The sequence below is a fragment of the Halomonas caseinilytica genome (genome assembly GCF_001662285.1).
In the GTDB taxonomy this organism is placed as follows: Bacteria; Pseudomonadota; Gammaproteobacteria; order Pseudomonadales; family Halomonadaceae; genus Halomonas; species Halomonas caseinilytica.
In genome coordinates, this window is record NZ_BDEO01000016.1 from 1 (window position 1) to 49,351 (window position 49,351).

General features: G+C 62.6%; 56 protein-coding genes. 15 read left to right on the forward strand and 41 right to left on the reverse strand.

The window, feature by feature from the left end; genetic code table 11:
- Nucleotides 1-342: 342 nt before the first annotated feature.
- From prpD to HSDC_RS15145, 4 genes are all read right to left on the reverse strand, one after another.
- On the reverse strand, nt 343-1,827 hold the full coding sequence (prpD, locus tag HSDC_RS15130) for a 2-methylcitrate dehydratase (RefSeq protein ID WP_064700788.1): 1,485 nt from the start codon (nt 1,825-1,827) through the stop codon (nt 343-345).
- 99 nt (nt 1,828-1,926) lie between these two features.
- Nucleotides 1,927-3,054: a bifunctional 2-methylcitrate synthase/citrate synthase gene (prpC, locus tag HSDC_RS15135; RefSeq protein WP_064700789.1), complete on the reverse strand. Its 1,128-nt coding sequence runs from the start codon at nt 3,052-3,054 to the stop codon at nt 1,927-1,929.
- 38 nt (nt 3,055-3,092) lie between these two features.
- Nucleotides 3,093-3,983 (reverse strand): methylisocitrate lyase, encoded by an 891-nt coding sequence (gene prpB, locus HSDC_RS15140; protein WP_064700790.1) that lies wholly within the window; start codon nt 3,981-3,983, stop codon nt 3,093-3,095.
- A 1-nt stretch (nt 3,984) separates the two neighbouring features.
- Nucleotides 3,985-4,725 (reverse strand): GntR family transcriptional regulator, encoded by a 741-nt coding sequence (locus tag HSDC_RS15145; protein ID WP_064700791.1) that lies wholly within the window; start codon nt 4,723-4,725, stop codon nt 3,985-3,987.
- Nucleotides 4,726-4,952: 227 nt separating this feature from the next.
- On the opposite strand from HSDC_RS15145, the gene pabB reads away from it, so the two are divergent.
- Both pabB and HSDC_RS15155 read left to right on the forward strand, forming a co-directional pair.
- Nucleotides 4,953-6,311 (forward strand): aminodeoxychorismate synthase component I, encoded by a 1,359-nt coding sequence (gene pabB, locus HSDC_RS15150; RefSeq protein WP_064700792.1) that lies wholly within the window; start codon nt 4,953-4,955, stop codon nt 6,309-6,311.
- 119 nt (nt 6,312-6,430) lie between these two features.
- Entirely contained in the window at nt 6,431-7,051 is a 621-nt protein-coding gene (locus tag HSDC_RS15155; protein WP_064700793.1) for a phosphoadenosine phosphosulfate reductase domain-containing protein, read from the forward strand.
- 87 nt (nt 7,052-7,138) lie between these two features.
- On the opposite strand, the gene cysB is transcribed toward HSDC_RS15155, so the two are convergent.
- Entirely contained in the window at nt 7,139-8,110 is a 972-nt protein-coding gene (gene cysB, locus HSDC_RS15160) for an HTH-type transcriptional regulator CysB (protein ID WP_064700794.1), read from the reverse strand.
- Between the two features lie 233 nt (nt 8,111-8,343).
- Between cysB and trxA the strand changes: the two genes are divergently transcribed.
- On the forward strand, nt 8,344-8,667 hold the full coding sequence (gene trxA / locus HSDC_RS15165) for a thioredoxin (RefSeq protein WP_064700795.1): 324 nt from the start codon (nt 8,344-8,346) through the stop codon (nt 8,665-8,667).
- Between the two features lie 72 nt (nt 8,668-8,739).
- Here trxA and HSDC_RS15170 read toward each other — a convergent pair whose 3' ends face one another.
- Nucleotides 8,740-9,867, reverse strand: coding sequence for an AI-2E family transporter (locus tag HSDC_RS15170; protein ID WP_064700796.1), 1,128 nt, complete (start codon nt 9,865-9,867; stop codon nt 8,740-8,742).
- Nucleotides 9,868-10,063: 196 nt separating this feature from the next.
- Here HSDC_RS15170 and HSDC_RS15175 point away from each other — a divergent pair, with 196 nt between their 5' ends.
- Nucleotides 10,064-10,855, forward strand: coding sequence for an SIMPL domain-containing protein (locus tag HSDC_RS15175; protein WP_064700797.1), 792 nt, complete (start codon nt 10,064-10,066; stop codon nt 10,853-10,855).
- Nucleotides 10,856-10,906: 51 nt separating this feature from the next.
- Here the strand turns inward: HSDC_RS15175 and orn are convergent, their stop codons facing one another.
- Nucleotides 10,907-11,500 carry an oligoribonuclease gene (gene orn / locus HSDC_RS15180; RefSeq protein WP_064700798.1) on the reverse strand — a complete coding sequence of 198 codons (594 nt, stop codon included), beginning with the start codon at nt 11,498-11,500 and terminating at the stop codon, nt 10,907-10,909.
- An 86-nt stretch (nt 11,501-11,586) separates the two neighbouring features.
- On the opposite strand from orn, the gene rsgA reads away from it, so the two are divergent.
- The 3 genes from rsgA to asd all read left to right on the forward strand — a co-directional run bounded on the left by rsgA (nt 11,587) and on the right by asd (nt 14,509).
- On the forward strand, nt 11,587-12,639 hold the full coding sequence (gene rsgA / locus HSDC_RS15185; protein ID WP_064700799.1) for a small ribosomal subunit biogenesis GTPase RsgA: 1,053 nt from the start codon (nt 11,587-11,589) through the stop codon (nt 12,637-12,639).
- 14 nt (nt 12,640-12,653) lie between these two features.
- On the forward strand, nt 12,654-13,481 hold the full coding sequence (locus HSDC_RS15190; RefSeq protein ID WP_170825700.1) for a sulfurtransferase: 828 nt from the start codon (nt 12,654-12,656) through the stop codon (nt 13,479-13,481).
- Between the two features lie 137 nt (nt 13,482-13,618).
- Nucleotides 13,619-14,509 (forward strand): archaetidylserine decarboxylase, encoded by an 891-nt coding sequence (asd, locus tag HSDC_RS15195; protein WP_064700801.1) that lies wholly within the window; start codon nt 13,619-13,621, stop codon nt 14,507-14,509.
- 95 nt (nt 14,510-14,604) lie between these two features.
- Here asd and epmA read toward each other — a convergent pair whose 3' ends face one another.
- Together epmA and efp are read right to left on the reverse strand one after the other, a co-directional pair.
- Nucleotides 14,605-15,579, reverse strand: a complete 975-nt coding sequence (epmA, locus tag HSDC_RS15200; RefSeq protein ID WP_064700802.1) for an EF-P lysine aminoacylase EpmA — start codon at nt 15,577-15,579, stop codon at nt 14,605-14,607.
- Between the two features lie 144 nt (nt 15,580-15,723).
- The gene (gene efp, locus HSDC_RS15205) at nt 15,724-16,290 is read right to left on the reverse strand and encodes an elongation factor P (RefSeq protein ID WP_064700803.1); all 567 of its coding nucleotides are present in this window, start codon (nt 16,288-16,290) and stop codon (nt 15,724-15,726) included.
- A gap of 108 nt (nt 16,291-16,398) precedes the next feature.
- On the opposite strand from efp, the gene epmB reads away from it, so the two are divergent.
- Nucleotides 16,399-17,424: an EF-P beta-lysylation protein EpmB gene (gene epmB, locus HSDC_RS15210; protein WP_064700804.1), complete on the forward strand. Its 1,026-nt coding sequence runs from the start codon at nt 16,399-16,401 to the stop codon at nt 17,422-17,424.
- A 66-nt stretch (nt 17,425-17,490) separates the two neighbouring features.
- Here epmB and leuA read toward each other — a convergent pair whose 3' ends face one another.
- From leuA to HSDC_RS15230, 5 genes are all read right to left on the reverse strand, one after another.
- Nucleotides 17,491-19,197, reverse strand: coding sequence for a 2-isopropylmalate synthase (leuA, locus tag HSDC_RS15215; RefSeq protein WP_064700805.1), 1,707 nt, complete (start codon nt 19,195-19,197; stop codon nt 17,491-17,493).
- Nucleotides 19,184-19,354: a hypothetical protein gene (locus HSDC_RS16890; RefSeq protein WP_170825699.1), complete on the reverse strand. Its 171-nt coding sequence runs from the start codon at nt 19,352-19,354 to the stop codon at nt 19,184-19,186. Before HSDC_RS16890 ends, leuA begins: the two co-directional genes overlap by 14 nt.
- Before the next feature lie 147 nt (nt 19,355-19,501).
- On the reverse strand, nt 19,502-19,858 hold the full coding sequence (locus HSDC_RS15220; protein WP_069383402.1) for a protealysin inhibitor emfourin: 357 nt from the start codon (nt 19,856-19,858) through the stop codon (nt 19,502-19,504).
- Complete coding sequence (locus tag HSDC_RS15225) at nt 19,855-20,880, reverse strand: M4 family metallopeptidase (protein ID WP_064700807.1); 1,026 nt, start codon at nt 20,878-20,880, stop codon at nt 19,855-19,857. The genes HSDC_RS15220 and HSDC_RS15225 overlap by 4 nt, the downstream gene beginning before the upstream one ends.
- Nucleotides 20,881-20,970: 90 nt before the next feature.
- Nucleotides 20,971-21,831 carry an ion transporter gene (locus tag HSDC_RS15230; protein WP_064700808.1) on the reverse strand — a complete coding sequence of 287 codons (861 nt, stop codon included), beginning with the start codon at nt 21,829-21,831 and terminating at the stop codon, nt 20,971-20,973.
- Between the two features lie 391 nt (nt 21,832-22,222).
- On the opposite strand from HSDC_RS15230, the gene HSDC_RS15235 reads away from it, so the two are divergent.
- The 6 genes from HSDC_RS15235 to HSDC_RS15255 all read left to right on the forward strand — a co-directional run bounded on the left by HSDC_RS15235 (nt 22,223) and on the right by HSDC_RS15255 (nt 25,564).
- Nucleotides 22,223-22,681, forward strand: a complete 459-nt coding sequence (locus HSDC_RS15235) for an AcrIF11 family anti-CRISPR ADP-ribosyltransferase (RefSeq protein WP_064700809.1) — start codon at nt 22,223-22,225, stop codon at nt 22,679-22,681.
- A complete protein-coding gene (locus tag HSDC_RS15240) occupies nt 22,678-22,884 on the forward strand; it encodes a hypothetical protein (protein ID WP_064700810.1) in 207 nt (68 codons plus the stop codon). Before HSDC_RS15235 ends, HSDC_RS15240 begins: the two co-directional genes overlap by 4 nt.
- Nucleotides 22,885-23,086: 202 nt before the next feature.
- The gene (locus HSDC_RS16920; protein ID WP_219810288.1) at nt 23,087-23,515 is read left to right on the forward strand and encodes a hypothetical protein; all 429 of its coding nucleotides are present in this window, start codon (nt 23,087-23,089) and stop codon (nt 23,513-23,515) included.
- 77 nt (nt 23,516-23,592) lie between these two features.
- A complete protein-coding gene (locus tag HSDC_RS15245) occupies nt 23,593-23,847 on the forward strand; it encodes a DUF1654 domain-containing protein (protein ID WP_064700811.1) in 255 nt (84 codons plus the stop codon).
- Nucleotides 23,844-24,293 (forward strand): LexA family protein, encoded by a 450-nt coding sequence (locus tag HSDC_RS15250; protein WP_064700812.1) that lies wholly within the window; start codon nt 23,844-23,846, stop codon nt 24,291-24,293. The genes HSDC_RS15245 and HSDC_RS15250 overlap by 4 nt, the downstream gene beginning before the upstream one ends.
- Entirely contained in the window at nt 24,290-25,564 is a 1,275-nt protein-coding gene (locus HSDC_RS15255) for a Y-family DNA polymerase (RefSeq protein WP_064700813.1), read from the forward strand. The genes HSDC_RS15250 and HSDC_RS15255 overlap by 4 nt, the downstream gene beginning before the upstream one ends.
- Here HSDC_RS15255 and HSDC_RS15260 read toward each other — a convergent pair.
- Complete coding sequence (locus HSDC_RS15260) at nt 25,554-26,213, reverse strand: SOS response-associated peptidase (RefSeq protein WP_064700814.1); 660 nt, start codon at nt 26,211-26,213, stop codon at nt 25,554-25,556. The two genes, HSDC_RS15255 and HSDC_RS15260, sit on opposite strands and share 11 nt — an antisense overlap.
- Nucleotides 26,214-26,256: 43 nt before the next feature.
- Here HSDC_RS15260 and HSDC_RS16780 point away from each other — a divergent pair, with 43 nt between their 5' ends.
- Nucleotides 26,257-26,757, forward strand: coding sequence for a hypothetical protein (locus HSDC_RS16780; protein WP_137055350.1), 501 nt, complete (start codon nt 26,257-26,259; stop codon nt 26,755-26,757).
- Nucleotides 26,758-26,924: 167 nt separating this feature from the next.
- Here HSDC_RS16780 and HSDC_RS15265 read toward each other — a convergent pair whose 3' ends face one another.
- The 26 genes from HSDC_RS15265 to HSDC_RS15375 form a co-directional block, all read right to left on the reverse strand.
- Complete coding sequence (locus tag HSDC_RS15265) at nt 26,925-27,716, reverse strand: DNA adenine methylase (protein WP_064700815.1); 792 nt, start codon at nt 27,714-27,716, stop codon at nt 26,925-26,927.
- On the reverse strand, nt 27,667-27,867 hold the full coding sequence (locus HSDC_RS17110; protein WP_073292260.1) for a Com family DNA-binding transcriptional regulator: 201 nt from the start codon (nt 27,865-27,867) through the stop codon (nt 27,667-27,669). Before HSDC_RS17110 ends, HSDC_RS15265 begins: the two co-directional genes overlap by 50 nt.
- A gap of 154 nt (nt 27,868-28,021) precedes the next feature.
- On the reverse strand, nt 28,022-30,712 hold the full coding sequence (locus HSDC_RS15270) for a host specificity factor TipJ family phage tail protein (protein ID WP_064700816.1): 2,691 nt from the start codon (nt 30,710-30,712) through the stop codon (nt 28,022-28,024).
- 10 nt (nt 30,713-30,722) lie between these two features.
- Nucleotides 30,723-31,109, reverse strand: coding sequence for a hypothetical protein (locus HSDC_RS15275; protein ID WP_064700817.1), 387 nt, complete (start codon nt 31,107-31,109; stop codon nt 30,723-30,725).
- 3 nt (nt 31,110-31,112) lie between these two features.
- On the reverse strand, nt 31,113-31,601 hold the full coding sequence (locus HSDC_RS15280; protein WP_064700818.1) for a DUF1833 family protein: 489 nt from the start codon (nt 31,599-31,601) through the stop codon (nt 31,113-31,115).
- Nucleotides 31,602-31,604: 3 nt separating this feature from the next.
- Nucleotides 31,605-32,342, reverse strand: coding sequence for a LamG-like jellyroll fold domain-containing protein (locus tag HSDC_RS15285; protein ID WP_064700819.1), 738 nt, complete (start codon nt 32,340-32,342; stop codon nt 31,605-31,607).
- An 11-nt stretch (nt 32,343-32,353) separates the two neighbouring features.
- On the reverse strand, nt 32,354-34,258 hold the full coding sequence (locus HSDC_RS15290) for a hypothetical protein (RefSeq protein WP_064700820.1): 1,905 nt from the start codon (nt 34,256-34,258) through the stop codon (nt 32,354-32,356).
- Nucleotides 34,259-34,331: 73 nt separating this feature from the next.
- Nucleotides 34,332-34,793 (reverse strand): hypothetical protein, encoded by a 462-nt coding sequence (locus HSDC_RS15295; RefSeq protein WP_064700821.1) that lies wholly within the window; start codon nt 34,791-34,793, stop codon nt 34,332-34,334.
- The gene (locus HSDC_RS15300; RefSeq protein WP_137055352.1) at nt 34,790-37,585 is read right to left on the reverse strand and encodes a hypothetical protein; all 2,796 of its coding nucleotides are present in this window, start codon (nt 37,583-37,585) and stop codon (nt 34,790-34,792) included. The genes HSDC_RS15295 and HSDC_RS15300 overlap by 4 nt, the downstream gene beginning before the upstream one ends.
- Nucleotides 37,586-37,597: 12 nt before the next feature.
- Nucleotides 37,598-38,023, reverse strand: a complete 426-nt coding sequence (locus HSDC_RS16785; RefSeq protein ID WP_219810289.1) for a hypothetical protein — start codon at nt 38,021-38,023, stop codon at nt 37,598-37,600.
- A 38-nt stretch (nt 38,024-38,061) separates the two neighbouring features.
- On the reverse strand, nt 38,062-38,421 hold the full coding sequence (locus HSDC_RS15305) for a DUF1799 domain-containing protein (RefSeq protein ID WP_064700823.1): 360 nt from the start codon (nt 38,419-38,421) through the stop codon (nt 38,062-38,064).
- On the reverse strand, nt 38,394-38,735 hold the full coding sequence (locus tag HSDC_RS15310; RefSeq protein ID WP_064700824.1) for a hypothetical protein: 342 nt from the start codon (nt 38,733-38,735) through the stop codon (nt 38,394-38,396). Before HSDC_RS15310 ends, HSDC_RS15305 begins: the two co-directional genes overlap by 28 nt.
- A gap of 9 nt (nt 38,736-38,744) precedes the next feature.
- Nucleotides 38,745-39,686, reverse strand: a complete 942-nt coding sequence (locus HSDC_RS15315; RefSeq protein ID WP_082920076.1) for a phage tail tube protein — start codon at nt 39,684-39,686, stop codon at nt 38,745-38,747.
- A complete protein-coding gene (locus HSDC_RS16790) occupies nt 39,673-39,861 on the reverse strand; it encodes a hypothetical protein (RefSeq protein ID WP_137055357.1) in 189 nt (62 codons plus the stop codon). Before HSDC_RS16790 ends, HSDC_RS15315 begins: the two co-directional genes overlap by 14 nt.
- Nucleotides 39,862-39,873: 12 nt before the next feature.
- On the reverse strand, nt 39,874-40,278 hold the full coding sequence (locus HSDC_RS15320; protein WP_064700826.1) for a phage tail terminator protein: 405 nt from the start codon (nt 40,276-40,278) through the stop codon (nt 39,874-39,876).
- Entirely contained in the window at nt 40,275-40,886 is a 612-nt protein-coding gene (locus tag HSDC_RS15325; protein ID WP_064700827.1) for a hypothetical protein, read from the reverse strand. The genes HSDC_RS15320 and HSDC_RS15325 overlap by 4 nt, the downstream gene beginning before the upstream one ends.
- A gap of 11 nt (nt 40,887-40,897) precedes the next feature.
- Entirely contained in the window at nt 40,898-41,197 is a 300-nt protein-coding gene (locus HSDC_RS15330; RefSeq protein WP_064700828.1) for a head-tail joining protein, read from the reverse strand.
- A gap of 2 nt (nt 41,198-41,199) precedes the next feature.
- Nucleotides 41,200-41,484 (reverse strand): hypothetical protein, encoded by a 285-nt coding sequence (locus HSDC_RS15335; RefSeq protein WP_064700829.1) that lies wholly within the window; start codon nt 41,482-41,484, stop codon nt 41,200-41,202.
- A gap of 56 nt (nt 41,485-41,540) precedes the next feature.
- The gene (locus HSDC_RS15340) at nt 41,541-42,572 is read right to left on the reverse strand and encodes a major capsid protein (RefSeq protein WP_064700830.1); all 1,032 of its coding nucleotides are present in this window, start codon (nt 42,570-42,572) and stop codon (nt 41,541-41,543) included.
- Nucleotides 42,573-42,635: 63 nt separating this feature from the next.
- Complete coding sequence (locus HSDC_RS15345; protein WP_082920077.1) at nt 42,636-42,989, reverse strand: head decoration protein; 354 nt, start codon at nt 42,987-42,989, stop codon at nt 42,636-42,638.
- Between the two features lie 37 nt (nt 42,990-43,026).
- Nucleotides 43,027-44,250: a S49 family peptidase gene (locus HSDC_RS15350; RefSeq protein WP_064700831.1), complete on the reverse strand. Its 1,224-nt coding sequence runs from the start codon at nt 44,248-44,250 to the stop codon at nt 43,027-43,029.
- Between the two features lie 37 nt (nt 44,251-44,287).
- Nucleotides 44,288-45,943, reverse strand: coding sequence for a phage portal protein (locus HSDC_RS15355; protein WP_064700832.1), 1,656 nt, complete (start codon nt 45,941-45,943; stop codon nt 44,288-44,290).
- 2 nt (nt 45,944-45,945) lie between these two features.
- Entirely contained in the window at nt 45,946-46,176 is a 231-nt protein-coding gene (locus tag HSDC_RS15360) for a DUF6148 family protein (protein WP_064700833.1), read from the reverse strand.
- Complete coding sequence (locus tag HSDC_RS15365) at nt 46,173-48,038, reverse strand: phage terminase large subunit family protein (protein ID WP_244883835.1); 1,866 nt, start codon at nt 48,036-48,038, stop codon at nt 46,173-46,175. Before HSDC_RS15365 ends, HSDC_RS15360 begins: the two co-directional genes overlap by 4 nt.
- A gap of 67 nt (nt 48,039-48,105) precedes the next feature.
- Nucleotides 48,106-48,699 carry a terminase small subunit gene (locus HSDC_RS15370; protein ID WP_082920078.1) on the reverse strand — a complete coding sequence of 198 codons (594 nt, stop codon included), beginning with the start codon at nt 48,697-48,699 and terminating at the stop codon, nt 48,106-48,108.
- A 261-nt stretch (nt 48,700-48,960) separates the two neighbouring features.
- Entirely contained in the window at nt 48,961-49,239 is a 279-nt protein-coding gene (locus HSDC_RS15375; RefSeq protein WP_064700835.1) for a hypothetical protein, read from the reverse strand.
- Nucleotides 49,240-49,351: the final 112 nt, after the last annotated feature.

Below are 49,351 nucleotides of genomic sequence, written 5' to 3' on the forward strand. Positions count from 1 at the left end.
CGCACCTCATGGAGGCGACTTCGAATCGAGCCCTCGGCGGGCCCTGTAGCGAGTGGCGAGCATTTTACCGAAATCGGCCTTCCTGTCAACCGGCGAATTCCGAAGCGATTCGAAAAACCCTAAGAAAAACAGGTGCTTCCACCACCCTTCACCGCTTGCGACGTTGCCCGTCGCCGGCAGCGGATGCGTACTTTACGGATACAACGCCGAGGACGCAAGCCCTGCAGACAAAAAATATAGCCCAGTCGCAAGCATCCCGCCATGGGCACGTCGTGCCTGGCAGGATGCATCACGGCCAAATGGGCGCCCGGCACCGCCATGCCGGCCAGGTGTGGCGGGCCTTCAGATCACGAACAGGTCGACGAACCTGTTGACCGGCGTATCTTCGAGCCTCGGCTGATCCTTGCACAATGCCATGATCGCCTCGCACCGCCCTCCCGGAAAACGGGTCGCCAGGTTGCGCTTGAACTTTTCTTCCAGCACCGGGATACCCTCGGCACGACGGCGACGATGGCCGATCGGGTATTCGACCTCGACCTTTTCGGTGGCACTGCCATCCTTGAAGAACACCTGGATGGCATTGGCAATGGAGCGACGCTCGGGATCGTAATAGTCGCGAGAGTAGCGCTCGTCCTCGACGACTTCCATCTTCTCGCGCAACTCATCGATGATCGGATGGGCAGCATGGAAGTCATCTTCATAGTGCTCGGCCACCAGGTTGCCGAATATGAGCGGTACTGCCGTCATGTACTGCAGGCAGTGATCGCGGTCGGCGGGGTTGGCAAGCTTGCCGGACTTGGAAATGATGCGAATCGCCGAGTCATGGGTCGTCAGCACGATCCGGTCAATGTCGTCCAGGCGGTCCTTGACCTGCGGATGCAGGGTCACGGCTGCCTCGCAGGCGGTCTGGGAATGGAACTCGGCAGGGAAGGAAATCTTGAACAGCACATTTTCCATGGTGTAGGTGCCGAACTCGCGCTGGAAGGTGAACTTGCGCTCTTCCAGAGGCTTGAGAGATAGATCTTTGTTGGAATGGCTGAAAGCCACGTCGTAGAACCCCCATTGCGGCGCACTCAGCACGCCGGGGATGCCCATCTCGCCGCGCAGGGCGATATCGGCAAGCCGCACGCCCCGGGACGTCGCGTCCCCTGCTGCCCAACTCTTGCGGGACCCGGCATTGGGGGCATGACGATAGGTTCGCAGGCTCTGGCCGTCGGCCCAGGCATGCGACAGGGCAGACAACAGCTGCTCACGATCGGCCCCCATCATCTTGGCCGTCACGGCGGTGGTGGCCACCTTGACCAGCACCACGTGATCGAGCCCGACGCGGTTGAAAGAGTTGTCCAGCGCCAGGATGCCCTGAATCTCGTGCGCCATAATCATGGCCTCGAGCACATCACGCATGGTCAGCGGCGCTTCTCCCTCGGCGACACGCTTCTGTGACAGATGATCAGCCACCGCCAGAATGCCGCCCAGGTTGTCGGAGGGATGCCCCCACTCGGCAGCCAGCCAGGTATCGTTGTAGTCCAGCCAGCGGATGATGGCCCCGATGTCCCAGGCGGCCTTGACCGGATCCAGCCGGAAGGAGGTGCCCGGCACACGAGCGCCGTGCGGTACAACCGTGCCTTCGACCAGTGGCCCGAGGTGCTTGGTGCATTCGGGAAAGCGAAGCGCCAGCAACCCACACCCCAGCGTATCCATCAGGCAATTGCGCGCGGTATCCAGCGCTTCGTCACTGTCGATGCGGTAGTCGAGCACGTAATCGGCGATCTTGCGCAGCTCAGCGTCATAGTCCGGACGGACATTGCTTTCGACGGTCTGGCTCATTGGGACGGTTTCCTCATTGTGAAAGGGATCGGGGCAGGCCTCGCCACCGTCGAGACGCACGGTGGCGATAACCGGGTAGCCGCCAAAAAGGCGAAACGATCAGTCGCGCTGCTCGATCGGCACCCACTCGCTCTTCTCGGGGCCGGTATAGTCGGCGCTTGGACGAATGATGCGATTGTTCTCGCGCTGCTCGAAGACATGGGCACACCAACCGGTGACCCGCGAGCAGACGAAGATCGGCGTGAACAGCTTGGTCGGGATGCCCATGAAGTGGTAGGCGCTGGCATGGAAGAAGTCGGCATTGCAGAACAACTTCTTCTCGCGCCACATGACGTCTTCGACGCGCTCGGATACCGGATAGAGAACGCTGTCGCCCACATCCTCGGCGAGCCGGCTCGACCAATGCTTGATGATGGCGTTGCGCGGATCGGATTCGCGATAGATGGCATGCCCGAAGCCCATGACCTTCTCCTTGCGCTCCAGCATGCCAAGCAGTTCACGCTCGGCCTCATCGGGCGACTGCCAATTCTCGATCATCGCCATGGCCGCCTCGTTGGCGCCACCGTGAAGCGGACCACGCAATGAGCCGATGGCACCGGTCACGCAGGAATGCATGTCGGAAAGCGTCGAGGCGCAGACCCGAGCGGTAAAGGTGGAAGCGTTGAACTCATGCTCGGCATAGAGAATCAGCGAGACGTTCATGACCCGGGCGTGCAGTTCCGAGGCCGGCTCATCACGCAGCAGGTGCAGGAAGTGGCCCCCCACGGACTCGTCATCGGTCTCGGTGTCGATGCGCACGCCATCGTGAGAATAGCGATACCAGTAGCAGATGATCGAGGGCAGCACGGCGAGCAGGCGATCGGCGGTGTCCTGCTCCTGCTCGAAACTCTCCTCGGTCTCCAGGTTGCCGAGCATGGACGCGCCGGTGCGCATCACGTCCATGGGATGGGCACTGGCCGGAATCTGCTCGAGCACTGTCTTGAGCGCGGCGGGCAGCCCTCTCAGGCCCTGAAGCTTGGCAACATAGGCATCGAGTTCGGCCTGATTGGGCAACTTGCCTTTCAACAGCAGGTAAGCCACTTCCTCGAAGCGCGCCTTGTCGGCCAGTTCCTTGATATCGAAACCGCGATAGGTCAAGCCGGAACCGGACTTGCCAACGGTGCATAGTGCCGTGGAGCCGGCGCTTTGGCCACGTAGACCGGCACCACCAATCGGTTTGTCTGCCATCTCGTGTCTCCTCGTGATGAACGGATTAGGCGAACGCCCTACTCGTTACCGTCGTTGCCGGTGAACAGGGCATCGAGCTTGCGTTCGAAATCGTGATAATTGAGGAAGTCGTAGAGTTCCTCCCGCGTCTGCATCTGGTCCACCACCTCACGCTGGTGACCGTTGTCGAGAATGCTCCGATACACGTTGAGCGCCGCGGCGTTCATGGCACGAAAGGCGGAAAGCGGATAAAGCACGATCCGGCAGCCCACCTCGGCCAGCTCCTGCTGCGAGAACAGCGGCGTCGCCCCGAACTCGGTAATGTTGGCCAGGATCGGCGCATCGACGCACTCGCAGAAGGCGCGATAATCGTCCAGGGTATGCACCGCTTCAGCGAAGATGGCATCGGCACCGGCCTCGATGCAGGCGTTGGCACGCTCGATGGCCGCCTCCAGCCCCTCCTTCTGGAAGGCATCGGTGCGAGCGATCAGATAGAAGTCCGGATCCATCCGGGCATCCGCCGCCGCCTTGATGCGGTCGACCATCTCCTGTCGAGAGACAATGGCCTTGTTGGGGCGATGCCCGCAGCGCTTCTGGGCTACCTGGTCCTCGAGATGCACGGCGGCCACACCGGCGCGTTGCATCTCCTTGACGGTACGCGAGATGTTGAAGGCCCCTCCCCAACCGGTATCGATATCCACCAGCAGAGGCAGATCGGTGGCACCACAGATGCGATGCGCATCCTCGACCACATCATTCATGGTGGTCATGCCGAGATCGGGCAGGCCGAAGGAGGCATTGGCCACGCCGCCTCCGGACAGATAGACCGCCTGGTGACCGACCCGCTCGGCCATCATCGCCGTATAGGCATTGATGGTCCCGACGACGGGCAACGGCCGATTGGCGTCCAGGGCAGCACGGAAACGCGCACCGGGTGTGGGGTGTGTCATGTCAATCTCCATTATGAGTCGGACGTGTCCTCTCGGACATTTCTTCGTCCTGATTCAAGGCAGCGGCGTAACGGTCGACGACGTTTTCCCGGGAGGCGCTGACGTGACGACGCATCAGCAATTCGGCAAGCTCGGCGTCTCCGGCCTCGATGGCATCGACGATGCGATGGTGTTCGACGAAGGCTCGCTGGGGCCGGGTGCCACTGGCGCTGAACTGGGTGCGATACATGCGGACCAGGTAATAGAGGTCATCGCACAACAGCCCCATCAGCATGCGGTTGTGGCTGCCCTGAACGATGCGGTAATGGAAGTCCAGGTCGCCTTCGCGCTGGTAATAGGCCTCCCCGCGACGCAGGTCCGATTGTCGCTCGTGCACGGCCAGCACCTCGCGAAGGCCGGCGATTTCCTCGGCATTCATGTGTTCGGCCGCCAGGCGTGCCGCCATGCTCTCCAGGGCCTCACGAACATCGAAGAGCTCCAGCAGCTCCTTGATCGACAGCTTCACCACCCGGGCGCCGACATGCGGCACCCGTTCGATCAACCGGTGCGCCTCCAGACGCCGCATGGCCTCTCTCAAGGGGCCGCGGGAAATCCCGTAGGCCTGCGACAGGCCGGGTTCGGTGATCTTGCTGCCCGGCGCCAGCTCGCCCCGCACGATGGCATCCTGCAACTGTTGAAAGACCCGTTCCGCCAGGGTGCGGACTTCAGGCGTGGCGACCGTTCCGGGTAGGGCGTTGTTCATGGCAATTGTCGACAATAAGGTGAATGAAAGCACTCTAGCCAGCCCCCATTATCGGGTCAACACGCCGCCAAATGGAATCCCCTCCCCCTTTGGTTGTAGACAACCAAGCCGACCCTCGCAGAAATGTCGACAATGAATGCGTCGCGTTGATCCAGGCTGCCGGTTCGGCTGGGACAAATGCCGTCAAGGCGCCTAGAATATTGCGCCTGTTGAGGTAAGGCGCGCCCATGACATCACCACTCGAAATCACCCCACTGCCGTACCGGACCTCGCCTCTGGAGACCTTTGCGGTCCTGCGTCATCGCCCAGGTGCCGTGCTGCTCGACAGCGGCCGTCCCGAAGCCCCTGGAGGGCGCTACGACATCCTGTCGAGTGACCCACTGGAAACGTTCGAGCTGTCGGGCAACAGTCCGGCCACCGCCCATGAACGGAGCGCCCCCTTCCAGGCCCAGAAGGCTCTGCTGGAACGGCTGCCTCACGTGGTTCCCGACAGCGACCTGCCCTTTCTCGGTGGCTTGATCGGCTACTGGAGTTACGACCTGGGACAGCAACTCGAACCGATCCCCGGCAACGCCACGACGGTGGCCAAGCTACCGGCCAGCCGCGTCGGCCTCTATGACTGGGCCATCATCCAGGATCATCAACGCCATGAGGCCTGGCTGGTGGCCAGCGCTCCGCGGCGCGCCCAGGTGCTGGCATGGTTGAACGCCTCCCCGCCCGCGAGCGAGACCTTCCGCCTGACCGGCCCCTTCCAGCCCGAACAAAGCCGCGATGACTATCTGGCGCGTTTCGATGCCGTGCAGCATTACATTCGCGCGGGCGACTGCTACCAGATCAATCTCGCCCAGCGTTTCAGCGCCCCCTACAGCGGCGATCTGTGGCACGCCTATTGCCGTCTGAGGCGCGCCACGCCCACGCCTTTTGCCGGCTTCATCGCCTGGGGCGATCAAGGCATCCTCTCGCTCTCGCCGGAGCGTTTCCTGCATTGCGCCGATGGCCATGTGGAAACCCGGCCGATCAAGGGCACCCGTCCGCGCGGGCATACCGACGCCGAAGACCAGGCGCTCGCCGAGGCACTCACTTCCAGCGTCAAGGATCGTGCCGAGAACGTGATGATCGTCGACCTGCTGCGCAACGACCTGGGACGGGTCTGCCGCCCCGGCAGCGTCCGGGTACCGCAGCTCTGCGCCCTGGAGAGCTATGCCAACGTTCATCATCTGGTCAGCGTAGTCACCGGCGAACTGGACGCGGCACACTCGCCGCTCGATCTTCTCGCCGCAGCCTTTCCGGGCGGCTCCATCACCGGCGCCCCCAAGGTGCGCGCCATGCAGATCATCGACGAGCTGGAGCCTTCCGAGCGCAGCGCCTACTGCGGCAGCCTGGGCTATGTCGACGTGCGGGGCCGCATGGATACCTCCATCGCCATTCGTACCGCCGTGGCCGACGCTGGGCGACTGCACCTCTGGGGCGGCGGTGGCCTGGTGGCGGACTCACGCGGCGATGAGGAGTACACCGAGACGCTCGACAAGATCCGTCACTTGATGCAATCCCTGGCAACATCGGAAGAACAACACCACCAGGAATAAGAAAACACCACCCTTAAACCCCAAAGGAATAAACATCCAATGAATCGGTATTGGGGAAGCCGGTTGCAGCTCTGCTAGTGTGGCATCCAGATTGAATGTCACCATCCGGGAGCTTCCCTATGGAGCCGCAACTCGACGTCATCAACCGTGATCTCGGCAACGACCCCGAGGCCTTGATTCGCTGGTCCCTTCAACAGGGCAGCCAGCCTATCTGCACCACCAACTTTCGCCCCTTCGAGGCGGTCATCCTGCACATGGTCGCGCGTCAACGGCCGGATATTCCCGTCGTGTGGATGGACCACGGTTACAACACCGAAGCGACCTATCGCTTCGCCGATGCGCTCGTCAAGCGCCTCGGACTCAACCTGATCACCTATCTTCCGAAGCGCTCGCGGGCCCATCGCGAGGCGGTCGAGGGGCCGACGCCAGGCATCGACGATCCGCGTCATGCCGCCTTCACCGAAGAGGTCAAGCTCGAGCCCTTCAATCGCGCCCTGCGCGAGATGGCGCCGGATGTCTGGTTCACTGCGCTGCGCGCCGAGGACACACCGGAACGCGCTCGCATGGCGCCGGTGACGCGCAATGCCGATGGCCTGCTCAAGATCGCCCCCTTGCTGCACTGGACGGCACGCGACATGTACCAGTACCTGCAGGCCCACGATCTGCCCAACGAGTTCGACTACTTCGACCCCACCAAGGTCGAGGAAAAGCGCGAGTGCGGGCTGCACCTGCAGCACTGAGTCGACCTGCCCCGAACGCCAGCGCCCGTCCATATGGACGGGCGCTGGCGTTTTGACATGGCGACATCACGAATGGATGGGGAAATGTCACCTCACCGGCAACTCGATATCCCGGAACAACGCCTCCTCATGGCGAGGCCCGGCCTCCAGGGCAGCTTCCACCAGCTCGCGCTCCAGATGCCCGGCGAAGCCCTTGAGGAAGTCATACATGTAACCACGCATGAAAGTACCTCGCCGGATACCGATCTTGGTGGTGGAGCTGGCGAACAAGTGGCTGGCATCCAGCGCCACCAGATCATCGTCCTGGTCCGGGTCGAAGGCCATGTGAGCCACGATGCCCACCCCCATGCCCAGGCGCACATAGGTCTTGATCACGTCCGAATCGGCGGCGGTCAGCACCACATTGGGCGAGAGTCCCTTGGCCCGGAAGGCATCGTCGAGTTGCGAACGCCCGGTGAAACCGAACACATAGGTCACCAGCGGATGCTCGGCCAGGGCCTCCAGGGTCAGTGGCTCGACTTCCGCCAGCGGATGGCCCCGGGGCACCAGTACGCAACGGTTCCAGCGATAGCAGGGCAACAGCACCAGATCGTTGAACAGATCCAGCGACTCGGTGCAGATCGCGAAATCAGCCTGGCCGTCACTGACCATCTGGGCAATCTGGCGGGGCGTGCCCTGCTGCATGTGCAAGGCCACGTCCGGGTAACGGCTGGTGAACTCTCGAATCACCGGCGGTAGGGCATACCGGGCCTGGGTATGAGTGGTCGCGATGGCCATGCTGCCACGCCGCTCATCGCTGTGCTCCTGGGAGACATGCTTGATGTTGTCCGTCAGTCGCAACACCTGGCCGGCCAGCTCGATGATCGCCTCCCCGGCCGGCGTCACCCGAGTCAGGTGCTTGCCGCTGCGCGCGAAGATCTCGACACCGAGCTCATCCTCAAGCAGACGTATCTGTTTGGAAATGCCGGGTTGCGAGGTATAAAGGCTTTGGGCGGTCGCCGAGACATTGAGATTGTGGCGCGAGACTTCCCAGATGTACCTCAACTGCTGGAGCTTCATGACCCTCCCCCTTGCATGCCGCGACAGCAACGACAGTCCATTGCGACATAAAAAAATAGTTTATGATTACTTTATAGCATATCATTGTTGCCGTCACCTGAACGACCCGGCATGCCTCCCAAGTCGCACGCGGATTTGCCAGCATCCCGGTCGACCGCTACCATCGACCGACCAGCATGCTTGCATGCCCGATCTTCCGCGCGATACGCGCAACGTAGTAACTGGAGAATCCCATGGCCAATAACGTCGATGTCACCAACGCCAACTTCGAGCAGGAAGTCCTCAACGCCGAGACCCCGGTCCTGCTGAAGTTCTGGGCTCCCTGGTGTGGTCCCTGCAAGGTCATGGCACCGGTGGTCGACGAGGTCGCCGAGGAGCGCGAAGGCAACCTCAAGATCGTCAGCATCAATGTGGACGACGCGCCGGAAATCGCCGCCGAGCAGGGCGTACGAGGTGTCCCCACCGTGATGCTGTTCAAGTCCGGCGCCAAGGTCGCCTCTCTGGTCGGAGCTCAGTCCAAGTCACAGTTGATCCAGTTCATCGACCAGAACGCCTGATCGACTCCGGGTCAGCTCAGCGACACGACGCGCCCCGGGCCTGCCCTGGGGCGCGTTCGTTGCATGTGACGCTCAAGCGCTCGTCTCTTCCCCTGTTTCGCCCTTGTCATCATTATCATCACGTCTGGAGGGCGGCTGGTCGGCCTTCTCGATAGGTGACGTGCCCGGCCCCAGCAAGTGGGCGATCCAGCGCGTCTGCGGATGACTGTCCAGGGCGATCTTGAGGGTCATCGTCAACACGACCGACAAGAGCATGCCCACCACGCCGAACACCCAACCCCAGACGACCAGTGACAGAAAGGCCACGAAGGTGGACAAGCCCAGCGCTCGCCCCATCACCCTGGGCTCGATGATATTGCCGAGCACGAAGTTGACGCCCAGGTAGGCACCACTGAGGATCAGCGCCTTGACGAGACCACCGTCAGGGGACACCAGCAACAACAGGACCGGCGGCACGGCAGCGATCGCCGAGCCGATGTTGGGAATGTAGTTGAGCGCGAACGCCAGCACCGCCCAGAGCAACGGGAATTCCACGCCCACCAGTTGGCAGGCCACCCAGATCAAGGCGCCGGTCGCCAGGCTCACCAGTGTCTTGACCGCCAGGTAACGTTTCAGGGTCATGCTGAATTCCTGAAAGCGACGCAGGCTCGGGGCGGGATTGGCGAGTGCGCGCGACAACTTGTCGCGGAAGTTCAGCGTCTCGAAGAGCAGGAACATGACCAGCAAGGCCACCACCACGCTCTGCATCATCAGGTTGCCCACCTGGCCGAGCAGCGCCGGAATCCAGTCGCCGAACCTGTCGGCATCGAACAGGCCGGACAGCCAGCCAGTGTCGATGGCCAGCCCCAGGTTGGCCAGCCCATCGAGAATGCCGAGATAGTACTGGTAGAGCTTTTCCTCGATGCCCGGCAGTTCCTCGACGAAGGTCCCGAAGCTGTTGACCAGCAGAATGCCCAGCAGCGAGATGAAGCCCCCGATCACCACCAGGGTTAACCAGACCGACAACCGCCGGCTCAGGCCCAGGCGATGCAGCCACTGCACCGGGGCCGTGCAGACCACCGCGATGAACAGCGACAGCAGCAGGGGAACCAGCAACCCCGCCCCGACCCGCATGCCGGCGATGATGATGACCAGGGCGGCCAGCGCCAGCGTCAGATTGAGAGGAATGCTACGCTCGAAATCGTCATCGGGTCGCGCCATGCCCGCCATACTCCACAGGTGATAGGAGTGCTCATGATGCCGCCTGCCTTGTCAGGGTACAAATGCGCCGACGCCAGGTTGCGGTCGTGGATCGTGCAGCAAATACGCAACTCGACATCGGCACTCAGACATCAGGGAACCCGACCCAGCTCCGTGAGTTCCAACCACAGACCTTAACCGCGAAAAGGAAAGCGCCATGTCTCTCGTTCGTCGACACTCGCTACTACCGGGCGCCCTGCTCTCCGCCCTGCTGCTCGCCACTCCCCTAGTGGCCGCCGCGCAACAGGACACTCCCCGCAACCGGCTGGATGTGCAGGCTCGGGCCGAACTTCAGGTCGTACCGGATGAAGCCACCCTGAGCGCACGCCTCTGGGAACGCACCCCGGCCATCGCTCAGCGCGAGGAAGCCAAGGCCGATCCCGAGGCGCTGGCCGAGGCACGCAAGCGCCTCGAAGAGCGTGCCGCCACCCTGATCCAGACCCTGGAGGATGCCGGGCTGGAACGTGACGCCATCAGCGCGGGATCGCTGCGCGTGCAACCCGAGATCCTGCAAGGCCAGCGTAAAGAAGAGTCAGAGCCTACACCGCTGGTGCGGACGCGCCTGGAGCGCCCCTTCCAGATCGAGATCAGAGATCTCGACGATCTGCCGATGATGCTCGATGCCCTCACCGAGGCCGGCGTCAATGCCCTCGACGGCGTGACCTACGACCTCTCCGACCGCGAACAGGCCACCGACGAGGCACTAACCAAGGCACTGGAAAAGGCACGCCACAAGGCAGAGCTGATGGCCCGGACCCTGAACGTGACCCTGGGTCCGGTGATCAACGTGAGCGAGAATCAAGCCCCGGTGTTCCAGCCCCGCATGATGGCCATGAGCGCCGATGCCGTCCAGGAAAGCGCCGGCGGCGCCAACGCGGAATACCGCCCCGGCACCATCACGCTCGATGCCATGGTCAATGTCAGCTGGGAAATCGAATCCGAGCAGTAAACGACCGTCGACGGGCAAGTCCTCCAGGGGCTTGCCCGCCCCGCCGAGGCGTCACTCCTCCTCGTCGCTGTCCTCGTCATCCAGGCGCAGGAACGTACGGCGATAGTGCGCCAGCTCGGCAATGGATTCCTTGATGTCGTCCATCGCCAGATGCACGTTGCGCTTGCCAAAGCCGACCAGTGCCCCCGGGTTCCAGCGCTTGGCCAGTTCCTTGAGCGTGGAGACATCGAGATTTCGATAGTGGAAGAAGGCCAGCAGCTCGGGCATCTCCCGCTCCAGGAAACGCCGATCCTGATGCACGCTGTTGCCGCACATGGGCGATGTGCCAGGCGTCACATGCTCGTGCAGAAACGCCAGGGTACGCCGCTCGGCCTCGGCGGTATCGATGTCGCTGGTGCGCACCCGCTCGGTCAGCCCCGAGCCGCCATGGGTCTTGCGGTTCCAGTCGTCCATGGCCTCGAGCAACGCATCGGGCTGATGGACGGCAAGTACCGGGCCCTCTGCCACTACGTTCAAATCGGCATCGGTCACCAGCGTGGCGACCTCGATGATGCGCTCGCGCTCGGGATCGAGCCCTGTCATCTCCAGATCGATCCATACCAGGCGCTGGGCACGGGGATCTTGCGTATCGTTCATTGCAGCCATGAGGGTTCCTCGCTGGACGGCCGGCTGGCGACAGCCAGGCCCGTTGGTGAGTACAATGCCGTCATTGTACCGACCTTCGGGCCACCATGAGCAAACGCAAGCTGAGCCGCCAGCAGCGCTGGCGCATCGAGAAGACCCAGGCCGAACGCGCCCGACGCGCCAAGCAGCGCGACGATCACGATACCGAACGGCTGGCCGCCGGCGAATACGGCCCCGAACAGCCCGGCCGGGTGATCGCCCACTTCGGCCACAGCCTGGAAGTGGCGCCGGCAGACGGCGGCGCCACGACACGCTGCCACCTGAGAGCCAACCTCGAAGGGCTGGTCACCGGCGACCGGGTGATCTGGCGAGCCGGAGAGGACGGCAGCGGCGTGGTCGTCGCCCGGGAGCCGCGCGATACCGTGCTGGAGCGCCCCGATGCCCGGGGCCGCCTCAAGCCGGTGGCAGCCGGCATCGACCAGATCCTAATCGTCTTCGCCGTGGAGCCGGAGCCCCATGCCAACCTCATCGACCGCTACCTGGTCGCTGCCGAAGCCACCGGCATTCCTCCGGTTCTGGTGCTCAACAAGATTGACCTGCTGCCCGATGAGGGCGGCGAGTTGCGCTCCCTGCTGGATCGCTATGCGACACTCGGCTACCCAGTAGTGACCACCACCACGGCCACCCGCACAGGTCTCGAGGCTCTGCAGCGCCAGTTGAAAGGCCGCACCTCGGTATTCGTCGGCCAGAGCGGCGTTGGCAAGTCCTCGCTCATCGACCGCCTGCTGCCCGATGAGGAGCTGCGCATCGGCGCCCTGTCCGAGGACAGCCGCAAGGGAACCCACACCACGACCACGGCGCGGCTCTACCGCTTCCCGGGCAGCGCACCCCCGGACAGTGCACTCGGCGAGGACGACAGCGGCGGGGAGCTGATCGATTCCCCGGGAATCCGCGAATTCGGCCTGGCCCACCTCGATGCGGACCAGATCGCCGATGGCTTCATCGAGTTCCGCGACTATCTGGGTCGCTGCCGCTTCCGCGACTGTCGGCACCGCGCCGAACCGGGCTGTGCCCTGCTTGCCGCCGTGGAGCGCGGCGAGATCCATGCCGACCGCTTTGCCAGCTATCGACGTATCGTCGATAGTCTCGAAGAGACCTGAGTCAGGAGAACGCCATGAGTTCCGAAGACAACCTCTTGCCCTTGATCATCGAGCCTGAACAGCTCGCCGAGCATCTCGATGCACCAGAACTGTTGATCATCGACGTCCCCCTCAAGGCCGAGAGCCATGAGCAGGGACACGTTCCCGGCGCCGTTTACCTGGATCATCGCCGCCTGCTGCGCGGAGAAGGCGAGGTGCCCAACGAGGTGCCTTCGGAGGAAGCCCTCTCGCGCCTGTTCTCGTCTCTGGGCCTGACCCGGGATACCCATGTGGTCGCCTACGATGACGAAGGCGGCGGCTGGGCCGGTCGACTGCTGTGGACCCTGGAGCTGCTCGGCCACACCCGCTACTCCTATCTCAACGGTGGCATACATGCCTGGCGGGCCGCGGGCCAGGCAGTCTCGACCGAATCACACACACCGACCCCGAGCGACTACGAAGCCGAGATCCGCCACTCCGATGTCGCCATCGATCGCCACGAGATCGCCGAACGACTGGGCGAGCCGGGTTTTGCCATCTGGGACGCTCGCAGCCGGGACGAATACCTCGGCCACAAGGGCAACAACCAGCGGCTCGGCCATATCCCGGGCGCGGTCAACCTGGACTGGACCGACGCCATGGACAAGGAACGCCAGTTGCGCATTCGCGACTATGCGGAATTGATCACCGAACTGGAGGCTCTTGGCCTGACGCCCGACATGGAAATCGCCACTCACTGCCAGAGCCATCACCGAAGCGGCTTCACCTGGCTGGTTGGCAAGGCACTGGGGTTCAGGATGCGCGGCTACGCCGGCTCCTGGCAGGAATGGGGCAACCGTGACGATACGCCGATCGAAAAATAAGCGGCAAGACGCGGCTACGCCGCTTGAAGACGGAAGACCGGCGCTTCGCGCTTTGAAGAGGGAAGAAAACCAAGTCGCTGTCTTCCTTCTTCATTCTTCCCGCTGATCACTCATGCAATTGACCGGAACGTTTCCACGTGACCCTAGCCAAACTCTTTTCCCTGATTCAATACCCGTTGCCCCACCACGCCCTGTCACGCCTGATGGGACGACTCGCCGATTGCCGGGTGACCTGGATCAAGGACCTGGCCATCCGCACCTTCATCCGCCGCTTCGGTGTCGACATGACAGAGGCACGGCAACCGGATCCGGGAGCCTATGCCAGCTTCAACGACTTCTTCACCCGCCCCCTGAAGGAGGACGCCCGCCCGATCGGCGAAGGCCTGGTATCGCCTGCCGATGGTACCCTGTCCCGCTTCGGCGCCATCGAGTCAGGGCGGCTGATCCAGGCCAAGGGCCGCGAATTCACCGTCACCGAGCTGCTCGGCGGAGACAGCACCGCCGCTTCCCGCTTCCATGGCGGCAGCTTCGCCACGGTCTACCTCTCCCCCCGCGACTATCATCGCGTGCACATGCCGGTGACCGGCACCCTGCGCGAGATGACCTATGTGCCGGGGCGGCTGTTCTCGGTGAACACCGCCACCACCGGGCATGTGCCCCGACTGTTCGCCCGCAACGAGCGCCTGGTCTGCCACTTCGACACCGAGCACGGGCCCATGGTCCTGGTACTGGTCGGTGCCATGATCGTCGCCGGTATCGAAACCGTCTGGGCCGGCCAGATCACCCCGCTTCCCCGCCGCGGCATCCAGCGCATACGCTTCGACACCCCGGTGCATCTGGCAAAAGGGGCCGAGATGGGCCGCTTCAAGCTCGGCTCCACCGTGGTGATGGCCTTTGCCGAGTCGGTCGATTTCGTTTCCGGAAAACGGGAACGCAAGGTGCAGATGGGACAACGCCTGGGCAGCCTCAGCCTTTCCGAGCCCGCCCAGACGTTGTCTGAAAAGACGGGCCCGGAGAGGACAAGGTGAGGCCCGAGGAAATGCGGAACCAATAGCCGAACATGGTGATGAAGTGCACGGCGCGCCTTGCGCTCCACGACACCCGATAAGCTCTTCAGCGTTTCCTACGCTCGCGGCGTGGCAAACGCCATCACGTCGGCCACGGACGCCTTGCCCAGCGCCAACTGGATCAACCGATCGAGCCCCAGCGCGACACCGCTGCCCGCCGGCATGCCTGCCTCGAGCGCGGCCAGCAGGCGTTCGTCCACGTCCACCTCGGGCAGGCCGGCGGCACGACGGGAGGCATTGTCCTCGGTGAAGCGGGCTCGCTGCTCCCCGGCATCGGTGAGCTCGTCATAGCCGTTGGCGAGTTCCAGCCCGCCAAGATAGATCTCGAAGCGTGAAGCAACCCACTCGCCATCCTCGGGATCCTGGTGGCACCGGGCCAACGCCGCCTGGCTGGCCGGATAATCGATCACCACATCGAGACCATCACGCCCCAGCATCGGCTCGATGACCAGGCTCATCAGCAGATCGAGGCAGTCATCGCGGGACGCCTGCGCCATGTCGAGCTCGCCCCGCTCGGCGGCCAGCCGACGCAGTGCATCGAGAGGCTCGCGGAAAGGATCGAGCGCCAGGTGCTCGCGGAACAGCTCGCGATAGCGTCGGCGACGCATGGCGCCAGGAGCTTCGGGCAGCACTCGCCGAATCAGCGCCTCGGTCTCCGACATCAACGCGTCGAGGGTGAACCCGGGGCGATACCACTCCAGCATGGTGAACTCGAGGTTGTGGCGTCTCCCCACTTCGCCGTCCCGAAAGCTTCTGGCCAGCTGGAAGATCGGACCGCTGCCGGCCGCCAGCAGCCGCTTCATGTGGAACTCCGGCGAGGTCTGCAGCCACAGGCGCTCACGCCCCGCCGACGTCGAGGCCCGGCAGGCCAGCGAGGCTAGATGCACATCGGTGCTGCCGCCGTGACCGAGCACCGGCGTTTCCACTTCCAGCACGCCACGCTCGGCGAAGAAGGCACGCACCTCGCCGAGCAACCTCGCCCGCTCACGCAGCGTCGCGACCTCGGCGGTAGGCCGCCACTCGATGGACATCAGGAACTCCTCCAGAAACGCGAAAGCCACGCCGAAGCGTGGCCATCAATGCCGTAACAAGCCGGAAGGCGACTACCACGCCGAAGGGCACCGGAAAGGCGTCTTCTTGGCGCTCACCGCTCACGGCGCTGGACGCAACCCGACTCACGCACGGCCGACATACTCGCCGGTACGTGTATCGACCTTCAGCACCTCGCCCTCGTTGATGAACAGCGGCACGCGCACCACGGCGCCCGAGGAGAGCGTGGCCGGCTTGGAACCACCCTGGGCCGTATCGCCCTTGAGACCGGGGTCGGTCTCGGTCACTTCCAGCTCGATGAAGTTCGGCGGCGTGACGTTGATGACGTTGTCGTTCCACAGAGTAACGGTGTAGACCACCTGCTCCTTGAGCCACTTCTCGGTATCGCCCAGGGCCTTCTTCTCCACCGGATACTGCTCGAAGGAACCATCGTTGAGCATGAAGTACCACATCTCGCCATCGGTATACAGGTACTCCATGTCCAGCTCGAGGACATCAGCCCCTTCCAGAGACTCGCCAGACTTGAAGGTACGCTCCCAGACACGACCGGTCATCAGATTGCGCAGCTTGACCCGGTTGAAGGCCTGGCCCTTGCCCGGTTTGACGTAATCGTTCTCGAGGATGGCACAGGGATCGCCATCCAGCATGACCTTCAAACCGCCCTTGAATTCGTTGGTAGAATAGTTCGCCATGATGTTTTACCCATATTCGAGCGCGCCACCGACCGGGGTCGAGGGCGCGCACAAGCAAGAGACATGTCTCGAGGGCCTATCCCTCGCACGTATCGACTGGTGTCGCGCATGATAACCCGAAGCCCTATCCCTTTGCAGCGCCAGGCCCCGACACCTTCCCCCGGCGCCTGGCAGGCCCAGCTCAGCGGCGCCATTCGTGATCCTCGCGAGCTGTGTCGTCGCCTGGCACTGGACGAACGCTGGTGGCCTGGCGCCGCAACCGGCCATGCGCTGTTCGAGGTACGCGTACCCGAGGCCTATCTGGCGCGCATTCGCCCGGGCGACCCACACGACCCCCTGCTACGGCAGGTGCTGCCTCTGGATGAGGAAAGCCGTTCGATACCGGGCTTCGTCACCGACCCGCTGGAAGAACGCGAACATACCCCCAAGCGTGGCCTGATCCACAAGTACGCCGGGCGCGTGTTGCTGATCGCCAGCCCTGCCTGTGCGATCAACTGTCGCTATTGCTTTCGCCGGCATTTTCCTTACGACGAGAATGCACCTTCGCGTGCCCAGTGGGCCAACACCCTGGACTACCTGCACGCCGACGATTCGATTCGCGAGGCCATTCTCTCCGGCGGAGATCCGCTGGCAGCCAGCGATCGACAACTCGGCTGGCTGGTGGAACAACTCGAGGCGATTCCTCATCTCAAGCGCCTGCGTATCCACACCCGCCTGCCGGTGGTGATTCCCGACCGCATCGACGAGGCCCTGCTCGATTGGTTGGGACGCACACGTCTGCAAAAGGTGGTGGTGCTGCACATCAACCATCCCAACGAGATCGACGAAGCGGTGATCGATGCCTGCCGCCGGCTACGCGGCGCCGGGGTCACCCTGCTCAACCAGAGCGTGCTGCTGGCCGGCGTCAACGACGACGTGCCCACCCTGGCAGCACTCTCCGAGCGGCTTTTCGAGGCCGATGTGCTGCCCTACTACCTCCATGTGCTCGATCCAGTGGAAGGAGCTGCTCATTTCGAGATCGACGACGCTGCAGCGCGTATGCTGGTCGACACCCTGCGTCGCGAGCTGCCAGGTTTTCTGATGCCGACACTGGTACGCGAGATACCCGGCGAGGCCAGCAAGACACCGCTCTGAAGAGGAAAGGGAGAAGAAAGAGGGAAGAATTCTCTTCCCTCTTTCCAGCGGCGCACAACGCCAGACTCAGGCCAGCGTCTCGGCCGTCACGTTGGGCGCCGGCGCTTCGGTAGAAAGTTGCCGGTTGATGGCACTCAGTACTCCCTTGATCGAGGCACTGGTAATGCTCTCATCGGTACCAACACCAAACACGGCCTCGCCATTGATCCTGACCTCGACATAGGCGATCGCCTCGGCGTCCGCCCCCTGGCCTCGGGAGTGCTCGTGGTAATCGATGATCTCCACATCATGCCCTTCGGCGGCCAGCGCCTTGATGAAGGCAGCCAGCGGCCCGTTGCCCTCTCCCTGGATGGTCCTTCGCGCCCCGTGCTCCTCGATGGTTGCCTCGAGATTCACCACCGGGCTGTCGGGCTCTGAGGACATGCGATGGCTGGCCAGGGAGAAAGGCTGATCCTTCTCCAGGTACTCGTCGCGGAATGCCTGGTAGATCATCTCGGAGGTGATCTCGCGGCCCAACCGATCGGCCACTTCCTGGACCACCTGGCTGAACTCGATTGACAGCCGGCGCGGCAGCTCGATGCCGTGCTCCTGTTCCAGCAGATAGGACACGCCGCCCTTGCCGGACTGGCTGTTGACGCGGATCACCGCCTCGTAGCTACGGCCCACATCCATCGGATCGATGGGCAGATAAGGCACCGCCCAGACACCATCCGGATCTTCGCGGCGCGCTGCCATGCCCTTCTTGATGGCGTCCTGGTGGGAGCCGGAGAAGGCGGTGAACACCAGGTCGCCCACATAAGGATGGCGCGGGTGTACCGGCAGCTGGTTGCAGTACTCCACCTCACGCATGATCGGCGTGATGTTGGAGAAGTCGAGCTTCGGATGCACACCCTGGGTATAGAGGTTCATGGCCAGGGTGACGAGATCGACGTTACCGGTGCGCTCGCCATTGCCGAACAGGCAACCCTCGACCCGGTCGGCACCGGCCATGACTGCCAGCTCGGCGGCAGCCACGCCGGTGCCGCGATCGTTGTGCGGATGCACGCTGACGACCAGGCAGTCGCGACGCGCGACGTGGCGACAGAACCACTCGATCTGGTCGGCATAGTTGTTGGGCGTGGCGCACTCCACGGTGGCCGGCAGGTTGACGATCATCGGCGCCTCGGCAGTGGGGCCGAACGTCTCGCTCACCTTGTCGACGATCTCCACCGCGAAGTCCATCTCGGTGGTGGAGAACAGCTCCGGCGAATACTGGAAGGTCCAACGGGTCTCCGGTGCCGCCGCCATGTGCTCGCGGATGCGAGTGGTGGCATCCACGGCGATCTGGATACACTCGGCCTTGTCGACGTTGAACACTACCCGACGGAAGACCGGGTCCGTGGCATTGTAGACGTGGACGATGGCCTTCTTGGCGCCCTTCAACGCCTCGAAGGTCCGATCGATCAGGTGCGGGCGCGCCTGGGTGAGCACCTGAATGGTGACATCGTCCGGCACCTTGTCGTCCTCGATCAGCGAACGCACGAAGTCGAAGTCGGTCTGCGAGGCCGAAGGGAAGCCGACCTCGATCTGCTTGAAGCCGATCTTCACCAGCAGATCGAAGAAGCGCTGCTTGCGCTCCTGGTCCATGGGATCGATCAGCGCCTGGTTGCCGTCACGCAGGTCGACGGCACACCACTGGGGCGGCTGCTCGATGCGTCGGCTCGGCCACTGCCGATCCGGCAGGTCGACGGCCACGAAGGGGCGGTACTTGGTGGAGGGGTTATCGAGCATCATGGCGGCATTCTCCCTGGGGCAGTGACGGATACAAACGACAACGCCCCGCCTGCCGGATGGCAAGCGGGGCGCCGAGAAAGTCGAAACGCATTTCAGATCGACGGACGATGGCGTCGCAGGAAATGGCGATGTCGGTGGAAATGATGGCGGTGGACATGGAACAACCTCGTTGTCGACGTTACGAATGGGCGACGCAAGCGCCGTCGCCCGGCGCGCTCAGCGGCGGGCTAGTAGTCGTAGGTCGAGAACGAGGTTGTACGATGTCGTGTTCATGACTCTAGAAAATCAGGACTCGTGGCCCGTGTCAAGCGGGGCCACTTTCATCCGCCGAAAAAGGCTCGCTGAGGGCGAGTCGCCACCAGCGCAGCAAGCTGTCGGATACGGAGTCCTCGGCGACCGTCAGGCTCCAGACCGGCGTCTCGCTCCCGTCCTCTACCCCAAGGTGCAGCAACCGCCGGTCGGCTCCCGGTACCTGACGCTCTCCATATCTCGCCGCCTCGTCCAGCAAGGCCTGCAGCTCGGCACGCTGCGCCTCGCTGCAGCGATCGCAACGGATCCGACGCGGCCGGGCCAATCCCGGCATGTGCGCCACGCCACCCTCACGACTCAGCCGCAGCACACTAGCTCGAGTCAGGCGCGGTGCCCCATCGTCAGCATTCACGACAGCACTCCCACCGCCCGCCAGGCCTCGTGGACGGCACGCCTCACCTCGCCGTCGGTCCCGAAACGCCGGCCGGCATTGTCCAGGGTCAGCTCGGCGAAGGCCACAAAGTCACTGTTCCGGGCCAGGCGCTCGTCGACGAGAGTGTCGTACCAGACCTGCCCCGCTTCTTCCCAGGCATGCCCGCCTAACGCCATGGCAACATGATGGAAGGCACGATTGGGGATCCCCGAGTTGATGTGCACCCCGCCATTGTCGTCCTGGGTCTCGACGAAATCCCGCATGTGCCCCGGCTGCGGATCACGGCCCAGGAGCGGATCGTCGTAGGCGGTACCCGGTGCTGCCATGGAGCGCAGCGCCTGCCCCTCGACCCGATCCGTGAACAGACCGGCGCCGATCAGCCAGTCGGCGCTCTCGACATCCTGTCCCAACCGATGCTGCTTGACGAGGCTGCCGAAGACATCCGCCAGGGATTCATTGAGAGCACCGGCCTGATCCGCGTAGACCAGCGCAGCCTCGTGCTGGATCACGCCATGCGTCAGCTCGTGCGCAATGATGTCCAGTGCGATGGTGAAACGATTGAAGAGCTCGCCGTCTCCATCGCCGAAGACCATCTGCCGGCCATCCCAGAAGGCATTCTCGTAATCCTCGCCGTAATGCACGGTGGCCAGCAACGCCATGCCCCGATCGTCCAGGGAATGGCGCTGGAAGGCCTCCCAGTACAGTGCGTAGGTCGCTCCCAGGCCCTGATAGGCCTCGTCCACGGCGGGATCACCGCTGGCCTCTTCCCCCTCGCTGCGCACCCGCTCGCCCGGCAGCTCGCGGGTATGACCGGCGGAATGGACATGGCGCACGGGCTCGCCGCGTCGAGCGCTGCCTTCCGGCAGCTCGGCAGCACCGGCCCGGGCACGGAACCCCTGATCGTCATGAAGCGTTCGGTAGGCACGATCACGCTGTCTGGCATTGCGCGAACCCGCAATGCGCTCAAGCAGGTAGGGGGGCAAAAAAGGGCGAATCGACATAGTCCTCACTCACATCCTCCTTGGCGTTCCATCCGGCCTCGATCACTTCCCTTTTGGAGGTCCACCGGGCCGGTTTCGTTCCATGGCTCGTCAGGACGAGTCTGCCAGTTTTCTGGATGACGCCTCCCCATGCTGCTGAATCAACAGGGTCTCCAGCCTCGCCACCTGCTCGTGCAATTCACGCACGTCGCCACGCAGGCCCTGTATTTCGGCCGCTTCGCCCTCGCCGCTTTCCAGCTCGATCGCCATGCTTTCCTTCTGCATCACATCCAGCACGATACCGATCATCATGTTCAGGAAAATGAAGGCAGTGAGGAAAATGAAGGTCAGGTAATACAGCCAGCTCCAGGCGAAATCTTCCTGGGTGGCATACATGATATCGGTCCAGTCCTCGAAGGTCGCAATGCGAAACAACGTCAGCATGGCAACGGCGATGTTGCCCCAGAGATAATCATCGACATCAGCAAAAAGAAAACTGCCGATCGCGGCGTAAATATAGAAGATGATGAACATCAACAACGCCACATAACCCATCCGCGGAATCGACTTGACCAGCGCGGCCATCAACATGCGCAGTTCGGGAATCATCGAGACCAGTCGCAAGACCCGGAAGATCCGCAGCAATCGCGCCAGCAGGACCATGTCCGACTCGCCCATCGGGATCAGGCTTGCCGTGACGATCAGGAAGTCGAAGACATTCCAGCCCTGTTTGAAGAAGTCACGTAGGCGTTTCTCCGCCGCCATGCGAATCAGGATTTCCACGAGGAAGAACACCGTGACCGCCATGTCCATTGCCAGTAGCCAATAGTGAAAGCGGCTGGTTTCCTCGTAGGTCTTGGCGCCGATCAGCAAGGCCGACACGACGATGATGGCAATGACCACCGCCTCGAAGAACTTGTTGGCGCGGATGCGTTCGAAGCGGTCGCGCCAGGTAAGGATAGAAGCGCTCATCTTTCAAAGATTCCCATAACATACTGAAAATAGAGGAATATATTACATCGCACCAGTTGACAAAAATTGACGGTAGCCGAGCGAGGCGACGCCATGCGTACAATTCGACGTACAAACCAGCATCGCGGCCGGCGCAATAATACCATGAGCCGACAGGCACCCACCGACCTGCAGCTGTAGCTCAATGGTAGAGTCACACCCGGCTCGCCTCCCCTTCCCGATCAGCACCCTACCCGTCCCGCTGTCTCACGATTCGCCGACTGTCTCACGCTCGCGCCGTCAGGTGGGGAGCATCGTCGGGCATGGGTCCACCGCATTCATTGGCCCTGCCGCATTTGACATGATAACTCAGTTATCATAAACTGAATTCAACAGATGAGGAGACGGCGCCATGCAACTGCTTCACACCAGCCCCAGCGAAATCACCGAGATCAACAGCTTTGGCCGCTTCGGCGAGTTTCTGTTCTTCTCCGAAGACGAATACGTGATGACCGCCGGTGAGCATGTCACCTACAGCATCGAGATCGACGAAGACGACATCATCGAAGCTGGCCAACTCTTCTACCACGACGATGCCGAGAAACTGGACGGCCTGGTGCAAGCTGTCATGGATCTGACCGGTTGCGACGAAGACACCGCCGAGGAGCTGATCGCTCAGAACGAGGACGTTCACAGCATCGACTGCGACATCGAGCCGGAAGACCTCGCTGAAGCCTCTTGGGACATCCAGCGCATCGCCGGCGAAGCTGCCGTTATCCTCGGTTATCGCGGCGTCGAGATGGAAGACGAGCAGGGCACTGCTTATCTCATCAACATGAAAGGCCGCGAAGCCGACCTGGAGGTCGCATGATCGACGCTCGAAAGTACTACAATCCTGACCTAGCGCCTGAGTTGGTTAGTCGCGCCCTCGCCGTTACTGGGACACAGAAGGAGCTTGCCGAGCGGCTCGACGTATCCCGCATCTACATCCAGTTGCTTGGCAAGGGGCAGAAGACGATGTCATATGCTGTGCAAGTGATGCTTGAGCAGGTGATCCAAGGTGGCGAAAACTGACCGCACAGGCCAAACGTTTGGCAGGCTGACCATCATCGCCGACCATGGTGGCGCACAATTGCAATGCCGCTGCGACTGCGGCCGAAAGGGTAGCTACCCCCGGGCAATCACGAAGCCGTCATACCGTGGGCCCAAGGCGTGCCCCTGGTGCCTGGGCTCACCCTGCGAGGAGTGCGGCGCGATCATCCCTCACAAGGGCCGGATGCCGGCTAAGACATGCTCCGAAGCATGCCGCTCGGCGCGTGCGGCTCGCCGGGAGCGTGAGCGATACGCGCAGATCAAGAACACTGACGACTTCAAAGCGAAACGCGCCGATTACCTGCGGCGCCTCGATGCCGCCATGGCCGCCGATCCCGATCTTGCCGAGTCAGTGCGTAAGACCCGACGTCGAGCTGTCCGCGCTTGGCGCGAGCGACAGCTTGCTGATCCTGCGCTTCGTGGCAAGTACCGCATGCGCGCCAGGCAAGCAGAGCAACGCCGTCTTGAACGCATCCGATCTGACCCAGACGCATATGCCAAACACCTCAGAAAACAGCGGGCTTGGTATCATGCGCTAAGCGATGATGAGTACCAACGCATCTTTGTCAGTGCTCGAGAAGAACGCAATCGACGGTATAAGAACAACGACTGATCACACGACCATTTGCCATCCCCGCCCTCTCTGCTGATACTGTATATATACACAGTTATCGACAGGGAGACTATCTCATGGCCAAGAAGCGCCAATCCAAGCCCCAGCCGCCCTCCTCCTACGAGCTGCTGGGCATGCGCATCCAGCGACAGATCAACGCGCCGGCGGCGCAGTCCGAGAAAACCACGGTGATCGCCCGGCAGGACGACGAGCGCGAGGACGATTGGGAGCGTCTGATCGAGGAACTGGAGACCGTCGAGGAACTGACGATGATCCCGCTGGAGGACGGGCAGATCCGGCTGCGCTGGAACCCGGAGGAGGCCGTATCATGACCCTGCACCTCGAGATCGTGGGCCGGGTCGATGAATCGGCACCGGCCACGCCCCTGCCGTTGGCCGCCGGCGAGGTCCGGGCGGGGTTCCCCTCGCCCGCCGATGACTACCTCGAGGGCGAGCTCGACCTGGTCGCCCACCTGATCCCGCATCCCAGCTCGACCTACTACTTGCGCGCCAAGGGCGACAGCATGCAGGGCCAGGGCATCTACGATGGCGACCTGCTGATCGTCGATCGCTCGCTCGAGCCACGCCCCGGGGCGGTGCTGATCGCCAGCGTCGACGGCGAGCTGACGTGCAAACGCTACGGCCTGATTGGCAACCGCCCCTATCTGCTGGCGGCAAACGATGCGTTCCCTCCCCTGCCCCTGGACGGGCACGACTGCGAGGTCTGGGGCGTGGTGACGCACAACGTGCATGCCCTGGCGCCAGGAGTCGGACGGTGATCGCCCTCGCCGACTGCAACAATTTCTACGTCAGCTGCGAGCGTGTCTTCGATCCGCGGCTGCGCGGCCGCCCGGTCGGCGTGCTGTCGAACAACGATGGCTGTGTCGTCGCCAGGTCGCAAGAGATCAAGGACCTGGGCGTCGGCATGGGTCAGCCCGCGCACGAGATCCCGCCAGCGGCCCGGCGCCAGTGCACCCTGCTATCAAGCAACTATGCACTGTACGGCGATATGAGCCGGCGCGTGACGGCCGTCTATGGGCAGCACACGCCGGACGTCGAGGTCTACTCGATTGATGAGTCGTTCCTGGGGTTCCATGGTTTCCCGGAGGACACGCTCGAGGAGCGGTGCCGGGCCATGCGCCAGCAGGTCTACCGTGACACCGGCATCCCGGTGAGTGTCGGCCTCAGCTCGAGCAAAGTGCTGGCCAAGCTGGCCAACCACGTCGCCAAGAAATCGCCCGGGGCCGAGGGTGTGGCCACCCTACCGCCTGACGCACCGCACACACGGGCATTGCTGCAGCAGTTGCCCGTGACAGAGGTATGGGGCGTCGCCGGGCGGATGGCTATCCGGCTCTACGAGATGGGCATCGAGACGGCGTGGGACCTGCGGGCGACCGACCCGAAGCGGATACGGGGGAGAACATCGGTCGTGATGGAGAGGATCGTGTGGGAGCTGCGGGGACGTGACTGTATCGAGCTCGACGACATGAGCACCCCGAAACGGGAGATCATGACGAGCCGCAGTTTCGGTCGGCTGACCGGCAACCTGGGTGACCTGCGTGAGGCGGTGCGGACCCATGCCTCCCGAGGCGCGGAGAAGCTACGCAGGCAGGGAAGCCTGGCGCGGGCGGTCATGGTGTTCTTGCGAACCAATCCATTCAGAGACGATCTGCCTCAGCACAAGGACGCCGTCGTCGTGGCCCTGCCGAGCGCGACGGACGACAGCCGAGTGATCGTGCAGGCAGCCACACGTGGGCTCGAGGCGGTCTACCGGGAGGAATACCGGTACCAGAAGGCGGGAGTGATGCTGATGGACCTGTGCGACAAAGGGACGGAACAGCTGGACCTGATGGCCCCGCCGGAGGATGACGACCAGCGCCAGCGACGGGATAACCTGATGGCCACCCTGGACCGCCTGAATCGCGAGCACGGCAGGGGCACCGTCACCGTCGGCGTGTCGCGGCCCAACGCTGCATGGCACCTGCGCTGCCAGCACCGAACGCCACGCTACACAACCAGGTGGGATGAGCTGCCAAACGTCAGGGTGTGACCGGCTCCAGCAATGTCGCATCATCATTGCCCGGGCGATTGACCCGCGTGCTAACTGGCCAGTGGGTGATGGCGTCGGCCTGGACGTGCCGGACTACATGCCGAATCGTCTCTCGATCCGTGAGATCGGGATCGAGCCAGGGTTCGATGCTGTCGTCATCCAGCGCCAGCGGCATGCGATCATGCACCTCGGCAGCCAGGCCCCTGGCAGGTTCGGTGAGAATCGCACAGCCAGGCGCGCCGTCCGCCCTCTCTGACCAGATACCGGCCAGCCACAGAATCTCGCGATCCTCGCGACAGATGAAGTGCGGCTGCTTGCCGTCCGGCCCCGCCAGCCATTCATACCAGCCATCGGCAGGAATCAGGCAGCGGTGGCGAGCAAATGCGCCTTTGAAGTAGCGGCTGGTAGCTACGCCCTCGACCTTGGCGTTGATGGGCTCGGGCGCTTTTCCGGTGGCCCAATGCGGTCGATACCCCCACCAGAGCTGCCCCAGGGCCAAGTCACTCTCCGAGTCAGGTCGATACGCGCCGGGAATCCACGTGCCCGGCGTGACGTTGTAGCGAGCCGCCCAGCCAGCGTCGGGCTCAGGCAACCCGAGACGACGGGAGAGCTCCGGCGGCTGGGAGTAGATGGCGAATCTTCCACACATGCCTGTAGCATAGCCGCTACAGACAAAAGCTACTGGATGCCTTATGAACTCTTCTGCAAGGGACAAAAGCCATAGAGGAAACGCGAGCCAGTTCTTTGTCGCTGGCGAGCTTTGTCGCAGGGGATACGCTGCAGTCGTCACATTGGGCAATACGCCTAATACCGACGTGCTGTGCAGTAATCGGGATGGCACCCGTTTTGCTCACATACAGGTCAAGACTTTCGTTCCTGGAAATAAAACCTGCAGCGTAGGGAAAAAGGCTGAGCGTCCGTATGGCGAACGATTTTTCTGGGTGATCGCCGGGATACCTACGCCGGGGTCAGAGCGACCATTCAGGTACTACATAGTGCCATGCAATGAAATGGCGAAGAATGTATTTGATCGCCACCAAGCATGGCTTTCCTCACCGGGAAAAAACGGTCATCAGCGCAAAGACAGCTCCGTGCGAGCTGTGGCAGTTGAGAATAATGCTTCCCCAACTTTCTGGAATATCTCAGAATATGAGAATAGATGGGATCTCATCGACAAGGTTCTCAGTGATTAACTTGAATCCAAGTAGCCAAAAGGTTCGAGAGTGACGCAATAGCCGAATCCTGCGGCGACTTGCATGCAGTCGCGGGCCGTAGGCGCCACCCACTCCGAGCATAGCCCACCTTCGGTGGGCTGCTATACGACAATTCAGACCTAGCATGTGCGAGATCCCTCGCACGTCTAGAACAGCCCCGCCGGCTGCTCGGCCACGTCCCAGCTGAAGATCAGCACCTCGCGGGCCTCCGCCCCTTTGCCACCACCCACCGTGTAGCGGATGTCGGTAATCTCGATGTGGTAGTCGGCGAAGATCCGGCGGATGTCAGGATGATCGTTGAGCGAGATGATGGCCTTGCCCTTGAGCTTGCCCAGGAGCTCGGCCATTTCCTCGTACTGCTCGAGGCCAAACTCCACGCCATAGCCCTCGGTCTGCCAGTACGGCGGGTCCATGTAGAACAGCGTATGAGGCCGGTCATACCGGCGCACGCACTCCTGCCAGGTCAGGTGCTCAATGAAGGTGCTGGCTAGGCGCAGGTGGGCAGCCGATAGCGTCTCCTCAAGTCGCAATAGGTTGAGCCCCGGCGGCGTGGTGGTGGCCGTACCGAACGACTGCCCTTCCACTCGCGAACCAAAGGACAGCTGCTGCAGGTAGTAGAACCTGGCTGCACGCTGGATGTCGGTCAGCGTCTCCGGCCGGGTCATCTTCTGCCACTCGAAGATCTGTCGACTGGATAACGCCCACTTGAACTGCCGGACAAACTCCTCGAGGTGGTTCTGCACGACCCGGTACAGATTGACCAGGTCGCCGTTGACGTCGTTGAGGACCTCCACCTCGGCCGGCACCTGGCGGAGGAAGAACAGCGCTGCCCCACCGGCGAACGGCTCGACATAGCAGCGATGGTCCGGCATGAGAGGATAGATGCGATCAGCCAGGCGGCGCTTGCCGCCCATCCACGGAATGATCGGGTTGGCCACGAGTACGCTCCTTGTGGATCGGTTCGGAGCTCGTGGCTCTCTTGCGGTTGAGGTGCCCGCATCGCGGGCACTTGATTTCGATGATGTCGTAGATGCTGGCTCGGGCCAGTTTCTTGGTGCACCGAGCGCAGCGAATGTCGCGTAGAGCCATCGCAAGCCTTCTCTTGAGAGATTCGATGGCCTAGACTCGTGCCCGCCTCGCGCGAGGTGGGGAGCCTTGGCCGGCTTGCAGGCTATGGCTGCAGGTTGGTGGCCGCCCCGGGTGCCCCTAACACCCTGGGCGGTCGCTCCTCTTTCCTCCGCCGTTACGCCGGCGGTGTGGCGTCGTCGTGCTCGTAGACACGCGGGTCATCGATCACGGCCGAGATACTGACCTTATTGCCCTCCGGTGAGACCTCCCTCACCAGGGCCTGCCATGACCAGTTCTCGGTCGTCCCGAAATGCACGAACGGCGGCTCCATGTCGTCACGGACGGTCGGCATCTGGGTGGTGGTGGCCACCACCTCGAACGGTGTCGCGCCTGGCTGTGCAGGGAACGGCGACGTGAGCTTGCCGTTCGGTTCGCGCCACGCGATCACGTGCGACGCGCCGTCCACCCAGTCGAATTCCTCGCTCACCTCCAGCGTCACCGTGCCGGCCAGCTCGTCCAGCCTGGCCACCTTCACCCAGGCGCTCTGCCCATAGCCGGGCACATCCGTGGCGATCGCACAGCGGCTCATGTAGCTTGAATTGAGTCCCGCCAGCTCGGTCTGGAACTGGAATCGCGTCCGCCGATATTCCAGACGGGCCCGCTCGCGCATCCCCAGGCGCCAGGCCTGGGTCCGGGTCATCGCCGCATCGAACTTCACCTTCTTCGTCCGGATCCCCTGGTCGCCCTGCAGGCGGCATGGCACCGTCGCTTCGGTCCAGGTGCCCTCGTCGATGTACGTGACATCAATGCCATCGTTGTCGTCGGGTTTCGGCATCGACGTCTGCCGGCCCAGTGAACCGATCATGGTCTGGGCACTGTAGCCGTGAAGCGGCAGGTTGCCACGCGGCTCGTCGCGCACGGGGCGGATCCGGCCCCGGTCAATGGTCAGCTCGGCGAACCCGACGCGGAGCGCCGCGTTGATGACCTCCTTGACCGTCGAGTCGTCACGATGCATCGCGTTGTAGGTATCGCCCCGGCTCTCCCAGAGGTCCGCCAGGCGCTCGAATTCGCTCAGGTGCAGCTTGTCGTCGGTGTAGCCCACCGCTTTGGCCACATGCATGGCATACGCCGCCGGCGATCGCGTCGGCTGCGGCGCGGTCCAGGCCCCGTTTTCGCGTAGCGGCAACTTGCGGGTCACCCACGCCGCGACCTGGTTCTCGGTCTGGCTGGCGATGGTGTCACTGCCGGTGATGGTCAGCGCGATCACGGTCACGCCCGGGTAACTGGTGGCATGCGGGTGGCGCGAACGCAGGCCGTACCACTCGAGCCGGTCCATATCATCGGTGGCGTTGCTTTCCGCGCTGACGCGGCGCATCTGCACCTCGGGCGTCATCGCCGGAATCGACTCGCGGAATGTCCAGCCGAGCTGATCGCGGGTCGCGCCCTCGACGGTCCGGCTCACTGTCGTCCAGGTCGTGGTGCCCTGCTCGCGGTAGCGGAACTCGATCGTGCGTTGCACGCGATCCACGTCGCTGCCGTCGATGTGACCCAAGCCCTGGGGCGCATAGAGGTCGAATTCCAGGGTGTCGGTCGTCTCGCCCTCCGGGCAGGCCAGGAAAATGCTCGACCAGATCCCGGTGTACTCCTGATCGTCCACCTCGACCAGGGCGCTACCCGTGGTCACCACCGGGAACCCGGCCCAGTTGCTGACCGGCGTGCCATCGATCTCGTAGCGCACCGTGACGCCGTCCGAGTCGATCGACTCGATGACATGCAGTGCGCGGGGATCGGCGTAGTTGGGGCGGCGAATGACGCGGTTGTAGCTGCCTGGTGACCAGTCCGAGATCGGCTCGTTGGTCAGGCCATCCTCGAGCGTCATCTGGTCCGGACTGCCTGCTGTGTAGGACGTGACGCGCAGCCCGGTACCGGACTCGTCGCCGGGCTGGTGGATATAGATGATTGCACCGACCTCGGGCTCGAAATGCGCGAACGGGCCATGAAACACATTCGGCTCGCTGCCGCCGCCGGTCACGTCGAAATCGATGGGCAGCTCGATGGTCAACTGCGTCCCCACCGCCCAGCTATCCGGCGGGCCCTCCGGCGTGGTGATCGAGGTGCCGTCGAACGTATGCGTGCCGGTCCAGGTTTTCTGGAGGTCCCGAGAGCTCTTGAGGCGCAGGCCGCTGCCACTCGTGCTGGGCCCTACTTCGGGGGCGTTGTACCAGTTCTGGTGGGCGACGTGGCCGGTCACGTCCTCGCCCGGGCCGAACACGCTGAGATCCACTGACGTACCCAGCGAGGTCACCGGGGTCGCGCCGATCTTGATGTCATCCGGCTGAATGTCGTGCTCGCCCAGGCCCACGCACAACAGCATGTCCAGGGCCTGTTTCTTGGGCTCGATGAAATACCGCCGGGTCGCGGCGATGTAGTCCGGGTTGGCCTTGACGCGCCCGGCGATGTCGGGGATCAGATCCCCCAGCCGCACCTGGTTGCCCTCGGCGGACACCTCGAGCAGCTTGCTACCCTTCGTCGAGCTGTTGCGTTGGCTCGGCAGTGACGGGGTGAGCATCAGTGCCGCCGCCGCGGACACGACTGCGGCCACCACGGCGGCGATCAATTCCGGCCCACCGGCAGGCTGCGGGCGCAGTTCGACGGTGGTGTCCGCGCCCAGCCAGACCTCGTCCCATTGTGCCGGCGGCACCAGCCGATCGTTGACGGCGGCGATCAGGGGATGGTGATCCCGGTCGTAACGCCGATAGCTCGGCGAACTCTCGCGCAGCCAGGCGTCCAGCGTCATGCCCGTGACCTGCTGCTCACGGATCGGCGCCCCGGGGAGCGTCGACGGGTAGAGGCGAATCAGTGCCATATCAGGTCCATCAGTGGTAGTAGATCACGCGGAGGTGACAGGCCTCGAAATCCTCGAGGTAATCCCAACGCGGGCCGGAGCCCTTGTCGGTCTCGAGCACGGCCAGCCGACCGTCGAGCTCGACGACCACGGCAACATGGGTGCACAGCTCACCGCGCCAGCATTCGGCGATGGCCCCTGGTTCCGGTGGTCCGGGGGTAAGGTGGCGATTGGCGTGGCGCGCGGCGAGGGTCATCGCCCGCTTGTCGTCGTCACCCGCGAACCGGTAATGCGGCATCCACGGCAGGCCGAAGATCTCGGCGCGCACCGCGCGGACCAGGCCGTAGCAGTCATACGCATCGGGGCCTCGCCCGCCGTACTCGTAGCGGGTCTGCATGTAGCGTTGCAGGGGATGCATGGCTCACCCGATGTGTTTCATGGCCGGGAAGCGCTGGACGGTGTAGCGCTCGCGGGGATACGCGGTGGCGATGATGTCGAAGAAACTGGCGGTCAGCTCGGCGCGGGCGTCCTTGAAATCCGCGTCGTAGAGCACGAACCGGTTCGGCGGCTTGGCCGGCGCCGTGAGGTCGGAAGACAGGTATTCCCGATAGATGACATCCACCGGGACCCCGTCTGCCAGGGCGGTGTCGACCCCCTGCTGCACCTCGCCGGACAGATTCTCGACGGCAAATGTCAGGAGCTGCTGGCCGCTATCGTTGAGATCGGGCAGCGCCACCTGCATGCCGGACGCCAGGAACCCGACGGTCTCGCCGGTCTCGAGCCCCAGTGCCACATCATCGTAGCCACTGCAGATCCGCTTGGTCTGCGAGGGCGAGATGATCTCCAACGTCTGGAGGCGAGCATGCCCCTCCAGCGCCGAGGCATAGACGGTTTCGAGCAGGTCTTCCATGGCTTACACCGTGCGGTTGTTATGCACGGACTCGTACCGGCGCATCTCACCGATGACCTCGGTGATCTCGTCCTCGGTGAGCACCCGGTCGTAGAAGCGCAGTTGGGAAACCTCGCTGGGCCCCTCTTGCGAAATGCCGGCGTAGTGGGAGCCGATACGGAACGGCTTGCCGCTGTCTGTGGGCTCACCGGTCCCGGTATTAGTCAGGTCGAGGCCGTCGGTGGGCGAGCGCAGGCGGAGCGTCTTGCTCGTGTTGTCATAGGTGACCACGACCAGGCGCCACAGCGTGTGGTCGGCGAAATTGCCGAAGATGCTGAGCATGTTGCCGTCGAGCACCAGCCCCACGTTGATGGTGTCGTTGAGCTGGTAGCCGAAGTGCATACCGCCCTCGGTCATTGACGTTCCCTCCCAATTGGAGAACAGGGCACCCCGTTGCGAGGGGGACGTGGTGGTCGCCCCAGCGTTGGGGAAGCGCATTACCGTGAACAACGTCAGGTTGTCCGGGGCGGCCACGTCGGTCTGGATATAGCCGTCATAGACGTGGAGACCGCAATGGTCGCCGGCCACCGTGACATTCCCGGACTCCGACAGATTGGCATCGGACTGGGTGGAGAAATCGCGGGTGGCCTTGTCGATCGAGGTATCGAAAAAGCCCATCAATTTCAGGCCGTTCGACACGTTACTGGCTGCCTTCTTGGCGTAGTTCGAGGCGTCGATGTTGGCGCGGAGAATCATACCCATGGTCGAGGTCCTCAGAATCCGAATTTGCGTGAGTAGTGGAAGGTGACAAGCGCATTGTGCAAGGCGAACTCGTTGCCCAGCGGGGAGGTGGCCTTGTCCCACAGGCCAGCGGTGTCCCGGACATTGCCCTGGGGGTACTGGAGGACGGCCGTATCCGGGATCGTCACGTTGGTGTCGAGCGTCAGAGTGACCTCGTCATCGCCCGTCACGGCGGCACCGGTAATGGCGCCGGTCACCAAGTTGGTGGAGCGGTACGACTCGCGGATCTCGAAGCCGGCATTGGGCAGTGTCGGGAACAGCGCGTCGTCGATCACGACGCTGCCCATGGGGACATGGAGTTTCAGGACGATGGAGCTCGCCCCCCACACCACGGATACCGGCTCCAGGGGGCGGAATTTCTTCCGCTGGTAGAGGGTCTGGTACATGGCCCGGGCGGCGTACTCACCGATGAGCCAGTAGCCCTCGTTGGAGGCATGCACGTCATCCGGATTGCGCGGGAAGAAATACGAGGGAGCGAACATCACCACGTCGTCATACGTCATCGACGCCCGCCACTGGGCCGTCTGCGGGCCAATGTAGGGAACGTCGGTGTTCTCCGGATTGAGGGCCGCCTGGTAGGTGAACATGTAGGGGATGCTGGCCTGCCCGGTGATCCGGTAGATCTCCTCTTTCATCGGCGTCCACATCTGACCCAGCCATCGCTCGATGTAGTCCTCGGGCAGACTGTCCTCGGCCTGATGCCAGACATTGGCGTTGCCCTGAAGCCACAGCATGCAGGGAACGCTATAGCTGATGCCCTGGGCATCGCACAGAGCCTTGGCATCCTGGATGGCGCGTACCGTCAATTCCCAGTCGCCGTTCGGCTGTCCCGGGACCAGCTCGTCGACACGGCGCCCACCTCGGCCGCTGGAGGTGACCAGGAACTTGTACTGCTCCTCGAGGCCACCGTTCTCCAGGGCGCGTCGCGTGATGCCGTTGGCTGCACCGGAGGCGGGCGTTTCACCGAAGCGGGTGTCGTTGAGCTGCTCGATCAGGGGCGCGAACGACGAGGCGTTGTAGCCGTTGCCGTGCTGCCCGATTCGCACGCCGCTGGACAGCATGACGTTCTGATAGGGCTGCGACGTGCTGATCGGTGGCTCACCGTTGCTACCGATCGACAGGGACTGGCCGTAGAGGATGATGTGCTGAATGGCCGTGCGGATAGCCGCCTCGAGGGCGGGCGTCTTCTTTCTGGCCACCCCGTGGCCCGGGGCAAATGCCTGAACGGCCTCACCGCCATACACACCGGAGATCAGGAAGCCGTACTTGTCGACCAGAGCCGTATCATCATTCGGCGTCGCTTCAATATCGACGCCGTAGAGACTCGCCCCCGACAGCCCAATATCGACAGGAAAAAACCCGTTCGTGTCGAAGAGCCTCAGCCCTTCAACGAGAGCGGTGCCGAGCTCATAGCCGTGCGACGTCAGCTTCCCGTCGGCAAACAGGGTGGCAACGATCTGCCCGACCAGGTCCGTGAAATAGGTATGTGCCTCCGGCGAATCCCCGACATCGAACGACTCTGCGATGGCGCGGACCATCTCGACATCGGGATCCTCTGCGACCCGGCGTGAGGAGTTGGCATCGATGCGCTGCCACAACACTCGAGAGATGTCGGGGTCGACACTCTCGGCGAAAAAATATTGCCCATCCTCCACGGCGGCACGGCCGGTCGGCTCGTCGGGGAAGATGGTGCCGCCGGCCACCAGGAGCCCCTCGACCTCTTTCTCGACCGCGCTGTAGGTTTTGCGAGGGCGCCCGAATCGATCCGTCCAGGTGTCGCCCTCCAGATCATTCACCGCCTTGTCGAAATTCTGAGCGTTATCCTGCAGGTCGCGAGGATCTACCGAGTTGAGCGGGTTGCCAGTATTGTTGGCCATGGCATTGTCCTGTCATCCGGGCACAAAAAAACCGCCTCGTGGGCGGCTGTGAGCTATCGGGTCGTCGGGCTGGCTACTGCTCGGGCCAGTCCCGGTTCATGGCAAGGTCGAATATCGAGCCCCAACGCACGTACTCGGGGCCGTAGAGGATCCAGTCGCGTTCGATGACGGGGTGCTCACGGATCTCGAGCTCCGCCGAGACAATCCAGTAATACGGCCCCGATGGGACCGCCTGGTACATGCGCCTGAAGCGCAGCTTGAAGTTGCGAATGCCGATGTTGGTCTTCATCGGCCCTTCGAACCAGGAGGCCCCCTTGCGGATTTCATGGAAGAACCAGCCTGTGAAGCGCATATATTCCGCCTGGTTGAACATCCACTGCACCGGCGCCCTGGTCGGCACGCTGCCGAATCCCTCGCGCTGGATCGCACGACCACTGGCCAAGTCCGAGCGCTCGAAGGTCTGCCCGGGGTTCAGCTGATAGCCGTCCAGGCTCGGCGGTGGCAGCTCGTCACTGGGATATGGGACCGCCATCATTTCCACCCTTGGCTTTTGAGAGGCCAGCGAGTCTCCATCGCTTGAGGGATGCGACCACTTCCGCTGAAGATGTTGGAGACCACGATGTCGACGACCTGGTTGCCATCAACATCCTGTCGCTGATTGACCTGACCCGCTCGCGAAGCATCCTCGATCAAGTTCACGCCGACAGAGACGTTCATGCCTCCCAGCATCTTGGCGGTGTCACGCCGCGAGGTAACCCGGGCAGGGCCCTCGATCACCTCGGGCCCCCGTTCGCCGGCAATGCCCCACTGTCCGGCGGGGATGCGGCCACCAGTATCAAAGGCCCCGGCATAGCTGGAAGCGTTGAAGCTGGGGATGGAGGGCGTCTCGACCCCGCGCACCGTGTTGATCAGTGAACCGATCTGCGCGCCGACACTGGCTGCGGTGCCCACTGCAGCGTACCAGGGCAGGTCCGCGAACTGACGAGCAGTCCCTACCCCCAGATAGCCGAGCATCTGGGCGATGTTGGCCACCTGCTGGAACCCGATCAGCGCCTTGGTGATGCCGGCGGAGTCACCCGCGAAGGTCGCCGATAGATTGGCCAGGCCGCCGAACATCTGGGCATAGCCTTTCAACGTGGCCTGCTGGCTCTGCACCTCATAGTTGCGCAGGGTCTGCTGGTGTTGCGCCTCGAGCTGTTGCAGGGCCGCCTTGGCCTGAGACTGGACGCCATACTCTTCACTGCTGAATTCGCGTAGCAGCTCGAGCCGCTGCTGGTACTGCTCGCGATAGACCTCCATCTCCTGGCGCATCCGGTCCCGTTCCGCAAACGGACCACCGACGCTGGCGTCCAGCCTCCCTGGGGGGTCGAGCCCCTGGGTCGCGAGATTGCCGACTTCCTTTTCGAGTTGCTTGGCCGCCAGATTGCCCAGGTTGCCGCCCATGCCCTCGATCGCCTGGGCGTCGCGCTGCAGCGTCTTGAGCTTTTCCAGTTGTGGGAGATACTGGCCGATCAGGCGATCACGCTTCTCCAAGGCCTCCAGCTCGCGACTGAGGCTCAGCAGGTAAGCCTGTCGGTCGCTGGCCAGCCCTTTCAGCTCGCCGCTCTCCAAATTGTAACGCAGCTGCGCGGTACGCCCCGTCTCACCATAAAGCGTCAGCTCACGCTCCAATTGGGCAGCTGTCGACTTGAAGCGATTCTCGAGCTTTTCAGCCTCCTTTGCGGCTTCGGACGACTTCGATGCCAAATTACCGCACGTGCGCGATCCGGTGTCACCAAGTTGTTCGTAATATTCCTCGAGTTCCGAGATCGCCTGCTGGTGATTGACAATCTTCGCTTCAGTCTCGGGGCCATGTATTCCTGTTACACCTTCTTCAGCGTACTTCTGAATCGCTCGAGACTGTCGACCTACCTCTCCAGCAGCAACACCTAGAGCGCCAGAGCCAGTTATCCGCTGTGAGTCAGCGGACGACCCCAGTTGTGTTATGTCGATGAACTCAGTCTGGAGATCGGCCAAGTCCGCTTTTAGTTTTGATATGCGGTTTTCTACCGCTGCCTTGCTTAAATCTCGAAGGTTACCTGTCAGTTCGGCAACTCGATCTCGATTAGCCTCCAGCTCGGGCGCAACTAAACCCAACTCTTCCCTGAATGCATAAATCCCGCTGGCGGCAAGAATGGCTACCCCGGCAGGGCCACCCAACATTCCAACCGCGCCTGTCAACGCTCGACTTGCAGCAGCTGTAGCTGCGATACGCCCCTGAGTAACCACCAGTGCTCGATTCAGAGGCCCCGTTGCCCCCGTCGCCATTACCAAGCCTGTTGCTATATTCCCTCCAGCAGCAAGCCCTTGGCGACCAACCTTGAGCAGACCAGGTCCCAATCGACGAGCCAGATATACAGTGGCCAGCACGGCGGCCACATTTATCACCCGATTTAAAACCTCATCGGCTCCGCCCATTTCATCAATGAAATCGGTAGCAGTGCGAGCAGAATTTGCCAGGCCTGGGCCAAGGTCGGCTATCAGAGTGTTGGAAAGGCCCTGTGCCACACCCTGCAACTGATCCATAGCCTCAGCGGCCTGGACGGCACGGCGCACCTCTACATCATCCATGGCCACGCCCAGAGCATCGGCCATATCGGCTGCTTCACGCAGCCCCTGAGCACCATTGGAGAGCAAGGGCTGCAGGCGAACCATCTCGTCAGCAAGACTCTCGAAGTAGAACGCGCGCTGGTTGGGATCCTCGACCTGGTTGATGGCTTCTGCAATGCGAAGGATCTGCCGGTCCGGGCTCAGTGACTGCAGTTCACGTATATCGAGATTGAGATTCTCGAAGAGGTCCTTGGCCTCACCACCGCCAGTGGCAGCGAAGTCACCCACCTTATCGCTGACATCCTTGAAGATGTCGCCAATCTTATCGGCTTCAAGCCCTACTTGCTTGCCCGCGAACTGCCACTGCTGGAGTGTCTTGGTGTTGACCTGTAGAGATTGTGCCAACACATCCGTGTTACGGATCATCACAGCCTGCTGAGCAAGGTTGTTAGCAGCAAAAGCTCCGGCAATCGCGGCACCAACGCCCAAGGCATGCTGTTTCAAGAACTCTAATTCACGGGCCGTCTCACGGGTCTCATTGCCATATGAGCGCGCACGTTTTGACCCTGCATCGAAATCCTGGTTGAGCTTGCGGATTTCAGATGAAGTCGCGCGTACGGCCCTGACACCACCCTTAGAATCTCCGGTGATGATCAGTCCTGTCTTGAAGTTCTTGGCCATGATGAACCTTTTCAGGAATAAAAAACCCGCCAGCATGGCGGGTGTTTTATTTTTCAAGTAATCTAGTGGTTATGTCTTACACAGACGTAACACAGCAAGCCCCTTATGACTCAACATTTCTGTTGGCAAAAAAACATCATCATTAAAAATCGCAAACCGAACTTCCCCTGCATAACCCCCGAAACCATTTTTAGCATTCACAGTTCCGCAGACAGCATTCTCCCCTGATGCATTACCAACTTCTCTCGTACCATAAATCTTATCACCAAAACGAGCTGACTCCGGATCCTTTAGCTGTGACTTAACTTTTTCCTTAGCGACATTTACCTCTTCGGGAGTTAGGGAGTACGTCTCTCTCTTTGCGTCTGACGGCATCCATGATGGGAACGAGCTGCCACGAGAAGTTTCGTTATTCTTATCCGGTATCGAGGCTGCGCATCCCGAAAGAATTACAAGCAGTGCGACTACACTAATCAGAAAGACAGTTCCTTTCATAACTTCAACCCTTATCCAATATGTGCTGAACCTATACCTTAGCGACATTCGTTAAGGTTCTCCACAGCCCCAGCCTCGATCTGCTGCACCTGCCACAAGGTGGAGCGCATGTCCTCCACCCCCATCATCTGCATGGTGGCCTGCAGCGCCGTGGCATCGATGCCCTGGTACCAGACGCCCGCCATACCGGCTACGATGCGCCACTGTCGGTCGCAGGCAAGGAAGACGTCGAGCGCGGTCTGGTGTTCCTCCCACACTTCGCAGTGCTGGGCCTGGCGGGTCTTGTCGTCGAGATCCAGGCCCCATGCCTCAGCCTCTTCCTCGAGCTTGGCCGGGCGTCCTGATGTCGCCCAATAACGCCCGGCCGCCTTCAGTTTTTTGCCGCCGTGGCCTCCCACCCTTCCTGGGCCTTGTACCAGCTGAGAATCAGCGGCCGACGCACGAAGCCGATCTCCATCAGCTGGGCTACCAATTCAGGGGAGTGAGCCAGCGGTTCACCGTTCTCGTCCTTGATGCCCTTGAGCTCGAGCAGGTCGGCCTCGACCAGATGCTCGTCGTCGATCTCACCTGACTGGATCTGCTCGACCCTCGCCTTGAAGGCGGACCAGGGATGCAAGCGCCAGCGCGCCTGCAGAGTGCTCGGCTCGGCCTCGCCCGGCACATGGATTTCGACATCGACCTCGACGTCGGGGATTTCCTTGAGTACGAACATGCGGGCTCCTTACTTGAACGTGAGGGTGAATTCGTCGTTGCCGGCATCCGGGAGATAGCGCGCCCCCAATTGGTAATGGACGATGCCGTCGCTGTCCTGGCTGGTGATGCTCGACAACTGCGTCTTGGGAGCATCGAACTGCACGATGTTGCCGGGGGTGGTGCCGTGAACGAGATTGATGGCACCCGGCGTAAAGCCCTGATGGGACTCCACGGCGGCGAAGTAGTCCTTGGTGCCGATGTTCGGCGCCTCGACATTGATCTCGCCCGTGGCAGCGCGATCGGTGATGAACACCTTTTCGCAGCCGATCAGGTTGCGATGGACGACTTCATTGCCCAGCTCCATTGAGAGCGATTCGCCACACGCCGCGTAGCCGTGAACCGAGAAGGTCCCGGTGTTCTGCTTGTTGACGGGGACTTCGTCCTGCTGGGTGATCGGCGAGATGGTGACCGGGCTGGCTGCCTCGGGCTTGTGATAGAGGCCGGTCATGGTGAACTGCAGGGTCGGGTATTGCCCTCGTGTCGCATCCAGGGTGAGCGTCCCACGCGCACCGGTGATGCGCTGCTGCTGGCCATCCTGCAGGTAGTAGATGGTGCAGCTCTCGATGTTGTCCGTCACCGGCTGGTAGATGACCTTTTCATCACCAGCTGTCTCCGTATCAATCGTCTCCGACAGACCACAGGCACGCAGGAGAGGACCGAACACAGGCGGCGTGCCCTTGGTACCACTGCCCGCCAGGCCAGCTGTGATCGTTGCCGTCACGTAGGGCGCGACATTGCCCTCCGCATTGGCCCCCATCGAGTCGCGGATGCGCGGGATCTCCTGACGGTCGCCCTCGTAGGGATTGACCTCCAGCTCGGCCACGAAAATACGATTGGAGCCATCCGGGGTGGAGTCCTGGGCATAGGTGGTTTCCATCTTGACCAGGATCATTTGCTTACGCGTCAGCATCGTCGGCATCCTCTTGTTCGTCACTCAGTTCAGGCGGGGCCGGCTGCTCGGTAAGCTCGGCCGGGGCTGGCTGGACGCTGGGTTGGTCAGGCTCGGCGCCCGGCTCTTGAGTGCGTTCGACGAGCACAGGCTCACCGTCACGGACGACGTAACGCCCGCCGGATGAAATAGACATGGGAATTTCCTCTTACTGGGTACCGCGCAGCCAGGTGTCGACGTTCCAGAACTCGCGCCACCAGATCAGCTCGCCGCGGATGTCGGTTGTCTGGCCACCTCGGTAGGCCATCGAGTCATGGGTTTCGCTGAAGCCATGGCCGAACAACGCCTGGCGGATGGCATGCCGCTGCGGGCGAAAGTCGGGGCGCTTGCACACCAGCCAGATGCCATAACTGAGAGTGATGCGCTGCGTTGGTCGGATGGTCTCCATGTCACCGGAGGCGCTGTCCTCCGCGAGGTAGATCAGCGCTGCTGGTGTCTGAGCATCGAGGTTATCGATTGGCTCGGCGAACCAGGCCTCGTCGACAGTCGCCAGCCCAGGGCACTGGTCGCGCACCCGTTGGATCATGGCGTCGATGATGTCGGGATCGGTCATGACTGCCCCATCTTCTTGCTGAGGAGATAATCCAGGCGCCCGCTGAATTCCTTGGGGAGCTCTCGCCGCACCAAGTCCTGCGCACCTTCGATGGTCGAGGGATGGGCCACCATTCCCGGCACTGACGGTCCATACTGGATGCGCGGCTGGCTGGCGTTATCACCCTGATCAGCACGACGCAATATGTGATTCTTGGCTTGCCAGCCACCGGGGACGATCTGCCTACCCTTGTCCTTGCGCACACGGACCGTCACACCACGACGACGTGCCAGCTTCCCCTTGCGTGGCCCACTCTGCACCGTACGACGTGGATTGACCGACACCCAGCGTTGCTTGGGGCTGAACTGCTCAAGTGGTAACCGCTTGCCGGTGTACAGCAGCGCGCGAGTCGGGTCCCGGCGAACACGATGGATCTTGAGGTGGCCCTTGATCTCCCGCGCCTTGATCGCATAGGTGCCGCGCAGGTCCTTCGATATATAGGTGGCTGCACGGCTGGCCATGCGGTCAGTGGACCAGATCAGTGCCTTCTCGACGCTCTGGGCGCCCTCTTTCCCGAAGCGCTTCTTAAGGCCCTGAAAGTCGCGGATGTCGTACTTGAGGTCCAGCATGTTCCCTCCTGTCAGGACACCCAGAGGCGACGCTCGTGGCCGTCGTCCTCGAGCACTTCCTGGACAGTCCAGACGCGGTCAGAGGCAACATCGATCTGGTCCCCCTGCCGGGACTCCGGGACGTCGGCAATCATGACGCTGATCGTGGTGACCCGCATGGGCAATTGATCCTTGTCGTAGACCTGCCAGTCACGGTCGATCACGACCAAAATGTCCGAGGCGGTCGACGCCCCCTGGTAGTCCGCGAGGTCGCCGGCATCGGCATAGATGCCACGCAGATCCACGCGGACCTCGTCGTCGAAGCGACTCATGGTCAGCTGCCTGGATTCTGGTCACCGGCGCTTCCAGCGCCTTCATCGCCCTGGTTGCCGTCACCTTGCTGGCCACTGCCGGCAGGCGGTGTTTCATTGCCACTACCTGAGGAGGCGGCGGCCTGGCTGCCACCCTTGCGGTTGCCCTCCACCTCGACTAGCACACCGCGAGACACCAGCCGGTCTCGCTCAGCGGCATTCTTGGGTTTGTATTCCTCGCCTTCGTGGGCGATGACCTTGGGACCTTGCTGGATCTCGCCACGGGCGACGATGAATTGCTTGGCCATGGGGCCTCCTGTGGTGTCAGGTCAGAAATGAATCACCCCGCCGAAGCGGGGTGGGATCATGCGACGGTGGCGAACACGAAGGCGTCCGGCTCGTGGTAGCCCGGCAAAGGCGCAGACTGCATCGACAGGAAGCGCACGCCCTCATCGTCCTCGATCCAACTCTTGGGATAACGATCAACATCGAACAGCGCGCCCTCAATCGCCCGCACGTCCTGGATCGCGCCATAGAGCATGGAACAACGACTGGTGGTCGGGCCGACAACCAGCCCGCCCGGCGGAATCATTGGCTCCTCGACTCCATTATCATCGAGGTACCACTCCTCGTAGGTGTAGAGGTCGATGCCGGGATCGCGCAGATAGCCCAGATAGGTCACACCGTCAGGCAGTTCCTCGGGGCGAATCATGCCCAGGTCGATACGACGCGTATCGAGCTTCTTCCGGAAGTCCTCGTTGTCGAGCATGGCGTCGGCCGCCTCCACACTGAGCACCGCCGCGGCACCGGTGCGGCCGCTGTCCTTGGCAATGAGGCGCTTGTACTTGCGCAGGTTGCCGATCGGATCGCCGCCGGCGTCCGTCCATGGAGTTGCCTCGGTGATGATGTGGCTGGCGTCCATCTGGAAATCGACGACATCGTCGACACCATCCCCCACCACGTTCACCTGGCCGCTGGTCAGGGCTTGGGCCACCATCCATTCTTCGCGGCGACTGATCTGGTCGTCCAGTTCATCGAAGTCACGCGCCATCTGCTCACCCGCGCGGTCAAGCGGTGTGCGTGCAGAATAGAGGGCTTCGCCCGGCGAACGCTGGTTGAGCAGTAGGCCTGCCGTGGTTTCGAGCTTGGGTTTCACATAGGCCGGCGTGTAGGAACGCATCACGCTCCCAGCACGGTCCACGATGTGGCCCGGTCGATTAGGACGAACGAAGGGCGCCATCTTGCGCTTGCCCTTGATAATGTCGATGTCGACATGCTGGGTCGTGAAGTTGCGCGTGGGGGCACCGAAGAACAACGTGGTGAGGAAGCGTCGGGAGCGCTTCATCTTCTCCACGGCCTCCAGCATCGTGCGGGTATCAAACAGATTTACAGGCATGAGAGGTTTCCTCGTCGGAAATGTCAGGGAGACACAGGCTGAGACAGGCCTTGGCCGAGCCGATTAGTCGACGAACAGAGACAGGGGTCGCAGGGCCTCGCGCACGCTGTCGATGGTGTGGCCGGTACCGATAGTCAGCTTCTCGCCACGGAGGTCCCCGCTGATCTGCACCTCGGCCTCGACAGCACCGCCAGAAGCATCGACGTCGTCGAATAGCACGACGGAGGGCGATTCACTGCCGTCACCGGCAGCCGACGCCGAGAGCTTGTACTCGCTGCTCGCCGTTACTTTTCCGAGTACGGCGCCGGCCGGCTGCACCTGGCCGGCTTCGATGGTTACGGTCATGTAGCGACGCGGGAAATTGCCACCGCTGATGCCGTTACGGTCGGGATGATTGGTCTGGGTCATGCCGGGCATGGTCAGGATCCTCTATCGTGATGGGAGACTGGGCGCCTTAGTCCTTCCAGGCGCCGGTGATGGCAGAGACCGCGGACTTCCGCTCTTCGCCCTCTTTGTCATCCTTGGGAGGCTGGGCGGTGCTGGTCTGCGTACCGTCGGCAGCGATGTCGGACAGAGAGATGCCCCGGTCCTGAGCGGCTCGGAACAACTTGAGTCCGGTCGCTTCCACGCTCGTGCCTTCATCGATGGCCGCCGCCACCTCCTTCTCGAAGCCCGGCGAAGCCAGTTCGAGAATGCCCTTGCAACGCGCACGCTCGGCCTCGGTGGCCTCGGTGTTGAGCTTGTCGGTATCGACTGCTTCGGGCTCGGCGATCTTGATGGACTTCGGGTCGGTGCCGGCCTCGATCGCGGCCTGCAGTTCGGCCGTGGTCTTAACGGTGGTCATGATGGTGCTCCTCGGTTGGCTACTGGCGGATGTGCCGGCCAGCTCGGCGATGACGGATTCCAGGGAGCCGAGGCGGTCGGCCATGCCGGCCTCCACCGCCAGGGCTCCAGTGGCAACGCCTCCCTGACGGAACCGGTCGTTGACCTCATCGCGTGGGAGGTCTCGGTTGCGGGCGACCTTGTCCAGGAACACGGCGGCCAACTCGTCGGTGCGCGCCTGCAACTGGGCACGGCCGGCCTCGGTCTCGGGGTCGGGCCGTTTGTTGGGTGCGTTGCTGGAGACGATCTCGTAGCTCTTCTCGCCAGGACGGTCCTCGCGCTTGCGCAGGCTGAGCACCACGCCAACGCTGCCCAGCTGGGCGGTGTCGTCGACGATCACCTCGTCGGCAGCGCTGCCGACCCAGTAGAGTGCGCTGGCCATCTGGCCGCCGGCATAGGCCTTGATCGGCTTCTGCCCTCGGGCGTTGTAGATCAGGTCGCTCAGTTCGTTGATGCCGGTCGCCTCACCACCAGGACTGTCGATGTTGAGCACGATGCCCTGGATGCCTGGATCATCGAGTGCGGTCTGGATGTCCTTGACCAGCATCTCGGTGCTGACAGCGCCGCTGATCTCAGTGAACAGGTTGGCGTATCGGAACACCGGGCCTGTGATCGGGACCACGGCCACGCCATCGCGCACCGTCACATTGCGGGTGTTGTCCAGAGGTCGACCGAGGCGTGCCTCCAGGGCCTCGACATCACCCTGGCGATCGGCGACGGCAAGTAGGGTGTCCAGCGCCTCGGCGGTCATCAGCCAGGTACGACTGGCCGCCAGCTCGAAGGCGGTGCGGGGCATGGGCGTCTCCTACGAAAAGACCCGCCGGATTGGCGGGTCAGTCGGTGTCATCATTGTTTCGATTGGGATCCGGCGGCTCGGGATCATGCACCTTGCCGCCGACATAGATCGGCACGCCGTTCTCTCGCTTCCAGCGAATTTCCCGGGCGCGATCCTGGGCTACGTCGTGCCAGTCTTCACCGTGAAACGCCATGGTTTCCAGGTGCTCATTACTGGTGCCATTGGCGATGCGTTCGGTAGCTGCCCTGGCGTCGACCTGCTCATTGAGCGAGCCCAGTGGCTCGCCAATCCACAGCGCCCGCACGTAGGCACGGCGCTTGGCTGGGTCGCGATAACCGGGCGCCTTGATGCGCCCGCTGGCCACGAGCTCGTCTACCACCAGTTCATAGGCCGGCTGGCAGAACTGCACGGTCAAGTGGTGCCGGCGTTGCTTGATGAACTTCCAAAGCTGGTTGAAAGCGGCCCGAGCCGCGGTGTAACTGGTACTGAAGTGCATCATCAGCACCTCGGACGGCTGTTCCAGGGCGGCGCCAATCTCCTTGACGATGGCCATGAAGAACGGGTCGAACTGCGCGTTCGGCCTGTCGGGGCTGATCGGTACCGGCTCAGCACCTTCCTCGAGGTCCCAGACAGCGCCCTCACCCAGGGTCAGATTGTCGCCGTCGGGCGTATCGTCCTGATTGGAGGTTACGACCGGGCGCTCGGGCTTGCTCGGATCGTCACTCTGCTCATCCCACATCGTGGCGCCTCCGAGACTTTGGTCACCTTCGGAAGCGTCGTGCTTGATGGCAACGGTGAACATCGCGCTGATCACCGCCGCTGTCAGTTCCGCCTGGCTGAAACGCTCGAGTTTCTGCAGCGCCTCGAGGATCGGGGCCAGATACGGAACACCACGCACCTGGCCTGGCCGCCCCTTCTCGTTCATCAGGTGCAAGACGCGCCGACGACCGGTGCGTTCACCGAATACCGGCACCCATGTCCAGTCCTGATCGGTGGTGTGATCGCTGGGGTAACCGTCACAGATCCTGACGGCTATCGGCCGACCGATCGAGTCGACGCGTATACCATCCACTTCATTGCGACGCTCCGGGCCAGTGAGCGGCGAACCCACTCTTTCCGCTTCGACCAGCTGCAGCTTGGTACCGAAGAGGCCGCCGATCTGTCGCACATTGGGCGTCAGGCCAAAGACGTCGCCGCTGACCAGCGCACTGATGAATGCCAGGCGTTGGAGCATGTAGAAATCCTGCCCAGCCTCGGCATCACACTCGGCAGGATCCTCGGCCCACAGCCGAAAGCCACGAGCCAACTCGTCGTTAAGCTGTGCGGTCTCTTCCTCGTTGAGTCCCAGGGCCTGGCCGTCGACATTCGGCCGGACGGTCAGGCCCATGCCGACCACATTGGTGGCTGCGCGGTTGATGGCCGCGCGCCCCAGCATGTGGTTGCGGTAGGCATCACGGGAGCGACTGATCAGCGTTTCACGCTCACCCGTCGGAGTGTCCTGTCGCGGACTGCCGAGCCCCGGCAACCAGCTCATCATCGAGCGGAGCATGCGACTTGCGCCACGGTGTCGGGTTTCGCTGCCAGTGTTGGCACGAGGTGTCGGTGCCGTTTCAGCCAGTCGTCGCACCTCGTCTCGAGCAGCCTGTTCACGCACATCGTTCAGGCTGCGCGACTGAAACAGTGACTTCAGCATGATCAAAACCCGATATAACGAACACGGCTACGACCACCCCTGCCACGGGCAGCAGCCTGTTCCTGGTTAGCAAGCTTGGCGTAGCGCTTTTCCATGTCGTACAGGGTGCTGAGGGTGGCGCGGGTATACTGCTTGTTCCCCAGCATCCAGCTCTGCGAACCGGACAGGATCTGGTCGATGGCCTCGCGTACCTTGCGCAGGCGCTCGGTATAGGTCTCGGTCTCGGTGCTCATGCGCTGTGGTTCCTGTTCATTCGCCGCCGCCGCCGGCGACCAGACACACCGACCGGGGCCGCAGTCCCAGCCGGGGCATCAAAGAGTGTTGGTTGAGTCAGAGTCTGTTCGAGCGCATCCCAGTCCCGCTCGCGCATCACGTGCGTCCGGCTGGAGCGTGCCGCGTGGAGCGCATAAACCTCGCAATCCAGCGCCTCGTTGTGGACGCCGGATTTTTTCTGCCATACACGCTTCCGCGGATTGCGTGGATGTGGCGCCTTGACCTCGGCGGTCAGCTGCTGCCAGTAATCGGCGCGAACGCTTCGGTACCAGTGCATCCGTCCAGGGCCTGAGCCATGCAAATGGATGCGGGCCTCGAGGATGAGGTCCTTGGCCTTGTGCGTGCCGACGATGAAAGGCCGGAGACCATACTTGTCAGCCTTGGTATTGGTCCGGTTCGTGTCGTCCGAGACTTTGGGACGGCTGAAGATCTCGCGATTCTCGCTATTCAGCGAGGCCCCCTTGACGGCCATGACGCCATGCCGCTGCCGCGCGCGGACGTAATGGTAGACGGAGTCACTAGTCTGCCCGTCTGAGCTGTCGACGCCCACGGCCGCGACCCGCAGTGTCGCCCCACTGTCGTGCTCGAATCCAGTAGTCAGTAGGCTGTCCAGCTCATTCCAGACCGGGTCGGCCTTGTCGATGGGGTTGCCATAGAGCTCACCCCAGTAGACCAACCAGCTCTCCTCGCCACGTCCCCAAGCGCGAATGATCACCGCCAGACGATCGTGTTGGACGTCGACTCCGGCCGTGAGCAGCAACCCACCACGCGGGACCGTCTTCTCGGCGTAGTCTTCGGCGCGATCCTGCAGCTCCTCGATCTCCGGCGTGTCCCCCTTGAACTCGTAGGGCAAGCCCATCGAGCTGTTGGTGAACACGATCAAGTCGCTGAAGTCGCCCTCGTCCGCCGCGTGCTTGGCCGACAGCCACTTCTCCATGAGTCGCGCAAAGCGCGAGTCCGGGAAGGTGCTGAGCAGCTCGTTCATGTAATAGCCGGCAATGCCCCGAAACTGGGCCATGGCTACCCATTCCCCGCGACGCAGATTGGCGTTTTTCTGCTGATCGTTCCATTCGCCGCCGCAATGCGGGCACGCGTAGATGGTGCGCTCCGGCTGGTAACTGCCGTACACGGGGTGCCGTTGGTCCGGATCCGTCGGACAAACCAGGTTGTCGAACGACAGCTCGTGACGCTCTCCACAATGGTGGCACGGCACCATGCAGCGGCGTTGATCGCTATGCTGCATCTCGGCTTCGATGGACGAGATGCCGGCAATGGTCGGCGTGCCGCCGATGATGTACTTTTTCCTACCTCGACCGTAGGTCTTGCCCCGCTCCTTGAGCAGCAGGATTGAGTCGCCTTGCCCTTTCAGGTTCAAGTTGCAGTCATCTGGCTCCTCGACGAACCCTCGCGGACTCGGCGTCGACTTCACCGATGCCGGCGAGTTCGAGCCGACCAGTTTCAGGAAGCCGCCAGGGAACCGCTTGAACTGCTGGCGTTGCTGCAGCTTGCGCGAACGCAGGTCGATCTTGTTGCGTAGCCGAGGTGTGGCCTCGACCATCGGCTCGAACTTCTCGGCGACGTACTCCTTGGCCGCCCCATCCTTGGGGAACAACCCGATAACAGGCGAGGGATCGACATCGATCCAGCGACCCAGCGCGTTGCCGAGCACACCGGATGTCCATGCCACCTGAGCCGATTTCTGGCAGCACACCTCTTCGACATTCGGGTCGTCCAGCGCCTCGAGCGGACCACCAGGGAGTGCCAACGCCGGCGTCACGTGGATGCTGTACTTGCCGGGCCTGGCCGTTTCGACCTCGCTCATCCAACGATGCTTGTTCGCCCACTCCAGGGTGGTGATGTTCTCGGGCGGGGCAAACTGCCGAGCCAGGTTACGAGTCCAGCGCTTCGCGTTCCTCTTCAAGCGCGCTCGCATCTTCGGCTCCAGACGGTTCGCCTGGCTCGATGTCATCGCTTGGGTCATAGTGGCTCAGTGTCGTCAGAGCGGCTTCGACGTGACGGCGGATGATCGATACGTCGATCTCGTCGCCCATGATGGCGGTCAGTTCCGCCGCCAGTGCGTCGGGCATGTTGAACAGCATCTCGGCGCGCGCGGCCTCGACCATAGCGGCGTACTCAACATCCAGGTCTTCCGGCATGACCAAAACGTCATCTTCCTTGAGCATGTCGCGTTCTAGCTGGTCGCCACGCAAACGGTCCAATCGATCCTTTGCCGACTCTCGGCTCGCCTCGGCCGCCCGAGCCAGCATCCACTCAATGGCCTCCCCGACGCTGTACCGGTTGCTACCGCCACGACCGGCAGAGTGCAGCACCGGCATCCCATCCTTCTGCCAGTCAGTCAGCGACCTTTCGGAGATCCCGAGGATCTCGGCCAGGTTTCGCTTGTTGGCTTCATCGGGATAGCCAGCTTCACGCCAGTTCGTCATCGCCTGGCAGCAAGCCTGGAGCAGTTCCGATGCCGTCATGGAAGATCAACTCGCTGAAAAGTAAGGAAGCCATGGCAAAAATTCAGCTGCACGAATTCTGCGCTGCTGCGGCCCCGTATACGTGGCCGGGCCCCCTGGAAGGACCCGCGGCATACCCCCGAAGGGGCTCATCGCCGGCCAGACCGAAGGCGCCGATCGACATAGCGTGTCAGCCGCTTGACCTGCTTGCCGGGCCAGAGGAACGGCCTGATAGCCCACCATGCAACGACCAGCAGCAGGGTTTCCAGGTGCTGCGGAACATCACTCGACTCCTACATCGTTGCTCAGGATCTCCACCACGGCGGCGCGATCCGCGTTGGCGCGGCGGCGGAGCGATTCATAGTCAGCGAGCAGCTGCAGCAGATCCCGGTTGTGCGTCATCTCCGCTCGACTCGGGGCCGGCAGTGGTTCCACCAGGTGTGGCGGCACCTCCGGCGTCACTATCACCGGCACTCGCACCGTCTTTGGCTGGGAGCCGACGCAGCCACTCACGAGCAGCAGAAGGCACGAACTGATCAGCCCAATCAGCAGTCTCGGCATCGGTACGCTCCAGGTCTCGGGCTGCCTGCCGCATGAGGTCGACGAGCTCTCCCTCGCGCTGCAGGCGTTCATCACGATCTCGCAGGGCAGCGGTCATCTGTTCCATCTGCCG

What these genes read in the sequence shown, in the direction of transcription:
- HSDC_RS15360 (WP_064700833.1), bottom strand. Translation starts at nt 46,176, where the DNA reads ATGAGCACCGAGACCGAGACCTATACCGAGCGCCTGCGCAAGGTACGC.
- HSDC_RS15295 (WP_064700821.1), bottom strand. Translation starts at nt 34,793, where the DNA reads ATGATGGCGGTCCCATATCCCAGTGACGAGCTGCCACCGCCGAGCCTG.
- HSDC_RS15225 (WP_064700807.1), bottom strand. Translation starts at nt 20,880, where the DNA reads ATGTCGATTCGCCCTTTTTTGCCCCCCTACCTGCTTGAGCGCATTGCG.
- HSDC_RS15260 (WP_064700814.1), bottom strand. Translation starts at nt 26,213, where the DNA reads ATGTGTGGAAGATTCGCCATCTACTCCCAGCCGCCGGAGCTCTCCCGT.
- prpC (WP_064700789.1), bottom strand. Translation starts at nt 3,054, where the DNA reads ATGGCAGACAAACCGATTGGTGGTGCCGGTCTACGTGGCCAAAGCGCC.
- HSDC_RS15240 (WP_064700810.1), top strand. Translation starts at nt 22,678, where the DNA reads ATGATCGACGCTCGAAAGTACTACAATCCTGACCTAGCGCCTGAGTTG.
- HSDC_RS15325 (WP_064700827.1), bottom strand. Translation starts at nt 40,886, where the DNA reads ATGCTGGACCTCAAGTACGACATCCGCGACTTTCAGGGCCTTAAGAAG.
- HSDC_RS15145 (WP_064700791.1), bottom strand. Translation starts at nt 4,725, where the DNA reads ATGAACAACGCCCTACCCGGAACGGTCGCCACGCCTGAAGTCCGCACC.
- HSDC_RS15245 (WP_064700811.1), top strand. Translation starts at nt 23,593, where the DNA reads ATGGCCAAGAAGCGCCAATCCAAGCCCCAGCCGCCCTCCTCCTACGAG.
- trxA (WP_064700795.1), top strand. Translation starts at nt 8,344, where the DNA reads ATGGCCAATAACGTCGATGTCACCAACGCCAACTTCGAGCAGGAAGTC.
- cysB (WP_064700794.1), bottom strand. Translation starts at nt 8,110, where the DNA reads ATGAAGCTCCAGCAGTTGAGGTACATCTGGGAAGTCTCGCGCCACAAT.
- HSDC_RS15280 (WP_064700818.1), bottom strand. Translation starts at nt 31,601, where the DNA reads ATGGAAGACCTGCTCGAAACCGTCTATGCCTCGGCGCTGGAGGGGCAT.
- HSDC_RS15290 (WP_064700820.1), bottom strand. Translation starts at nt 34,258, where the DNA reads ATGGCCAACAATACTGGCAACCCGCTCAACTCGGTAGATCCTCGCGAC.
- prpB (WP_064700790.1), bottom strand. Translation starts at nt 3,983, where the DNA reads ATGACACACCCCACACCCGGTGCGCGTTTCCGTGCTGCCCTGGACGCC.
- HSDC_RS15335 (WP_064700829.1), bottom strand. Translation starts at nt 41,484, where the DNA reads ATGGCCAAGCAATTCATCGTCGCCCGTGGCGAGATCCAGCAAGGTCCC.
- HSDC_RS15175 (WP_064700797.1), top strand. Translation starts at nt 10,064, where the DNA reads ATGTCTCTCGTTCGTCGACACTCGCTACTACCGGGCGCCCTGCTCTCC.
- HSDC_RS15330 (WP_064700828.1), bottom strand. Translation starts at nt 41,197, where the DNA reads ATGAGTCGCTTCGACGACGAGGTCCGCGTGGATCTGCGTGGCATCTAT.
- rsgA (WP_064700799.1), top strand. Translation starts at nt 11,587, where the DNA reads ATGAGCAAACGCAAGCTGAGCCGCCAGCAGCGCTGGCGCATCGAGAAG.
- HSDC_RS15315 (WP_082920076.1), bottom strand. Translation starts at nt 39,686, where the DNA reads ATGCTGACGCGTAAGCAAATGATCCTGGTCAAGATGGAAACCACCTAT.
- HSDC_RS15250 (WP_064700812.1), top strand. Translation starts at nt 23,844, where the DNA reads ATGACCCTGCACCTCGAGATCGTGGGCCGGGTCGATGAATCGGCACCG.
- HSDC_RS15275 (WP_064700817.1), bottom strand. Translation starts at nt 31,109, where the DNA reads ATGCATCCCCTGCAACGCTACATGCAGACCCGCTACGAGTACGGCGGG.
- HSDC_RS15155 (WP_064700793.1), top strand. Translation starts at nt 6,431, where the DNA reads ATGGAGCCGCAACTCGACGTCATCAACCGTGATCTCGGCAACGACCCC.
- HSDC_RS15370 (WP_082920078.1), bottom strand. Translation starts at nt 48,699, where the DNA reads ATGACGGCATCGGAACTGCTCCAGGCTTGCTGCCAGGCGATGACGAAC.
- HSDC_RS15365 (WP_244883835.1), bottom strand. Translation starts at nt 48,038, where the DNA reads ATGAGCGAGGTCGAAACGGCCAGGCCCGGCAAGTACAGCATCCACGTG.
- epmA (WP_064700802.1), bottom strand. Translation starts at nt 15,579, where the DNA reads ATGTCCATCGAGTGGCGGCCTACCGCCGAGGTCGCGACGCTGCGTGAG.
- HSDC_RS15320 (WP_064700826.1), bottom strand. Translation starts at nt 40,278, where the DNA reads ATGACCGATCCCGACATCATCGACGCCATGATCCAACGGGTGCGCGAC.
- orn (WP_064700798.1), bottom strand. Translation starts at nt 11,500, where the DNA reads ATGGCTGCAATGAACGATACGCAAGATCCCCGTGCCCAGCGCCTGGTA.
- HSDC_RS15235 (WP_064700809.1), top strand. Translation starts at nt 22,223, where the DNA reads ATGCAACTGCTTCACACCAGCCCCAGCGAAATCACCGAGATCAACAGC.
- epmB (WP_064700804.1), top strand. Translation starts at nt 16,399, where the DNA reads ATGATAACCCGAAGCCCTATCCCTTTGCAGCGCCAGGCCCCGACACCT.
- HSDC_RS15230 (WP_064700808.1), bottom strand. Translation starts at nt 21,831, where the DNA reads ATGAGCGCTTCTATCCTTACCTGGCGCGACCGCTTCGAACGCATCCGC.
- HSDC_RS16785 (WP_219810289.1), bottom strand. Translation starts at nt 38,023, where the DNA reads ATGAAAGGAACTGTCTTTCTGATTAGTGTAGTCGCACTGCTTGTAATT.
- pabB (WP_064700792.1), top strand. Translation starts at nt 4,953, where the DNA reads ATGACATCACCACTCGAAATCACCCCACTGCCGTACCGGACCTCGCCT.
- HSDC_RS15355 (WP_064700832.1), bottom strand. Translation starts at nt 45,943, where the DNA reads ATGCTGAAGTCACTGTTTCAGTCGCGCAGCCTGAACGATGTGCGTGAA.
- HSDC_RS15310 (WP_064700824.1), bottom strand. Translation starts at nt 38,735, where the DNA reads ATGTTCGTACTCAAGGAAATCCCCGACGTCGAGGTCGATGTCGAAATC.
- HSDC_RS15375 (WP_064700835.1), bottom strand. Translation starts at nt 49,239, where the DNA reads ATGCCGAGACTGCTGATTGGGCTGATCAGTTCGTGCCTTCTGCTGCTC.
- HSDC_RS16780 (WP_137055350.1), top strand. Translation starts at nt 26,257, where the DNA reads ATGAACTCTTCTGCAAGGGACAAAAGCCATAGAGGAAACGCGAGCCAG.
- HSDC_RS15285 (WP_064700819.1), bottom strand. Translation starts at nt 32,342, where the DNA reads ATGGGTATGATTCTCCGCGCCAACATCGACGCCTCGAACTACGCCAAG.
- HSDC_RS15345 (WP_082920077.1), bottom strand. Translation starts at nt 42,989, where the DNA reads ATGCCCGGCATGACCCAGACCAATCATCCCGACCGTAACGGCATCAGC.
- HSDC_RS15170 (WP_064700796.1), bottom strand. Translation starts at nt 9,867, where the DNA reads ATGGCGCGACCCGATGACGATTTCGAGCGTAGCATTCCTCTCAATCTG.
- HSDC_RS16890 (WP_170825699.1), bottom strand. Translation starts at nt 19,354, where the DNA reads ATGTCCACCGCCATCATTTCCACCGACATCGCCATTTCCTGCGACGCC.
- HSDC_RS17110 (WP_073292260.1), bottom strand. Translation starts at nt 27,867, where the DNA reads ATGGCTCTACGCGACATTCGCTGCGCTCGGTGCACCAAGAAACTGGCC.
- HSDC_RS15350 (WP_064700831.1), bottom strand. Translation starts at nt 44,250, where the DNA reads ATGCCCCGCACCGCCTTCGAGCTGGCGGCCAGTCGTACCTGGCTGATG.
- efp (WP_064700803.1), bottom strand. Translation starts at nt 16,290, where the DNA reads ATGGCGAACTATTCTACCAACGAATTCAAGGGCGGTTTGAAGGTCATG.
- HSDC_RS15270 (WP_064700816.1), bottom strand. Translation starts at nt 30,712, where the DNA reads ATGGCACTGATTCGCCTCTACCCGTCGACGCTCCCCGGGGCGCCGATC.
- HSDC_RS15340 (WP_064700830.1), bottom strand. Translation starts at nt 42,572, where the DNA reads ATGCCTGTAAATCTGTTTGATACCCGCACGATGCTGGAGGCCGTGGAG.
- leuA (WP_064700805.1), bottom strand. Translation starts at nt 19,197, where the DNA reads ATGATGCTCGATAACCCCTCCACCAAGTACCGCCCCTTCGTGGCCGTC.
- HSDC_RS15190 (WP_170825700.1), top strand. Translation starts at nt 12,654, where the DNA reads ATGAGTTCCGAAGACAACCTCTTGCCCTTGATCATCGAGCCTGAACAG.
- HSDC_RS16790 (WP_137055357.1), bottom strand. Translation starts at nt 39,861, where the DNA reads ATGTCTATTTCATCCGGCGGGCGTTACGTCGTCCGTGACGGTGAGCCT.
- prpD (WP_064700788.1), bottom strand. Translation starts at nt 1,827, where the DNA reads ATGAGCCAGACCGTCGAAAGCAATGTCCGTCCGGACTATGACGCTGAG.
- HSDC_RS16920 (WP_219810288.1), top strand. Translation starts at nt 23,087, where the DNA reads ATGCCGGCTAAGACATGCTCCGAAGCATGCCGCTCGGCGCGTGCGGCT.